The sequence below is a fragment of the Streptomyces diacarni genome, from assembly GCF_003323715.1.
Classification (GTDB): Bacteria; Actinomycetota; Actinomycetes; order Streptomycetales; family Streptomycetaceae; genus Streptomyces; species Streptomyces diacarni.
The window spans coordinates 1-55,601 of record NZ_QOIN01000050.1; the positions used below are offsets into that span (position 1 = coordinate 1).

Below are 55,601 nucleotides of genomic sequence, written 5' to 3' on the forward strand. Positions count from 1 at the left end.
GGCCCCGCAGCGAAGCGGGCAGCAGCGGTCGGACGAACTCCCACTCGGCATCGGACAGCTCATGGCGACGTATCACCCGACCATGATCCACTACCCAAGATCCATTGAAGACACCCCCTAGCCGCGAAAGCTGGACGCCTACCGGACCGGGGCCGCGGTCGACCGGGTGCGGTACCCGATGCTGGGCGGTTCCACGGGGAGCGTCAACCCCTGCGCGTTCTGGCCGCGCAAGGGCATCGAGAAGCCGGTGAAGATCAGTGACCGCGGCCCGTCGAACGTGCTCATGGTCCAAAACGAACGCGACCCGGGCACCCCGCCGGCAGGCGCTCTGAGTCTGCGGCGCGCTCGGCGAACGAGCCAGGATGGTGAGCGCCGACCAAGGCGGCCACGGTGTCTACCCGTTCGGCAGCAACACCTGCGTGAAGGACGCCGCCACCGCCTTCCTGGCCACGGGCGAGCGCCCGGCCCGGGACCGTTCCTGTCCCTCAGCGACGGCCGAGACCTCCTGACGAGCTCACGGGGAGCAACTGGTCGCCGTACCTGTAGACGACGACCCCCGGAGGATCGTCCAGCCTGAGCCGGTAGATCACGGGCGACGGAAGGGTCACCTGGACGATCTCGCCGTCCTTCCCCGACTTCCTGTCACGAGCTCGCTGACCGACGCTCCACATGGTCACACCGCCCTCAGGCGGCGTGTGTCGTCGCCGTGTTTGGCGCGCAGGTGCGCTCCGTACAACGCCTCGAGATCAGCCTTGCCCCGCTCGTCGCCGTAGGCCCGGTTGATCTGCGTCCGGAACCATTGGCAGTCCTCGCAGCCACGCGCCTCTACTCGCTCCATCGATCCCACCCGATCATGTCGATTACTCGTTGTGGTCAGATCAACACGGGCCGGGCTACGATGGCGCCGCTTGAACGTCGGCAGGCAAGTGGGGCGTCAACGACCCTGCTCCGAGGGGAAGATGAAAGGGGCTGGTCGGGAGTGGGGCGAAAGCGCAAAGTGGCGCCGGACTTGAACGGCGGTGTGCCTCGCTCGTTCGGCGAGGACGTGAAGCGCGTCCGCCTCGCCAGAGGGCTCACCCAGAAGCACCTCGGGACCGCCACCGGATACTCCGAGGGCTACGTCAGCAAGGTCGAGAAGGGGACGATCATCCCCTCGATGAAGTTCGCGGAGGGCTGCGACCGGGCGTTCGGCACCGGGGGCCTGTTCGCCGAGTCGCTCCGACGGCTCATGAACGTCGACCACCCCGACTGGTTCGCCCCCTTCGTCGAACTGGAACGACAGGCCTCAGGTATCTGCGACTACAGCACCAACCTCGTCTTCGGCGGGGCGCAGACGCGGGAGTACGCGCGGGCGCTGCTCAGGTCGGGCCAGCCGCTCGACACTCCCGAACAGACCGCGGCAAAGGTCGACTTGCGGATGGAACGCGTCAAGCTGCACGAGCAGGACCAGCCGCCGCTTCTCTGGCTGGTCCTGGACGAGGCGTCCCTGCGGCGGCGGGTCGGAGGCGACGGCGTGATGCGTGCTCAACTCCGGCGCCTGACACTCCTGTCGGAGTACCCGTGCGTCACGATCCAGGTGCTCCCCTTCTCTTCGGGCGCCCTCCCGGCGTCCTCGCCCTTCACGTTGCTCGACTTCCCCGACGACGTGAATCAGCCGTCCGTCCTGTACTCCGAGGGGCAAGGCATCGGTCGTGTGATTGACTCGCCCGAGCGGGTAAAGGACGCTCGCAGCCGGTACGAACGACTCCGGGCGGACGCGCTCTCACCGGATCACTCACGGCACCTGATTCAGAGCGTGATGGAGGAACGCAGCCATGAGTAGCAGCACACCCAGCGCTGACACGGTCTGGTTCAAGTCCAGCTTCAGCGGTGGGGAGGGCGGCAACTGCGTCGAGTGGGCCCCTGGCCTCATAGCCGACGCCGGAGCCGTCCCCGTCCGTGACTCCAAGGACACCGCCCGCAGGCCGCTCGCGTTCTCGCCGGCCGCGTGGACGGCCTTCGTGGGCGGGCTCAAGGCCTGAGCCCGTCCGGCGCGCGTCGCTCGCCTCCGACCCGGACAATGGGAGCCATGCGGCTCCCTGTCCTGCCACCGGTCAAACCGATGCTCGCCAAGCCCGTCGCCTCGATCCCCGAGGCGGCGGAGGGCATGCAGTACGAGGCCAAGTGGGACGGGTTCCGCTGCCTGGTCTTCCGGGACGGTGACGAGGTCGAGCTGATCAGCCGTACCGGCAAGTCGCTGGTGCGCTACTTTCCCGAACTGGTCGAGGGGGTACGGGAGCGGGCGCCGCGCCGCTGCGTGCTGGACGGCGAGATCGTGCTGCCGCTCGGCGCCCGGCTGGACTTCGAGGCGCTCCAGCAGCGCATCCATCCGGCCGCCTCCCGGGTGCGGTTGCTGGCGGAGCAGACGCCCGTCTCCTTCGTCGCCTTCGACCTGCTGGCCCTCGACGACACCGACGCGATGCCCAGGCCGCTGAGTGAGCGGCGCGCGATGCTGGAGAACGCGCTCAAGGGGGTACGGCCGCCGCTGTACCTGGCGCCGGTGACCTACGACAGCGCGGTGGCCGGTGACTGGTTCGCGCACTACGAGGGCGCCGGGCTCGACGGGGTGGTGGCCAAGCGGCCCGAGCTGCCGTACAGGCCGGGGGAGCGGGTGATGCTCAAGGTCAAGCACGAGCGCACCGCGGACTGCGTGCCGGCCGGGCTGCGCCCCCACAAGAGCGGCGCCGACGCGCTGGGTTCGCTGCTGCTGGGGCTCTACGACGCCTCCGGCGCTCTGCAGTACGTGGGCGCCTCCTCGTCGTTCACCGCGGCGCGCAGGCGTGAGCTGATGCGGGAGCTGGCGCCGCTGCGGATGGACCGGCCGGGTGAGCACCCGTGGGCCCGCTGGGAGGACGCGTCGGCGCACGAGGAGGGCCGGATGCCGGGCGCGCCCAGCCGGTGGAGCGGCACCAAGGACCTGTCTTGGGTGCCGCTGCGGCCCGAGCGGGTGTGCGAGGTCGGCTACGACCATATGGAGGGTGCGCGCTTCCGCCACACGGTGCTCTTCCGGCGCTGGCGCCCCGACCGCGAACCGGGCTCGTGCACGTACGAGCAGTTGGAGCAGCCCGTACGGTACGACCTTGAGGAGGCGCTCGGCGGGCGGTGACGGGCCGGCGGGGCTGAGGGGTCAGCGCGCAGAGCGTGCCGGGTCGCCCTCGGTGGGCTCGGGCAGACCGGCCGCCAGCGAGTCGAAGCAGGAGTCGAGCATGGCCAGCAGGTCCTCGGCGGAGGACTCCGGGTCCCAGGCGCGGATGGCCGAGCGCAGCACCGTCATCCCGGCGCCCGCCAGGAGGCGCGGGTAGAGGGCGTCGGAGGGCAGCCCGGTGCGGGCGGCGACGGCGTCGGAGAGCGCCTCGGCCATGTGGCTGTTGCTGTGCACCAGCTTGGGCACCAGTTCCGGATGGGCGCCCAGCAGCTTGCGGCGCTCGCGCCAGCCCGCGTCGGCGACCAGTGCGGGGATCGCCGTGCGCAGGGTCTGGCGCAGGGCGGTGAGGGGCGGCTCGGCTGCGGGCCGTGCGGCCAGGAGGTCGACGAGGTGGCCGGTGAGCCTGTTGTCCCAGTCGAAGACCGCGTCGTCCTTGGTCTCGAAGTAGTTGAAGAAGGTGCGGGGGGAGACCCCGGCGGCCTCGCAGATGTCGTGCACGGTGACGGCGGCGGGGCCGCGTTCCAGATACATCGCCACCGCGGCGGCGCGCAGTGCCGAGCGGGTCTCCAGTTTCTTCCGCTCCCGGAGACCGTGGGCGGTCTCGGCGGTCTCGGCGGCCATCTGTGCTCCCGTGCTCTCCCGGTTGCGGTTCTCTCCCGCGGTCCCACCCGCGGTCTCACCTGTGGCGCTTCCTACAGTAGTGCATTTTTGCAGCGCTGCACCTTTCTGTTAGCGTAGCTAATCATTGGCCATGCCACATATTTTTACGAGGAGGCGGACCCCAGCCCATGGCGGAACACAAGGCGGAACCGGAGAGCGGAGGCGGCCCCTCGGCGCTCCGCACGACCGTGCGCACCCTGGCGGAGACGCTCTGGTTCCCGGCGTTCTTCTTCACCGGCTTCCTCGTCTGCTACCTGCTGCCCTTCCACAACCCCGTCCCCCACCACGTGGACGTGGCCGTGGCGGGGCCCACCGCGCCGCAGCTGGAACAGGCGCTCGAACACAAGAGCCCCGGCGCCTTCGACATCCACCAGGTCGCCGACGCCGACGCGGCGCACGACGCCGTCACAGGGCGCGAGGCGACCGCGGGCTACGTGCCCGACGCCAAGCAGCCGCAGCTCTACGTCGCCAAGGCCGACGGCTACTCGCTGGAGTCGGTCCTCCAGAAGACCTTCACCTCCGTCGCCCAGCAGAGCGGCGGGCAACTCCAGGTCCACGAGGCCGCACCCACCGCGCCGGGCGACGGCATGGGAACCGGACTGTTCTACGTCGTCCTCGCCTGCACCATCCCCTCGTACATCAGCGTGATGATGCTGCTGCGGGCCACCACCTTCGGGCGGCGCAAGAAGGTGCTCACGCTCGCGGCCGTCGGAGCCGTCGAGAGCGTCGTGGCCTTCTTCGTGGCGCGCGGCATGGACGTCATCCCGAACGAGCCGCTGGCCATTCCGCTGATCTTCCTGATGACCCAGGCCGTCGCGCAGACCTCCTTGGGTCTGGTGCCGTTCTTCAAGCAGTTCTTCCCCGGCGTGGCCATGGGGCTGTTCGTCCTGCTGAGCATGCCCTCCAGCGGTGGCGCGATACCCGTCCAGATGGTCCCGGGCTTCTTCAGGGCGCTCCACCCGATCATGCCGATGGGCAACCTCATCGAGGCGCTGCGCGGGCTGTTCTACTTCGACGGCAAGGACGTGTGGCGGCACGTGCTGGTGCTGTGCGCGTGGATCGTCGCCGGTGCCGCGCTGCTCGCGCTCGGCCTCTGGAAGGAGCGGCGCGCGGCCCGCAAGGAGGCCGGGAACGGTACCGAGGCCGGTACCGAGGCCGAGGCCGAGGTGGCGGCCGACGAGCCGCAGGCGGCCGTCACGCCGTCCGAGCCCCCGGTCGAGGACCCCTCCTTCGAGCTGCCACGGCCCAGTGCCGTGCCGCCGCACCTGCACCGCATGGGGCAGCAGCAGCCCACCCTGACGGGACGGGTCACCGACGAGGGCGGCCGGGCGGTCCACGGCGTCGCCATCACGGTCACCGGCACCCACGGCAGGGAGCTGGTCCGCGCGATCACCGACGAGAACGGCGAGTACGCCGCGGCCGGACTGCCCGACGAGTTCGTCAACGTCATCGCCAGCAGCCCCGACCGGCTCGCCGCCGTCGCCCGCGTACGGGCCAGGGACGGTCACCCCGTCCGGCAGGACTTCCGCCTGGACCGCCGTCCCGTCCCCGCGGGTACGGGGCGGTAGCAGGCCGCGTGCGGCGACCACGACGACGGCCGCCCGGGTTCACGCCCGGGCGGCCGTCGTCGTGCGGGTGCGGGGCGGCGAGGCGCTCGGCCGTGGCCGCCCGCCCCTCCTGATACCGGCCCCTCAGGCGTTGCCGCCCGCAGGGCCGCCGCCCTGCTCGGGGCCGCCGCCCTGCTGGGCCTCGGCGGCGGACTTGTGGACCTCTTCCATGTCCAGCGCGCGGGCCTGGCCGATCACGTCCTCCAGAGCGGCCTCGGGAAGCGCACCGGGCTGGGAGAAGATCAGGGTGCGGTCGCGGATGATCGCCAGAGTCGGGATCGACTGCACCTCGAACGCCGCTGCCAGCTCCTGCTGGGCCTCCGTGTCCACCTTGGTGAAGGCCAGGTCGGAGTGGCGCTCGGCGGCGGCCTCGTACACCGGGGCGAAGCTGCGGCAGGGGCCGCACCAGGACGCCCAGAAATCGATCAGGATGAAGTCGTTCCCCGCGATGGTCTCCTCGAAGTTGTCCGTGGTCAGCTCGATGGTGCTCATGCTGTCTCCTGCGATGGGGGCATCAGGACGGGCCGCGCCCTGGTGTGGCGGGAAACAAGCCCCGCCGGGCCCCACATTCCCCGCCCACCCCCTTCTCCGGCAAGCGCGCCTCCCCGGTGAGCGCACCTCTCGGGCAACCGCCGGCCTCTCGGGGCGTGTGCCTCCCTCTCGCGCACGCGCCCCGGACCGCCTCTCTCCGGATCAGGCGTGGACCGGGAAGGGGGCGCTGAGGGGCGTCAGGCCTGGTCCGTCCCGCAGCGCCCGTACCAGTCGACGCACACCGCGAGGGCGTCGTCCTCGGAGGGTCCCTCGCCGCGGTGGCGGGTGAGCTCCTGGAAGACCGCGCGGGGCACCTGCGCGGCGGGCAGCAGCCCGTTGGCGGTCAGCGAGCGGGCCAGCGCGTGGTCACCGAAGGCCTCGCCGGCGGGGGAGCGGGCCTCGTAGACGCCGTCCGTCGCCAGCAGCAGCCGGTCACCTGGCTGCATCCTGAAGTGCTCGGTCACGTAGTGGGTGTCCTCGAACATGCCCAGCGGCAGCTGCGCGTCGAAGACCACGGGGTCCACCTTGCCCTCCCGGCGCAGCCAGGCGCGCGGTGACCCGGCCTCGACGACCTCGGCCCGGCCCGTGGCGAGCTCGAAGCGGATCAGGACCATCGCGACGTGCGCGGCGCCCCGGTGCTGTGCGTACACGGCCTGGTCGGTGAGCGCGGCCTGGTCGGCCAGTGAGAGGCCGGCGCGGCGGGCGTTGCGCATCGCGCTGACGGCGAGGTTGGTCAGCAGGGCCGCCTCCACACCGTCGCCCATGCCGTTGGCGACGGCGACGGTCAGATGGTCGGCCGAGACGGACCAGTCGAAGTTGTCCCCGCTCGTGGAGTACGCGGGCTCCAGGTGGGCCCCCAGGGCGAACTCCGCGCGCCGCAGGGACCGGCCGGGCAGCAGCTGCCACTGCATCTCCGCGGCCAGCGTCAGCCGGGTGGCCCGGCGGGCTCGCTGGTAGAGGTCCGTGTCGCGCTCGGCGACCGTGATCTCGTGACCGAGGGCCCGGCACAGGTCCTCCAGCTCGGGCAGCAGGCCGTGCGCGTCGGTGCCGGAGGGGAAGGCGACCGACAGCACGCCCAGCCGGTCCCCTCGTACGCTCACCGGCAGGTGCACCGTCACCGTCCGTGCCGCCCTGTCGGTCAGGACGAGAGGCTCCGGCGCCCGCAGCGCACGCCCCTGCGGACTGTTGTGGATGCGCAGCGGCTCGGCGGCGGACGGCACGGGCTCGACCCGCTGCAGGGTGCGCATGCCGAGGTCGGCCATGCGCAACTCGGCTCCGGACGCTCCGTACTGTTCTCGCAGTGCCTGCTCGACGACATCCATCAATGCGTGGGGGGCGGCGGCGCGCAAGGCCCGCTCGACCACGGCGAATCTGTCCACGTCTCCTGCTTCTCGTTCTGCCGAATCGTGCGACGGCCTGGCAGGGGGCACTGCGTACCCTGCGGCCGGACCAGTACATTATCGTCGCACTGCAATATTCGCTGAATGACAACAGATGACCACTCGGCGGCCCGGACACAAGACCGTGACCTGCGGGTGAGGGCCTGCCGCGCGGGCCTGTCCGAAGAGTGCCGGAGGGCGATAAGCTCTTCTCCGCCCCTTGCACGGAGACGGACAGGCGACGAGTGTGCCCCGTGACGACGGGCAGAAGCGCCGGAAATGGGGAGTGAACGTGACCTCGACCTCGCACGAGGCAGCCGGGACGGCCGGCGAGGTCATCGAACTGCTGGAGATCCTGTGGGAGCACGGCAGGGACGCGGTCTCCACCTCGCCCGTCTCCGCCTCGCAGCTGCGGGTCCTCTACTGCCTCGACCGTGACGAGGGCATGAACCTCCGCACGCTGGGGGAGCTGCTGGGCTCTGCGCCCTCCTCCGTCAGCAGGCTGTGCGACCGGCTCCAGGCGCTCGGCTTCCTGGAGCGCCTGCCCAGCCCCGTCAGCCGCCGGGAGCTGGAGCTGCACCTGACCCGTCAGGGCAAGAAATACCTGAGCGACCTGCGGCTGCGCCGTGAGGAAGCCCTCACGGCGACCCTCGCGGCGATGCCGCCCAAGGCCCGCGCGGTCCTGGCGGAGGGCTTGCAGGCCTTCCGGGAAGCGGCGGAGGGCGCCACGCCCACGCGGCGGCTGAACGCCCTCGAAGAGCTCGAAGAGGTGGACCGCTCCGCCTGACCCCGACCGGGCCACCCGCGGTCGGCCCTTCGGCCGCCCCAGTCCTCCGGGCCGGCCCAGGCCGCCCAGCGCGGCCGACGCGCCTCAGCCGCACCGGACCCGCCGCGCCTGACGGCGCACACCTGGCGGCGCACACCTGGTGGCGCGCACCTGGTGGCGCGCACCTGGTGGCGCGCACCTCACCTGCTCAGTTCGGCCTTGCCGAAGAGCGCCGCATAGCCGCTCGGCAGCTGGCTGATCAGCTGGTTGAGCTCTCCGCCTGAGACCGCGTCGGCGAGGGTCGACAGGACGGCACTGGCGTCCCACTCCGCGGTGCGGGGGCGGGCGCCCGTCTGCGCGGCGACGCGCTCGCAGAACCGGGCCACACCGAACGTCTCGGGGTCGTCCTCGCCCGCCTCGGCGACGACGGGTCCGAGCGGGCCCGGCAGCTGGGCCGCCAGTTCTCCGGCCTTGACGGGGGTGATGCGGTTGGCGAGCACGCTCAGTACCACCCAGGCGACCTGCTCGGCCTCCTGCTGGTCGTGGTACTCGCCGCGTTCGCGGACCTGGGCCAGGAACTCGTCGTACCTCATGATCGGCTCCTTCGTGCCGCCGGATCTCGTGCCCTTGTGCGCGGTGGTCTCGCGCCTCGCGGTACCCAGTGGGCCGCTCGTCCATGGGTGGGATGTCCGAGGTCACGGTGGGCGGCCCCGAGCGCGGGCTACCCCTCGTCGGGCAGCGGCGCCCCCGTGTAGTTCGCGGCCAGTTCCGCCGCGGCGTGCGGGGAGGCGGCGACGCGCTCCAGCTGGGAGAGCTGGAGCCGGGTGTCGAAGGAGGACTGGTCGGGCGCGGTGTGCAGGGTGGTGGTCATGAAGGAGGAGAAGTGCTGGGCGCGCCACACCCGCCGCAGGCAGTCGTCGGAGTAGGTGTCGAGCAGGGCGGTCGAGCCGGTCTCGTACAGGCGGGCGAAGGCGCGGGCCAGCACCGCCACGTCGGACGCCGCCAGGTTGAGGCCCTTGGCACCTGTCGGCGGGACGATGTGTGCCGCGTCCCCGGCCAGCAGCACCCGCCCGTAGCGCATCGGCTCGGTCACCGAACTGCGCATCGGCAGCACGGCCTTCTGAGTGACCGGGCCGCGTGTCAGCCGCCAGCCGGCGTCCGCCCCGAACCGGGTGTCCAGCTCGTCCCAGATCCGCTCGTCGGGCCAGGCGTCGGGCTCCGTACCGACCGGCACCTGGAGGTAGAGCCGGCTGACCGCCGGGGAGCGCATGCTGGCCAGCGCGAAGCCACGCGGCGAGTGGGCGTAGATCAGCTCGTCGTGGACGGGGGGCGCGTCTGCCAGGATGCCCAGCCACGCGTACGGGTGGACGCGCTCGTGCACCTGGCGCGCGTGGGCCGGGACGGCGTCGCGCACGACACCGTGGAAGCCGTCGCAGCCGACGACCCAGTCGCAGACCAGCGCCCGCTTGCGCCCCTCGTGGGTGTAGTGGACGGTGCAGCCGCCGTCCTGGGCGCCCTCCACCGCGTGCACCGGCGCCTCGAACAAGAGGGGAGGGCCGTCGGCGAGTTGGAGTGCTATGAGGTCCTTGACGACCTCCGTCTGGGCGTAGACCCACACGCGGCGGCCGCCGGTGAGCGCGGGGAAGTCGAGACGGTGGCGGCGCCCGGCGAAGCGCAGTTCGATGCCGTCGTGCGGCAGCCCCTCGCGCTCCAGCCGGTCCGCGGCGCCCGCCCGGCGCAGTACGTCGACGGTGCTCTGCTCCAGGATCCCGGCCCGCTGCCGCTGCTCCACGTAACCGCGCCCCCGGCTCTCCAGGACGACGCAGTCGATGCCGTGCAGATGCAGCAGCCGGGCGAGCAGCAGCCCTGCGGGGCCCGCACCGACGACGGCCACCCGCGTGCGCGAGCCGGGACTCATGCGGGGCCTCGTTCCCCGGCGGTGTGCGGCGGGGTGGCGCCGTCCCAGAGGGCGAGCAGCGCTTCGGTGACGGCCTCGGGCCGCTCCACACCGGCCAGGTGCGCCGCGCCCGGCACCTGCACGAGCGTGGACGCGCGGATGCCGCGCGCGAGTTCACCGGCGTGGGCGGGCGGGATGGCCGGGTCCGCGGCGCCTGCGACGATCAGCGTCGGCGTGGTGATCCGCGACAGCGCGGGCCGCGCGTCGAAGGCGGCGACGGCCTCGCAGCAGGCGGCGTACCCGGCCGGGTCGGCCTCGGCGAGGTCCGCGAGCAGCCGTGCACCGAGCTTCGTGCCGGTCATCCGCTCGGGCTCGGCGAACCAGCGTCCCGGCGTCGCCTCCAAGAGGGAGCGGGTGCCGTCCTCGCGCACGAGCGCGGCCCGCTCGTACCATCCCGCGGGCTCCCCGAACCAGGCCGAGGAGCACACCAGCGCCAGCGACGAGATCCGCTCGGGGTGGTGGACGGCCAGGTGGGTGCCGACACCGCCGCCCAGCGAGATGCCCGCGTACCGGAAGGTCTCCCAGCCGTGGTGGTCGGCGAGCGCCAGCACCCGCGAAGCCAGCCCGGCGACGGTGGCGGGCCCCGCGTCCGGCGCGACGGCGCTCCCGCCGACGGCGTCGCCCCCGTGGCCCGGCAGGTCGTACCGCAGCACCCTGTGGTGCCGGGTCAGGGCGGGGACCTGGGGCTCCCACACGGTGAGGGAGGTGCCCAGGGACGGGCCCAGGATCAGCGGGGTGCCGTCTGCGGGGCCGTCGAGGCGGTGGTGCGGCAGGGTCACGGACTCTCCTCGGATCGCGGTGCTGTGCGGGATGGTGCGGCCGGTCCTTCGGCCAGCGCCCGGTCCACGAGCGCGGGCGCGCAGCCCGTGTGGTGCGCGGGCTCGGCCAGGCCGGCCCAGACCTCCTGCGGGACGCCGGCCAGTTCGCCGTACCCCCGCAGGACGTCGACGAACGCGGCGTGTTCGGACGCCGACCGTGCGGCGGCCTCGGTGACCAGCGCGCCGGCCCGCGCCCGCCCCACGTACCGGGACAGGACGAGCGCCGCGTGCTCGGAGACGAGGCGCCCGCCCGTCAGCGCGAGGTTCTCGCGCATGCGGTCGGGCCGCACGCGCAGCCCCTCCGCGAGCTCGGCGGCGCACCGTGCCGCGCCCCCGGTCAACCGCAGCGCCTCGCGCAGGGTCTGCCATTCGGCGTGCCAGGCTCCGGCGGGCCGCTCGTCCTCGGCGGCGAGCGCGCCCAGCAGCACGCCGGCCAGCGCGGGGAGCTGCCGTGCCGCTGAGGCGACGAGGGTGGCCCGCACCGGGTTGGCCTTGTGCGGCATGGCCGATGAACCGCCGCCCGCGCCCTCGGCCACCTCCGCCGTCTCCGTACGGGACAGCGCCAGCACGTCCGCGGCGAGCTTGCCCAGACCGCCCGCGGTGTGGGCGAGGGCGGCCGCCAGATCGGCGACGGGCGTGCGCAGGGTGTGCCAGGGCAGCGGCGGTTCGGCGAGACCCGTCTCCCGGGCGAGCAGCGAGGGCAGCCGCAGGGCCGCCTCCCCACCGCCGTGCGCGGCGAACGCGGCCAGGGTCCCCGCCGCGCCGCCCAGTTGCACGGGCAGCGCCTCCCGAACGCGGGTCAGCCGCCGCCGCGCGTCCAGCACCAGGGCCCGCCAGCCTGCCGCCTTGAGGCCGAAGGTGGTGGGCACGGCGTGCTGGGTGAGGGTACGGCCCGGCATGGCGCTGTCCCTGTGGGCGGCGGCGAGCGCGGCCAGCGCGGCGGCGGTGCGCTCCAGGTCGGCCAGCAGGTGGCCGAGTGTGCGGTGGGCGACCAGCATGGTGGCGGTGTCCATGATGTCCTGGCTGGTGGCGCCCCGGTGCACCCAGGGCCCGGCCGCTTCCCCCACCGCCGCGGTGAGGTCGGCGACCAGCGGAATGACGGGGTTGCCCCCGGCGCCGGCGCGCAGCGCCAGGTCCCGTACGTCGAAGCGCGTGGCGTCCGCCGCGGCGGTGACGGCGCGCGCCGCCGCGTCGGGGGCGAGCCCGAGCCCGGCCTGGGCGCGGGTGAGGGCGGCCTCGGCGTCGAGCAGCGCCTGGAGGAACGCGCGGTCGCCCGTCGCGGACTCGGCCGGGGAGCCCGCCCGCACGGGGGAGAGCAGCCCGCAATCGGCCCCGTCGTCGGGTGCGTCACCGGGCCCCTGGGACGGGGGCGGCGCCGGGGGGCTGGTGGGGTCCGAGGGGGAAGTCACAGAAGACCGTCTCCTTCTCGCCCTGGAGGCGGAGGTCGAAGCGGTAGCGCCGCTCTGCTTCGCGAACGGCGAGCAGCGTGTTGAGGCGTTCGGGCGGCAGCGCGGCGAACTCCGGCTCAGCGGCCAGCGCTTCGGCGTGTTCGGGCAGGTGGACGCGGGTATGCAGGTGGTGCAGCAGGCCTCGCGCGAACAGCAGGAGCGCCAGGTACGGTACGGCGGCGGGGCGGTGCGGGCCCGGCGCCAGGGTACGGAGCGTCCAGTGTCCGTCGGCGTCCGCCGGTACCCGGGCGAAGCCGGTGAAGCGTACGGTGTCGCGGCCCACGACCTGCCCGGTCGCGGGGTCGTGGCGCAGCGAGCCGGGCGCCCCGGCGGTCGCTCCTGCCGGGTCCGCCTGCCAGAACTCCAGCAGCGCGTCGGGCACCGGCTCTCCCGCCCCGTCGAAGACGTACCCGTGCAGGGTGAGCGCTTCGGGATGCCCGGCGGGGACGAGGTCGCCGCCCCCGGCGAAGGAGAGCGCGTAGCCGTAGAAGGGGCCGACGGTCTGCGACGGGGTGGGCGGGAGCGGCATGGCGGCGGGCGCGGCCGCGGTCGGTTCGGTCATCGGGCGCGGCCCTCCTCGCACCAGGTGGCGGCCGGGCCGTCCAAGACGATGTCCCAGCGGTAGCCCAGCGACCACTCGGGAACGGACAACTCGTGGTCGTAGTCGGCGACCAGCCTCTCGCGTGCCGCCAGGTCGGTGACCGACCGCAGGATCGGGTCGTAGGGGAAGAGCGGGTCCCCGGGAAAGTACATCTGCGTCACCAGCCGCTGGGCGAAGGCGTCGCCGAAGAGGGAGAAGTGGATGTGCGCGGGGCGCCAGGCGTTGGTGTGGTTGCGCCACGGGTAGGCGCCCGGCTTGATCGTGGTGAAGGCGTACCGGCCCTCGTCGTCGGTCAGGCAGCGGCCGAACCCGGTGAAGTGCGGGTCGAGCGGCGCCGGATGCTGGTCGAGCCGGTGTGCGTACCGGCCTGAGGCGTTGGCCTGCCAGACCTCCACCAGCTGCCCGCGCACGGGGCGCCCGCGCCGGTCGAGGACCCGCCCTGTGACGGTGATCCGCTCTCCCAGCGGTTCCGCGTGGTGCCGGCGCGTCAGGTCGCTGTCCAGCGCGGTGACGTCCGTGACACCGAAGACGGGGCCCCTCAGCTCGACGGCCTCCGGGTCGCGCAGCGGCAGCGGCGCGGCGAGCGGGTGGCGCAGGGCGCTGCTGCGGTACGGCGGGAAGTCGCGCGGCGGATGGTCCCGGGTCGCCGCGTGCGCGGCCCGCGCGTGCGCAGCGCCGATGGCCTCGTCGATGTCCGCCTGCGAGGGCGCGGGGGAGAGGGGCGGCGCATCGCCTCGTGCGGTGGCACCGTGCGGGGGCGGGGGTGGGACGGGCTGTGCGTGCGGGGCGGCCGAGCCGGGCTCGGCCGGCGGGGGAGGGTGCTGTGCGGTCATCGGGCCTCCTCGGGGACGCGGATCGGGGCGGCGGTGCGCTCGGCCACCTCGGCGGCCTCGCCACCGGGCGCGCACTCGCGCGGGACGGCGCCGATCGAGGCCGTGCGTCGGCGGCGGGTACGCGGCCTGCGCTGTCCGGTGTTCGCACAGTGAACTATCGTTCGTTACCGCGAACGCCCGGCGAGTCTCTTCCGGGCACGAGGCCGTGTCAATGGGCGGCAGTGGGCGGCAAGGGGCGCCGCGCCCGGGAGACCGCGCCCGCGGCCCGCCCGTGCCCCCGTCGGACACGTGCCGGGAGCGGGCGTGTGACGCCGCCCGCCCCGTGAGGACTTCGGAGGACCGCATGCCACGCAGCGCAGCGACCCCACCGCCCGCACCGCCCACGCCCTCCCCGCCCCGGGCCGCGCCCGGCGGGGAGGCCGTGGCCACCGTGGAGCGCGGCCTTATGGTTCTCGGCGCCCTGGCGGCGGCGCCGGGCGGCCGGCTCAGCCGCGCCGAACTCGTGCGCGTCTGTCCGCTCGCCCGCGCCACCCTCGACCGCGTCGCCGCCACCCTCGTCCACCTCGGGTACCTGCGCACCGAGGGCCCCGACCTCCGCCTGGCGCCCCGCGTCCTGGAGTTCGGCAACGCCTATCTGGCCGCGAGCGGACTGCCCTCGGTGCTGGGCCCGCACGCCCACCGGCTCGCCGACGAACTGGACGAGTCGGTCTCCGTCGCCGTCCCCGACCACGACGGAGTGCGCTTCGTCATCCAGTGCCCGCGGCGGCGCGCCATGGCCGTCACCTTCCACATCGGTGACCTGCTGCCCGCCGAACGATGCGCGCCCGGCGCCCTGTTCGCCGCCCGGTGGGATGAAGCGACGTGGCGGCGCTGGCGGCAGCGCCTGGCAGCGGACCCGCACGCCGCCGGGTTCCTCGCCCTCCCGCCGCGCCGCGGCCCGTGGCAGGCGCCAGGTGCCGAGGAGTTCACGGCCCGCGTCGCCGCGGCCCACGAGGCGGGCGCCGCCGTCGACGACCAACTCGTCGAGCCCGGACTCGTCGCCGTCGCCCTGCCCGTGTACGGGCCCGACTCGACGCTCGTCGGCGCCGTCAGCGTCGCCAGCCACACCAGCAGACACACCGCGGACAGCCTCACGGCCCACGCGCTGCCCCGGCTGCGCGCCTGCGCCGCGAGGATGCGCGAGACGCTCGCCACGTCAGGGCGCGGGACACAGCACCCGGCCCCCGGCCCCGCGCACCACTTCCCACCGCCACCGGCGCCGATACCGGCGCCGGAGTCCGCGTCGGCGCCCGGTCCTGCACCGGCGGCCGTGCCCACACGGGCGGCGGCCCTGCGGGCGGTCAAGGACGAAGTCGGGCCCGGCTTCCTGCAGTCGCTCGCCCGCGGCCTCACCGTCCTGAGTGCGCTGCGCGCCCCCGAAGGCCTCACCCTCTCCCAGGTCGCGGCCGCCACCGGGCTCTCCCGGGCCACCGCCCGCCGCTTCCTGCACGCGCTGCGCCACCTCGGCTACGTGGGCGCGGGCACCGACGAGACGCGTTTCGTGCCGCTGCCCAGAACGCTCGGACTCGGCTTCGCCGTCCACGCGGGCCTCACATTCGAGCGGATCGCCACCCCCCACCTGGCCGAACTGGTCGGCCGCGTCCACGACTCGGCCTCGATCGCCGTCCTGGACGGCACCGGCATCCGCTACGTGGCACGCGTCGCCGCCACCCGCGTCATGGGCGTCGACCTCGGTGTGGGCACCCGGCTTCCCGCGTACGCCGCCGCCATGGGCCGCGTCCTGCTGGCCGGGCTGGACCGCCGGGAGGCCGCGGACCGGCTGGCCCGTTCGGCGCCGCGACCCCTCACCGGCCGCACCCTCACCCGGCAGCCGGAGCTGGCCGCCGCCCTGGAGTCCGCACGGCGGGACGGCCACGCCCTGGTCGACCAGGAACTGGAAGAAGGACTGTGCTCCCTCGCCGTCCCCCTCCACGACCGGCACGGCCGGGTGGCCGCCGCCCTCAACGTCGCCGCCCACGCCGCCCAGCGCACCCCGGAGGAGCTGCGCACCGCCGTCCTGCCCGAACTGCGCGCGACGGCCCGCCGGATCGAGGCGGACCTCGCGGCCGCGACGGAGTACCTGGCGCGGGAGGCGCTCACCGGCGCGCCGTAGCGGGGCTCCCCCTCGCGGCCGCGCTCAGCCCCCGCGACAGGCGTCCTTCAGCTCGGCGAGCAGGCCCACAGGGCCGTACAGGACGAGCGCCCCGTCCCCGACGACGCGGCGGGTTCCCGGGTCCACCGGCTGCGTGGGCGCCCACGACGGCGCTCCGATCCCGAACTCCACCTCGAGCCCCGAGCGCGCCGTGAAGCGGCGCTCCCGGATGACCCCCCACTGCCGGGTGCGTACGGGCTGCGGCAGCCCGAGTCCGCGGGCCCAGGCGTCCCCGTCGAAGGCGGACACGTCGGCCACCAGCAGGACGAGATCGACATCCGAGCCCGTCCGTGCCGCGCCCCGGGCGCAGGAGCCGACCAACAGCAACCCGGCCACGTCCGGGCGGCGGGCCGCCCAGTCGGTCACCCTGGCGAGCACCTCGTTGATCTCGGCGACGCGTGCGGCCGGCAGGTCGGGACCGGGGGAGGGGAGAGGCGGGTGGCGCATACGGAGAGCCTACGGGCGGCCGACGGCGAGGCGGCGGCCCGCGGTCGGCCCACGCGGGGGGATGTCCTGCGGTCGGCCGCCCGCGAGGGGAGGGGCCCGGTCAGCGGCTCGCGTAGGGCAGCAGCCCCATCTCCCTGGCGTTCTTCACGGCGGTGGCGAGCCGGCGCTGCTGTTGGGCCGTGACGCGGGTGACGCGGCGGCTGCGGATCTTGCCGCGGTCGGAGAGGAACTTCCGTAGCAGGCCGGTGTCCTTGTAGTCGATGGAGGTGATGCCCGCGACGTCCAGCGGATTGGGACGGGGACGCTGCGGCGTGCGGCCGGTGGTGCGGCGGGACATGGGACCTCCATGAGGGAACGGGATGACAGGCAGGGGGACGGGGGGCACGGTCAGGGGACGGGGGAGAGGAGTGCGTCGAAGGCGGCGGGGAGCCGCTTCCAGCACTCGCGGCCCGCGGCGTACTCGGCGTCGCTGAGCAGGCAGGCGTCGAGGAGCGCGGTCAGCCCTTCGCGGTCCAGTCCCGGCGAGGTGAAGACGAGGTGCTGGCAGCGGTCGCCGTTTCGGTGGTGCCAGTCCAGCGCGGCGGCGGCGCGTCGCACGGGCGGCACCATCTCCCACGCGGCGTCCGGCAGCGCGGCGAGCCAGGGTCCCGCCTCCTCCACGCACAGCGCGCCTCCGGCCGCGTCCCAGGACAGCAGGGTGTCCGGCCGGTCGGCGAGCCAGAACCGGCCGCGGCTGCGGGCGGCCGCGCAGCTGAGGTCCTCCAGGGCCTGGTAGAGCCGTTCGGGGTGGAAGGGCCGGTCCGCGTGCCAGACGAGGGTCGCCACTCCGGCCTCCTCTGTCTCTTGGGGCAGCCGGGCGCACGACGGGTGCTGGGCGGCGGCAGCGGCCGGCACGTCGAACCCGGCGAAGACGAGCGGCACCAGCTCGGGGGCGCCCAGCGGGACCTGACGGGCCGTGGGGTGCAGCTGGGTCAGGAGCGCCCGGTCCTCGTCGTCGGCGTCGTCGGCTTCCCGGCCGTCGACCAGGGCGAGGACGGGCGCGTACTCCACCTGCCGCGCGAAGGTGTCCGCGACCGTGCGCTGGTCGGTGGCGGCCGCGGCCAGACCGGCCTCGGCGAGGTCGTCCCCGCTCGCGAGGCAGGGCAGCACCAGCGCCGGATCGACGGCGGTGACCACCTGCGCCACCCGCAGTGCCCGCCCGCCGTGGGCGGCGACGACCTCGGCCATCGCCCTGGGCTCCACCGAGTCCCACAGCTCCACCACCGCCAGTCGCGCGGAGCCGGCCAACCCCGCCAGTTCGGGCACGAGGTCCTCGCGCAGGGCGCAGCAGGCGCAGTCGTCGACCAGCGGCGCCTCGCCGACGTCGACCGTGCCGGCGCGTTCGCGCACGACGCGGGTCACCGTGCCGTCGGCCGCACTCCCGAGGTCGTGGTGGAGCGACACGCTTCCCGGCACGCTGCGCAGCAGCCAGGTGACCACGCGCCTGCGGGCCTCGGCGTGCAGGCCCGCCACCAGCACGACGGGCAGCGGCTCGCTGTCCTCCGGCACCTGGCCCGGCGCTCCTTCCGGCTTTTCCCCGGTCATCGGCCGCCTCCGCCGGGGCCGTGGACCGGTGCGACGGTCTGTCCGCCGGTGGGTGCCGAGCGGGTCGGGAAGGGGCAGTCCGGGCTCTCGCCGCGGAGGACGACGGGGACGTGGGCGGGGTGGTTTCCGGGCTTCATGGGTGTCCTTCCTCGGGTCCGGGTCAGCGCTCTTCGCGGTAGTCGACGTGCCTGCGGACCCGCGGGTCGTACTTGCGCAGGGTCAGCCGGTCGGGGTCGTTGCGCCGGTTCTTGCGGGTCACGTAGGTGTGGCCGGTGCCGGCGGTGGAGCGGAGCTTGATCAGGGGGCGTAGTTCGTCACGAGCCATGGCGGCCACTATATTGTTAATGGAAATCATTTCCAACTGGAGTCCACGAGAGGTAGGTAACACCCGTTGTCCGCCCACTGCATGCTCACCGGAGCGCGGCCACGCTTCGGCAAGGCTGTATCCCACTCCCACCGCCGCACGCCCCGGCGCTTCGACCCCAACGTGCAGCGCAGGCGCTACTGGCTGCCCGGCGAAGGCCGCTATGTCCGCCTCACCCTGAGCGCCAAGGGCGTCAAGACCGTGGACGTCATCGGCGTCGAGGCGGCCGTGGCCCGGATCCGCGCCAGGGGAGGCCGGGTCTGATGGCGAAGAAGAGCAAGATCGTCAAGAACGAGCAGCGCCGCGAGACCGTCGCCCGGTACGCCGCGCGGCGGGCCGAGTTGCGCGAGATCGTACGCAGGTCCTCCACCACCGAAGCCGAACGGCGTGCCGCACAGGTCGAGTTGCGGCGCCAGCCGCGCGACGCCAGCGCGACCCGGGTGCGCAACAGGGACAGCGTGGACGGCCGTCCCCGCGGCCACCTGCGGACCTTCGGGCTCTCCCGGGTCCGCTTCCGCGAGCAGGCGCACGCCGGGTTCCTGCCGGGGGTCACCAAGTCCTCCTGGTGACCCGGCGTGCCGGCGCCCGCCGCACACGTCACCAGGGGCCGCTCCGTACGGAGCGGCCCCTGGGGGTCGGCCGGACCCGCGGCCCGGCCGTGACGCGGAGGGATCATCCTTGGAGGTTCGGAGGGCCTCTCCGCGTCGGCTGGGGAACTGCCGGCGAACCGGTCAGTCGTTCTGCATCGGGCCGAACTTGAAGATCACCGAGTCGTTGATGATGTGATCGTCGTCCGAGACGTTGACGGACGTCCAGTTCTTGTGGACGTCCTTGTTGACCCAGTTGTACTCGTCGCCGCCGCAGGCCGAGGCCGCGGTGGTGCCGGCGGCGGCCAGACCGAAGGCGGCGAGGCCGACCGCGAGGGAGCGCGTCAGGGTGCGCATGCGCATGGAAACCTCCATGGAGATCACGAAAGAACAAGGACCGGCCCATCGTCGCCGCTTGGCCGTGCATTACAGAGCAATATATGAAGGACACGGCATAACGGACCCGAATGGCCTCCTCGGCCCGCGGCCTTGGCCGTCAACGCGTCGGGCCGCCGCCGGCGCGCGCCGGCCCGCTCACGGGTGAGGCACCGAAGGGAAACACCGCCGATCGGGTGAGACCCCGCCCGTTGGGCGTGGCGACGGAATGTCCGGCTCAGGTCGCGGTGCACCCTTGTGCGCGTCTTGGTACACAGAGCAAGGAGGATCGCCATGCGCATCCGTACCGCGGTTGTCGCCTCAGGTCTGGCCGCCACCACCGTTCTCGGCGGCGCGAGCGCGGCGTTCGCCGACGCGGGCGCCAGTGGCGCGGCGACGAACTCGCCGGGGGTGCTCTCCGGCAACGTCGTCCAGGTCCCGGTCCACATCCCGATCAGCGTGTGCGGCAACACCGTCGACATCGTCGGGATCCTGAACCCCGCCTTCGGCAACTTCTGCTACAACGACTGACACCGCCCCCGCGGCGGCGGGTTCTCCCCTCACCCGCGGGCTCTCCGTTGTCAGTCGAGCGCCCCGCCGGCCACCGGCGGGGCGCTCGCGCGTGCCCGGTCGTGGGGGCGCGGCAGGGGCGCCTACCCCCGGCGGCCCCGTACGTCGCCGGGAACCGGTTCCTTGCGCAGGAACGCGGCGCGCAGCGCGTGGTGCGGCGCGCCCGGGTCGAACAGGACGCGGTGCATGGCGGCCAGTTCCTGGTCGCGGTACGAGGCCAGCGGTTCGGCCGCCTCGTCGCGGGCCCTGTTGGCCTTCTTGACGGCCAGCCGCTGGTGGGTGGCCGGATCCACGGCCAGCGCGGCCGCCAGCTCGGCCACGCGCGGCGCGAACTCGCTCGGCCCGGCGGGCAGCACCCGGTCCACCAGGCCGATGCGGCGCGCGGTGGCCGCGCTCATCGGCTCGGCGTCCCGCATGAGCGCCTCGGTGATCTCCGGGCCGACCCGGCGCGGCAGCGTGTAGGTCCACAGCTCGGAGCCCGGCAGGCCCATCAGCCGGTAGTGCGGATTGAGGACGGTTCCCGCCCTGCACCACACCTCGTCGGCCGCGGCGGCCAGCATGGCGCCGCCCGCCGCGGCGTTGCCGCCGAGCGCGGCGACCACCAGCCGGTCCGTGGTGGTCAAGACCGCCTCGACCACGTCGTCGATCGCCTGGATGTTGGCCCAGCCCTCGGCCGCGGAGTCGCGCGCCGCCTCGATGACGCCGAGGTGGATGCCGTTGGAGAAGAAGTCGCGCGCACCGCCGAGCACCACCACCCGGGTCGGCCTGGTGCAGGCGTACCGGTAGGCGGCCAGCAGCCGTCGGCACTGGACGGTGCTCATCGCGCCGCCGGGAAAGGAGAAGTGGACGTACCCGACGCCGTCCCGCTCCCGGTAGCGGATCTCGGAGTACGTGGAGCGTTCCGGGGCCAGTTCGAGCGGTGCCGGGCGTTCGGGCACGTCGGGCAGCCGCTCGCCCAGCGCCAGCGTGGCGGGCAGTTTGAACGTCGCACGGCCGCCGGGGGCGCGCACGGGGCGCAGTTGGGGGATCCAGACCGCGCCGTCCACCGTGGCCCGGCAGATGGCGCCCGCCCGGGTCGCGACGATCTCTCCGGGGGCGCCGTGCAATTGGTCCTCGAGGTGGCCGCCGTGCAGGTACCACTCGGCGCCCAGCAGTTCGTCGCGCAACCCGGGCTGCGAGTCGGCGGCTCGCAGGGTGCGCAGCACGGCGACCGTCCCGTCCGAGTGCCAGTCGATGCGGCGTTCGGACTGCCGCATGACCGGCCGGACCGTCGGCGTGAGGTCCCGTTGCGAGAGCGGGCGGTGGCTGCCGGTGGCGAACCGGGCCAGTGCGCTGCGGACGGCTTCGAGTGCCGCGTCGGAGACCTCACCGCGGTACAGGTCGCTCTTGGCGACGCCGCTGGGCACCGCGCACTCGGCGGAGGCCCAGATGTCGCCGGCGTCCATCTCCGCCTCGGCCTGGAGCACGGTCACGCCCCAGCGGGTACGCCCCTCGGCGACGGCACGGTCGAGGGAGGAGGGGCCGCGGTCGCCGGGCGGCCCCGGGTGGACGATCAGGCAGGTGTACCGCGACCACACGTCCTCGGGGACGGCTGTCCGCAGCATCGGCGCGACCACCAGCTCCGGCTCGTACCCGGCGACCGCGTGCCGCACGTCGTCGGCGTCGCGCACCACTTCGGTGGCGACGGTGTGCCGGGCGTCGCGCAGTTCGGCCTGTACCCGCTGGGTCAGGCTGTTGAAGGCGCTCGCGATGAGCAGGATCCGCACCACGACCTCCTGGTGGCTGTTGGGTGAGCTGTCGTCAGGTGCCCTGGCGGACACGTTCCTGGGTGGTTCAGCAGATGCGGGGGAGTTGTTCGCCCAGCGGCAGGTCCACGACTCTGCGGCCGCCGAGACCGGTGCGGGCGACGACCATGCCGGGGTGCTCCTCGACGCACTCGCCGATCACGGCGGCTTCGGCCCCCAGGGGTTGGGCGCGCATCGCGGCGAGTACGGCGTCCGCCTCGGCGCGCGGCACGAAGGCGAGGAGCTTGCCCTCGTTCGCGACGTACAGCGGATCGAGGCCCAGCATCGAGCAGGCGTTCGCCACGGCGTCGGGGACCGGCAGCGCACGCTCGTGCAGCTCCACGCCCACCGAGGCGGCCGACGCGATCTCGTTGAGGGCGGCGGCGACACCCCCGCGCGTGGGGTCGCGGAGCACATGCACGTCCCGGGTGACGGCGAGCATGCTCTCCACCAGACCGCCCAGCGCCGCGCAGTCGCTCTCGATGCCGACCTCGAACCGCAGCCCCTCGCGCTTGCTGAGCACCGCCACGCCGTGCGCGCCGATCGCGCCGCTGACCAGCACCACGTCGCCGGGGCGAGCGCGCTGCGGCCGGATGTCGACCCCGTCGGGGATCAACCCGATCCCCGCCGTGTTCAGGTAGACGCCGTCACCGCGCCCCGCCTCCACGACCTTGGTGTCCCCGGTGGCGACCTCCACGCCCGCGGTGCGGGCCGCGGCGCCCAGCGCCTCGGCGATCCGCGCCACCAGGGCGATCTCCACGCCCTCTTCCAGGATGAACCCGCAGGAGAGGTAGGCGGGTCGGGCCCCGCTCATCGCCAGGTCGTTGACCGTGCCGTTGACGGCCAGGTCGCCGATGCTGCCGCCGGGGAAGAACAGCGGCCGCACCACGAAGGAGTCGGTGGAGAAGGCCAGCCGGGCGCCGCCGAGTTCCAGCGCGGCGGAGTCGGCGAGCGCGGACAGCGCCCGGCCCCCGAAAGCCGGGGCGAAGAGGTGCTCCACCAGTTCGGCCGAGAGCGCTCCGCCCCCGCCGTGGCCCATCACGACCCGCCGCTGCCCGCGCAGCGGCGCCGGGCACGTCCAGCCGGAGAAGTCGGGCGCGGGGGAGGGTGCGCCCGCCGCGGGCTCGGCGGTCTCGGTGCTAGTCAACGCTGCTCGCCTCCAGTGGTGCGGTCGTCGTCCCGCCGAGCCGGCGGTAGAGGTAGTAGGCGGCGCAGGCACCCTCGCTGGAGACCATCGTGGCGCCCAGCGGGGTGCGCGGGGTGCAGGTGGTGCCGAACGCCTCGCACTCGTGGGGTTTCAGCAGTCCTTGCAGCACCTCGCCGCTGCGGCAGGCCGCAGGCTCCCTGGTCGTGATCGAGTCCACGGAGAACCGGTACTCCGCGTCCCAGGCGCGGTAGCGGGGCGCCAGCCGCCAGCCGCTGTCCGGGATGACGCCGATGCCGCGCCAGCCGCGGTCGCACGGCGCGAAGACCTGATCCAGCATGGCCCTGGCCGCCGTGTTGCCCCGCGGGACCACCGCGCGCGGGTAGGCGTTCTCGACGGTGTGCCGCCCGCTCTCCAGCTGGTGTACGGCGCGCCGCACGCCCTCCAGGATGTCCAGCGGCTCGAACCCGGTGACGACGATGGGCACCCCGAACCTGTCGGCCAGCGCGGGGTACTCGTCCGTCCCCATGACGCTGCACACGTGCCCCGCGGCGAGGAACGCCTGCACCCGGCACTCCCCGGAGCTCATGATCGCCTCGATGGCGGGCGGCACCCGCACGTGGGAGACGAGCAGGCTGAAGTTGCGCACGTCCTGCTCGGCCGCCTGGTGGACGGCCATGGCGTTGGGCGGAGCCGTGGTCTCGAAACCGATGCCGAAGAAGACCACCTCGCGCTCCGGGTTCTCGCGGGCGATGCGCAGCGCGTCCAGCGGCGAGTAGACGACGCGGACGTCGCCGCCCTCCGACCTGACCTGGAAGAGATCCCGCCCGGTGCCCGGCACCCGCAGCATGTCGCCGAACGAGCAGAAGATGACGTCGGGACGCGAAGCGATCTCCAGCGCCTTGTCGATCAGTTCGAGAGGGGTGACGCAGACCGGGCAGCCGGGCCCGTGGATCAGTTCGAGCCCCTCGGGCAGCAGCTGGTCGATGCCGTGCCGGATGATCGAGTGGGTCTGCCCGCCGCACACCTCCATCAGCGCCCACGGGCGGGTGACGGTGGCGTGGATGTCGTCCAGCAGCCGCTGGGCCAGCTGCGGGTCCTGGAACTCGTCGATGTACTTCACAACCGCACCTCCTGCTGCCCGTTCCGCACGGGCTGCTCGTCCTCGCCCCGCCGGGCCTCCTCGCCCCGCCGCGCGTCGCCCTCGCCGCGCCGGGCCTTCTCGGCCGCCTGCCACGGGTCGCCGAACTCCTCCTCCAGCAGCCCCAGCCCCCGAAAGAGCGCCAGGGTCTGCCGGGCCGACTCCTCGTCCAGCCGCTGCAACGCGAATCCGACGTGCACGATGGTGTACTCGCCGACCCGCAGGTCGGGCAGGTAGGCGAGGCACACCTCCTTGACCACGCCGCCGAAGTCGACGGACGCCATGCGCGTGCCGTCACGTTCCTCGATGTCCAGGACCTTGCCGGGTACCGCCAGGCACATGGGCTCGTTCTCCTCGTTCGACGGTCGGGTCAGTGGGCCGCGACCAGGAGCTGGCCCAGGGCCAGCCCGCCGTCGCCGGGCGGGACGATCCTGTGGCGCAGGACCGTGAAGCCGTCGGCGCGCAACCCGCGCGCACAGGCCTCGGACAGCAGCGCGTTGGCGAACACGCCGCCGGTCAGCGCCACGGTCTCCACCCCGTGCCGCTCGCGGGCCACCGCGCAGACGCGCAGCACCAGCGCGGTGACCGTCGCGTGGAAGCGCGCCGCCATCAGCTCCCGCCCCACACCGGCGCGCAGGTCCGCGACGACGGCGGCCAGCAGCGGAGCCGGATCGGCCGGCAGCGGCCCCGGGCCGCCGTCGGTGGGGGAGCGCAGGTCGAACGCGTAGGCGCCGGGGTCAGGCACGGAGCAGGCCGCAGCAGCGGCCTCCAGTTCGACGGCCGCCTGCGCCTCGTATCCGGCCTGCCCGCACACGCCCGTCAACGCGGACACCGCGTCGAAGAGCCGTCCCATGCTGGAGGTCGGCACGCAGTGCAGGGAGCGCTCCAGCTGCCGCTCCAGTACCCGCAGCTCAGCCGCGGAGCAGCCCGCCACGCACGGCAGGTCCGCGTCCCAGGCCAGCCCCGCGGTCCACAGCTGGGCGAGCGCCATCCGCCAGGGGTGGCGTACGGCGGCGTCACCGCCGGGCAGCGGCGCGTAGCGCAGGTGGGCGAAGCGGAGGGAGCGGTCGTAGTCGGCGAGCAGGAACTCCCCGCCCCAGACCGCGCCGTCGTCCCCGTACCCCGTGCCGTCGAAGGCGACGCCGAGCACGGGGGACGAGCCGTCCAGCCCGTTCTCGGCCATCACCGAGGCGACGTGCGCGTGGTGGTGCTGGACCCGGCGCAGCGGCCGGTCGCCCGCGGCGCCCTCGGCCCACCGGGTGGACCGGTAGCCGGGGTGCGGGTCGGCGGCCAGCAGCTGCGGTGCGACCCCGGTGAGACCGGCCAGATGCCGGCCCGCACGCGCGAACGCGGCCAGGGTGGCCGGATCGTCCATGTCCCCGATGTGGGCCGACAGCCACGCGCGCCGCCCCTCGCCCAACCCCAGGACGTTCTTCAGATCCCCGCCCACGGCCAGCGCGGGTCGTACGGGAACGGGGAGCGGCACCGGCACCGGCGCGTACCCGCGCGAGCGGCGCACCGGCAGCACCTCACCGTCCACGACACGCACCACCGAGTCGTCGCACGGCACGTGGATCGGGCGGTCGTGGGTGAGGAAGGCGTCCGCGAGAGGCGCCAGCCGCTCCAACGCCTCGTCCTCGTCCCAGGCGATGGGCTCGCCCCCCAGGTTGCCGCTGGTCATCACCAGCAGCCGGGGCCCCGGCGGGTCGCCGGGCAGGCCCAGCAGCAGGTGGTGCAGTGGGGTGTAGGGGAGCATGACACCCAGGTCGGGGCTGCCCGGCGCCACGGCGGCGGCGAGGCCGTGCCCCGACTCGGCGAGGCCGTGCCCCGTCCCGGACAGACGTCTGCGCAGCAGCACGATGGGGCGGCGGCTGCCGGTCAGCACGGCCCGCTCGTGCGGGCCGACGGCGGCGAACTCCTCGACGTCGGCGAGGTCGCGGGCCATCACCGCGAACGGCTTGTCCCCGCGCGCCTTGCGCGAGCGCAGCAGCCGCACGCTCCCCTCGTCGGCCGCGTCGCACGCCAGGTGGTAGCCGCCCAGGCCCTTCACGGCGACGACGGCGCCCCGCGCGAGCAGCCGCCGCGCCTCGGCCACCGGATCGCCGCCGTCCTGCGTCCACTCCGCGCCCGTGCCCGGCGCCCGGGGTACCAGCAGCCGCACGCGGGGGCCGCAGTCGTGGCAGGAGACCGGCTGGGCGTGGAAGCGCCGGTCGGCCGGGTCCTCGTACTCGCGGGCACAGCGCTCGCACATCGCGAAGCGCGCCATGGTGGTGTTGGCGCGGTCGTAGGGCAGCCCGGTCACGAGGGTGAAACGGGGCCCGCAATCGGTACAGGTGACGAACGGGTGGCGGTGCCGGCGGTCCGCGGGGTCGGCCAGTTCCCGCAGGCAGGCGTCGCAGGTGGCGGTGTCAGGGGCGACGAGGGTGGGCAGCGCGGACGGCGTACCGCCCGACCGCGAGGCGACGATACGGAACCCGGAGCCGCCCTGCGGCGGCAGCGCCTCGTGCGTGACCGACTCGACCAGCGCCAGCGGCGGCGCCTCGCTCCCCACCCGCTGCCGGAAGGCCGCCACCGCCTCGCGGGCGCCCTCCACCTCGGCCACCACGCCCTCGCCCGTGTTGGTGACGTGTCCTGCCAGCCCCAGCCGCCCGGCCAGGCCGTACACGTACGGGCGGAAGCCCACGCCCTGCACCACGCCCCTGACCAGGACGCGGCTGCGCTCAGCCCCCGACATGCGCGGGAGCGTGCGGATGGCTCAGCCCCTGATCCGGGCCGTGCTCGTGGCTGTGGTCGTGAGCGTGACCGTGCTCGTGTGCGTGCCCGTGCGCCGCCGTACGGCGGTCCATCACCGGGCGGTGGGCGGCGGCACCGTCCGCCACCGCCAAGGCCCGATCCAGCAGCGCGCCGGCGCCTGCCCCGGCCCGCGCCGAGGTGAAGACGACCTCGACACCGGGGTTGACCTGGTGCACGGCGGCCAGGAAGGCGTCACGGTCGAAGCCGACGGCCTCGGCGATGTCCTCCTTGGTGACGAGGACCAACTGCGCCGTACCGAACGCCGTGGGGTACTTCAGCGGCTTGTCCTCGCCCTCGGTGACCGAGGCCAGCACCACGCGCAGCGACTCGCCCAGGTCGTAGGAGGCCGGGCAGACCAGGTTCCCCACGTTCTCCACGAACAGCAGCCGCGTGTCCCGTGGCAGCCAGCCGGTCAGATGCCCGGCGAGCATGTCGGCCTCCAGGTGGCACAGCCCGTCGGTCAGCACCTGCTTGCAGGGCACACCCGAACGGGCCAGGCGCCGCGCGTCGTTCTCGGTGGCCAGGTCGGCGGTCAGCGCGGCCACGGCGACCCCGCGCTCGCGGGCCAGGGCCAACTCGGCCTCCAACAGCGCCGTCTTGCCGCTCCCCGGGCTGGAGAGCAGGTTGACGGTGGCCGTCCCGCGGGCGGCCAGCTCGGCGCGCAGGTGCTCGGCACGGCTGTCGTTGCGGGCCAGCACGGCCTGCTGGAGATCGGTGACGCGGCACATGGGATCACAGCTCCTCGAGGGCTCGGGCGCGCTGCGGGCCCTCGGCCCAGCGCACGGTGGCGATGCCCAGCTCGCGGCCGGACAGCAACCGGGTACGGGAGTCGCCGCACCGCGTGCAGCACAGCCGCGGCGGCACACCCGTGGCCCACTCACGGCGGCAGGACTCGCACCGGGCGCGCCCCGCGACCTGTTCGATGACCAGTTCGGCGCCCGCCAGGACGGTGCCCTCGCAGGCGAGGGAGAAGGAGAAGCGCAGCGCGTCGGGGACCACGCCCGCGAGCTCGCCCACCGACAGCGTCACGTTCTCGACGCCCTCGGCGCCGTGCGCGCGCGCCGCCTCCTCGACCTGGCAGACCACTGCCATCGCGATGGACATCTCGTGCATCGGGCACTTCCCTGCGGTACGGACCGGGCTGCGGCCCGCACCATTACAGGGTCGGCCCGAGCCGCTCCCGCGCCGCCACGCCGCTGCCCTGGCGGGCCGTCCGCCGTTCGGCGGTTTCCCGCGCGCCGCTCGTGTGATGCGCCGTCAGCAGGTCGCCTCCAGCTCGTCCAGCAACCGCAGCACCAGTTCGCAGGCGTCGTCGACGGCGGCCGCCACCGGTGCGCTCAGCCCGATGCCCTCCTCCAGCGTGGCCGGCTCGCAGCCGACGACGAACACGCGCCGCGGTCTGCTGCCGCCGGTACCTTCGCTCAGGGTGTCCAGCAGCGCGAGCACCGTGTCCGGTGACATGTGGTGTCCGTCGACCACGGGCACACCCTCCGGCGCCACCCGGTCGTCCGTGCCGACCTCGATCAGGTGCACCGTCCCCGGCTCGCCGCCCCGGTGGACCGCGTCGACCAGGACGAGAACGGCGCAGCCGTCGAGAACCTGGTAGGCCAGGTGCACCCCCCGTACCCCGATGTCCACCGCCTCGACGTCCGGCGGCAACGCCCGCTTGGCCAGCCGCTGGACGACCTCCACCCCGAAACCGTCGTCACGCAGGAAGATGTTGCCGATCCCCGCGACGAGGATCGGGGCAGCGCGTTCGGCGACGGGACCGTGCACGGGGACGTGCGCGGACTCGTGTCCAGGGTCAACGGGGGCGTTCACGGGGGCTCCAGAGGTGGGGGTGCTCGTACGCGGTAAGGGCGGGCGGGCCCGGCGCGGCCGGATGCCGCGCCGGGCCCCGCGGGGCGGTCAGGGCTGCGCCCCGACCTCAGGCGTGCTGCGGAACGCGGTCCGCGGTCGCCGCTGCCGCGGCCGGCGGGCCGTCATCCGGGTCCGCGTCCTGGGAGACCGGGCGCCAGCGGTCGGGGGCGTGCTGCTCGACCACACCGTGCTCGGCCAGGCCCAGCAGGTGCTTGGCGATGGTGCGGCTCTGGTAGCCGACCCGGGCGGACAGTTCCTCGACGGTCACCCCGTCGGCGCCCGCCTCCTTCACCTCCTGCCAGGTGCGGGCCGCGCTCTGCCCCAACCCGCCGTCGCGTGCGGGCGTGCGGAAGAGCACGCCGAGCGATTCGGGCGCGTGCCCGGGCGCCGGCACGGCCGCGGGCGCCGACGGGGCCGCGCCCATCGGGTCGGAATCCGCTGCGGGCGCCGGTTCGGGGGAGGGCAGGCGGCGTTCGGGCGGGGTCGCGGGTTCGGCCACGGCGGCCTGGGGACGGGCGGCCTCCGGGCCCGGCGCGGTGTCGCCTCCGCGTGCGGGCTCCGGTACCGCGGCCGGGGGCGCACCGGTGGTGGGGGCCGCGGCCGGTGTTCGCGGGCGCGCCGCCGGGACGGCGGCCTCACGGGTGGCCGTCACTCGGACGGCGGGCCCGACCGGGCGGGGCGTGCGGTCGACCTGGCGGTGCCTGCGTCCCCTCTGGCGCTTGCTCATCGCGCGCTCACCTGCCCGAGGGGCCGCCGTGCGGAAAGCTGATCAGGGTGTCGTCGTGCAGTGATCATGTGGGGCTTAACGAAAGAACCGGCCTCAGGTCGATCCGCCGATCGGGGTCAGCCGGGTCCCGCCGTGCTGTTTCTCGGTTCCAGCGAGGTGCGCAGTACGACGGTCTGCAGCGGTTTGGCCGATCCCGCGATGCGCTCCTGCAACAGGGTCGCGGCGGCTTCGCCGAGGTCGTAGGCCGGCAGGTGGACGGTGCTCAGCGACGGGTGCACGAGCGAGGCCCACGGCACGTCGCCGAAGGAGAGGATGCCGAAGCCGGGAGGTGCGACGCCGGCCTCGCGCAGCGCCCGCAGCGCGCCGACCGTCATCAGGTTGTTGGCGATGAACACGGCGTCCGGCGGCACGTCGAGTGCCAGCAGTTCCTTCATCGCCGTGTAGCCGCCCTCCACGCGGAAGTCGGCGTGCCGGGTGTGGGCGCGGATCCACTCGTCGGGCACGTCCGCGTCGCGCAGCGCGGCGCGGTAGCCGGCGAGGCGGTCCTCCGAGGTGGAGGCGCCTGCCGGTCCTGTCACGCAGGCGATGCGCCGGTAGCCGCGCTCGATCAGGTGTGCGGTCGCGTCCTCGGCGCCGTGCTGGTTGTCGACCATCACCGCGTCCACCTCGGCCGCGCGGGGGCGGCGGTCCACCGCGACGACGGGCATGCCCCGCTGGGCCGCCGCCGACAGATCGGTGCGCCTGCGGGAGGCGGCCGCCACCACGAGCCCCGCCATGTGCTCGGCGAGTGCCACATCCAGGTAGCGGCGTTCCTTGTCCACGTCCTCGTCGGTGTTGCACAGGACGACCGAGAGGTTCGTGCGCTGGGCGGCGTCCTCCACCCCACGGGCGAGCGCGGTGAAGAAGGGGTTGGCGATGTCGGGGATGAGCAGCCCGATGACGCTGGCGCGCTGGGTGCGCAGGGAGCGGGCGACCCGGTTGGGGGAGAAGCCGAGCGTGTCGGCCGCCTCGCGTACGCGCTGGGCGCGTTCGGCCGTGACCCGGCCTCCGTTGAAGACGCGCGAGACGGTGGCGGGCGACACCCCGGCGGCACGCGCCACGTCACTGATGGTTGCCACCCGTCTCCTCGCTTCCGGTGTCGGCCCCGTCACCCTACGGGTGAACCCTACTCGGCCTGAAATCGATTTCTCACCCGGCCCCGAAGCGTCGGCGCCCCCGGGACGTCCTCGTCGATGGCCGAGCCGAGCCGAGCCGAGCCGAGCCGAGTCGGGCCGGGCCGGGCCGGTGGAGCCGAGTGAAGCCGAGCCGAGTCGGGGCGGTTCAGGGCAGCAGGCCGTGGCGGCGCGCCGCCGCCACCGCGTGGTGGCGGCTGTGGACGCCCAGCTTGCGGGTGGCGCTGCGCAGGTAGGCCTTGACGGTCTCCGGCTCCAGACAGAGGTACTGGGCGGCCTCGGCGTTGGTGCAGCCGAGGGCGACGTAGGAGAGGACGTCGAGTTCGCGGGCCGACAGGCGCGGACGGCCCGCGGGGCTCGGGTCGGCCTGGCCGCCGTCCGGGGCGGTCTCGGCGCGCAGGAAGCGGTCACAGGCGTGGCGGAGCCGGTCCCGCAGCGCGGTGTCCTCGATCTCGTGCGCGATGCCGCGCAGTTCGGCGTGCAGATCGCGCAGCGCGTCCAGGCGGGGGGACGGCGGGGCCTGGGGCGGGGACTCGGCGGCGGCCTCCAGCAGGCGGACGCGCCGGTCGACCTCGTCCCGTACGGCGAGCTCACCCGCGAGCCGTCGCGCGGTGTCCATCAGCGCGGCGGTGGCCCGTTCGCCCAGTGGCGCGGCGTCGCGGACGGCCGCGTAGAGCACGCCGCGTACGCCGCTGCGCACCGTGACGGGCGCGGCGACGATGGCGCGGATGCCTTCCTGGCGCACCGGATTGTCGTAGTCGTGGGTGATGCTGGTGGCCGGAACGTAGTCGTTGACCGCGAGAGGGCGCTGGTGGGTCAGTACGTAGCCGCCCAGCCCCCGCCCTGCCCCGACGCGCAGCCCGCTCATGGAGTCGGTCAGGGTGCCGGTGAACTCGGTGAGCCGCAGCGTGCCGTCCCCCACCTCGCCGCCGAAGACGCAGCGCACGCCGGTGCGTTGTCTGGCCAGGCGCAGCGCGTGCCGGAAGGCGTCGGCGTCGTGGGGGCGCAGCAGCGGCCGCACGCCCGGTGTTCCGCCGGGCGTGCGGGAGCGGGAGGGGGAACGGTCGGGGGAAGGCAACCTCGACTCCTGGGCTACGGAACGGTGATCACTTCGGTTTCCGCTGGTCTCTCTCGCGTGCCGTGCCCGGCGCCGCCGCGTCCGGCTCGTGAGCCAGCAGCTCGATCGACTTCTCGCGCATCTCCACCTTGCGTATCTTGCCGGTGACGGTCATCGGGAACGCGTCGACGATGTGCACGTGGCGCGGGATCTTGTAGTGGGCCAGCTTCCCCGAACAGAATCCCCGTACGCCGTCGGCCGTCAGGGCCGCCGCGCCCTGACGCATCCGTATCCACGCCATCAGCTCCTCACCGTAGCGCTCGTCCGGCACGCCGACGACCTGTGCGTCGAGAACGTCCGGGTGGGTGTGGAGGAACTCCTCTATCTCGCGCGGGTAGATGTTCTCCCCGCCGCGGATGACCATGTCCTTGATGCGTCCGGTCACGCTGACGTACCCGTCCTCGTCCATCACCGCGAGGTCGCCGGTGTGCATCCAGCGGGCCGCGTCGATGACCGCGGCGCTCGCCTCTGGCTGCTCCCAGTATCCGAGCATCACCGAGTAGCCGCGGGTGCACAGTTCGCCGGGCTCGCCGCGCGGCAGGCACCGGCCCGTCGCCGGGTCGACGACCTTCACCTCCAGGTGCGGGCCGACGCGCCCGACGGTGGAGACCCGCCGCTGGAGCGAGTCGTCCGCGCGGGTCTGGGTGGAGACGGGGGAGGTCTCCGTCATGCCGTAGCAGATGGACACCTCGGCCATTCCCATCCGGTCGATGACCTGCTTCATCACCTCGACCGGGCACGGCGATCCGGCCATGATGCCGGTGCGCAGGCTGCCGAGGTCCCAGGAGGCGAAGTCGGGTTCGGCCAGCTGCGCGATGAACATCGTCGGCACTCCGTACAGGGAGGTGCACCGCTCCTCCTGGACCGCGCGCAGAGTCGTCCTCGCCTCGAAGGCGGGGGACGGGATCACCATGCAGGCGCCGTGGCTGGTGGCGGCCAGATTGCCCATCACCATGCCGAAGCAGTGGTAGAAGGGCACCGGCAGGCAGATGCGGTCGGCCTCGGTGTAGCCGCACAGTTCGCCGACGAAGTAGCCGTTGTTGAGGATGTTGTGGTGGGAGAGGGTGGCGCCCTTGGGGAAGCCGGTGGTGCCCGAGGTGTACTGGATGTTGATGGGGTCGTCGGCGGAGAGGGTGGCGGCGATGGAGTCGAGGGTCCGGCGGGCGTACTCGGGTCCCTGTGCCCGGCCCCGGGCGACCAGATCCGCCCAGTCACCCGCCGGCCGCGAAGCCGAGGTGCCCGTACCGCCGTCCGCCGGCTGCGCCGCCGAGGTGCCCGTACCGCCGATCAGGACGACGTCGGTCAGATCGGGGCACTCGGGGCGCACCTGTTCGATCATCGCCGCGTAGTCGGAGCCCTTGTGTGCGGCGGCGGCGACCAGCGTGCGGACGCCGGCCTGCTGGAGGACGTACGCCAACTCGTGCACCCGGTAGGCGGGGTTCACGTTGACGAGGATCGCGCCCAGCTTCGCCGTGGCGTACTGGGTCAGCGTCCACTCCGGGCAGTTGGGCGCCCAGATGCCCACCCGCTCGCCCTTGCGCACGCCGAGACCGTGCAGGCCGAGTGCGAGCGCGTCCACGTCGGCGGCGAAGTCGCGGTAGGTCCAGCGGCGGCCGCCCGCCACGTCGACCAGCGCCTCCCTGTCCCCGTGCGCCGCGACGGCCAGCGCCAGGTTCTCCCCGATGGTGTCGCCCAGCAGCGGGCTCTTCGACGGCCCCGAGGCGTAGCTGCGTGCGGGGCCGTCCGGCCGGCGCTGACGCTGCGCTGCGGGGGCACTCTGCGGAACGGATGCGGGCACGGGCGGCCTCCACGGTGGTCCGTCGGGTGTCGTGGGTCACACGTACCGGCAGCGGCGCGGTGCGCGCTACCCCTCACCGGGGGTAGCGCGGACCCGGCAGCCCCTGGCCGCGGGTACCTGCTCGCGCACCGGGGCGGGTATCTGCTCGCGCACCGCGCCCCGATGGTCTTGGCTGGCGTCCATGAGAATCGTCGTGACCACACCCACCGGACGTGTCGGCTCCCGTGTCGTCCGCCTGCTCCTCCAATCAGGGGAGCGGCCCACCCTGCTGGCGCGGGACCCCGCCCGGCTGCCCGACCGGGTACGTGAGCGCGCCGAGGTGGTCCGCTGCGACCAGGGCGACGGCGATGCCGTGGTGCGGGCGACCGAGGGCGCGGACGCGCTGTTCTGGGTGGACCCGCCCACCGGCGACGAGGACCCGGTCGAGGGATACGCCCGGATGGGCGCCAACGCGGCGCGCGCGGTGCGCGAGAACGGCATCGGCCGCACCGTCTTCCTCAGCAGCGGCGGCGCCGAGAAGCGCTCGGGTGCCGGGGAGATCGACGGGCTCGGCCGCACGGAGGAGATGCTGAACGCGACCGGCGCGCACGTGCTCCATCTGCGGTGCGGCTACTTCTACACGAACCTGCTCTTCGAGGTGGAGACGCTGCGCACCGAGGGCGTGCTGCGCACCACGCTGCCGCTGGACCATCCGCTGCCGTGGGTGGACCCACGCGACATCGGGGACGTCGCGGCGGCCCGCCTGCTGTCACCGGGATGGACGGGGCAGCACACTCAGGGAGTGCACGGCCCGGCGGACCTGACCTGGGCCGAGGCCGCCGCGATCCTCACCGAGTCCGTGGGCCGCCCAGTGCGGGCCGAGCGCATCTCGGACGACGAACTGCGCGCCGGGCTGCGGGCCGCGGGGCTCGGGTCCCGGCAGGTCGAGGGGGTCGTGGGGATGTCGGCCTGGATGCGCGACGGCTTCACGCCCGAGGACGCCCGCACCCTGCTGACCACGACGCCGACCACCCTGGGGTCCTGGGCCTGGGAGCACCTGCGTCCGCTGCTGTGATCCCGGGCGCGGCTCCTCACCGCGGGGTGCGCACCGTCCCTGAACGGCGGCTCGCGGGCCGTCATGAGCGTGCAGAAATGTACGCAAATGGGAGAATCGGCATGACGGGGCGCGCTCGCCCTGGCGACGCGACAGACGGACAGGGACAAGGAGAGCTGGGTGGTCGGCCCCGCGGTTGCACAGGTCAGAGTGCCGTACGTGGCGCCACCGCTGCTTCTGCTCGGGGGCGTGGCGGCGGACCTCTTCGCGCCCCAGCCGTACTACGGACTGCCGCTGCTGGCCTGCACCTCGATGGTGGCGGGCATGGTGTACTCCTTCCGGATCAGCGCCCTGTTCGGGTTCGCCGCCTGCGCGGGTGCCGCCGCGTCCGCCGGGTACACGGGCCGGGAGTACTCCGCGCTCTTCACGGACGTGGCCGCCGTGCTGGTCGTCAGCCTGGTCGGCCTGTGGATCAAATGGCTCGTGGACCGCCAGGGGCACAACCTCGCCGTGGCGCTGACCGTCGCCGAGGCGGCGCAGCGCGCCGTCCTGCCCGCTCCCCCCACCGACGTGGGGCCGCTGACCGTGGCCGACCGCTACGTGGCGGCACAGGCCGGGGCCGCGATCGGGGGTGACCTGTACGCGATCCAGGAGACGCCGTTCGGTATCAGGGCGCTGATCGGTGATGTGCGGGGCAAGGGGCTGCGAGCCGTCTCCGCCGTCTCGGTCGCGGTCGGCGCCTTCCGCGAGGCGGCCGAGCACGCGCCGACCCTGCACGAGCTGGCCGACCGGCTCGACCGCGCCCTGGACCGCGAGGGCGGGCGGCGCAGGAACTCCGAGGACGACATCGAGGGGTTCGTCACCGCGCTGCTGGTCCAGATCCCGCCCAGCGGTGACACGGTCACCGTGCTCAACCGGGGGCATCCGCCGCCCTACCTGCTGCACGACGGGGCGGTCGTGTGTCTCGAGCCGACGCATCCGGAGTTGCCGCTTTCCACTGGTCTGGGCCCTTCCCGCGGTTCGCCTGTGGAGGAGACGTTTCCGCTCGCACCGCGGGACTCTCTGGTGCTCGTCACCGACGGCGTGACGGAGGCCAGGAATCCGGACGGTGCCTTTTTCGACGTGCCGCGAGGGCTGGGGGGCACGGGGCTGCGGGAGGCGGATGAACTGGCGGAGGCGCTGGTCAAGGCCGTGACCGAGTGGACGGGAGGCCAGCGCCAGGACGACATGGCGGTGCTGGTGCTCACCCGCGGCGAGTGACGCTCCCGACTTCCGGATGTGCGCGACGTCTTGACGGTGCATGGCCAGTGACTAAAGTCTAGACCAATCGGATGCCCCCACCGAGGCCGGCACGGTCGTGCCGTACCAGCCTCGCCGCCGGAGGAGTTGACATGCACAAGAAAAGGAAGCTGGCCGCGTTCATCGGTGCCGGACTCTCCCCGCTGTTCGCCCTCGGGCTCACCGCTACCCCGGCGAGCGCCCACGGCTACATCAGCGACCCCGCCAGCCGTCAGGCGCAGTGCGCCGAAGGCGTCGTCGAGTGCGGATCCATCAAGTACGAGCCGCAGAGCGTCGAGGGCCCCAAGGGGCTCCAGGACTGCGCGGGCGGCAACGAGTCGTACGCCGAACTGCGCGACGACAACAAGGGCTGGAACGTCGCCGACGTCGGCAAGTCCGCGACCTTCAACTGGAAGCTGACCGCCGCCCACCGCACCACCACCTGGCAGTACTTCATCGACGGTCAGCAGATCGCCGAGTTCGACCAGGGCGGGGAGCAGCCCCCCTCCCAGCTCTCGCACGACGTGGACTTCGGGAGCTTCTCCGGCCGGCAGACCGTCCTGGCGGTCTGGAACGTCGCCGACACCGACAACGCGTTCTACGCCTGCGTCGACGTCAACATCGGCTGAGGCCGGCTGAGCCCCCCGCAGGAGAGCGCCCCCTGTCCCGCCGCGTCAGCGAGGCAGGGGGCGCTGCGCGTGCACGTGCGGGCCACCGCGCCACGGCCGGGTCCCCGGGCAGGGCCGCGCCGGTGCCGCCTCGTCAGAGCCCGTACAGCCGGCGCGCGGTACCTCCCGCGATCATCGCCGTCACCGACTCGGCGTCGCTTCGTGACCACGCGCCGCGCCCCACCCACTCGGACGTCAGCCGCGTCATGGCCTCGCGGAAGAGCTGGGCGCCCACCAGGTACAGCTCGGGGAGACCGTAGGCGTCGGTGGAGAACAGGAGCTTCCCGAACGGGGTCAGCTCCAGCAGCTCGGCGAGAACGGCGTGGGCGCGGGCACCCGTGTGGGAGAGGGTGAGGCCGAAGTCGGCGTAGACGTGGGGGAAGACGGCCGCCAGATACCCTGCGCCGCGGTGGTACGGGTAGCAGTGCAGCAGTACGAGCGGGGTTCCGTAGGGCGCGGTCGCGCGGATGAAGTCGGTCAGCAGCAGCGGGTCGCAGTGGTCGAGCCGCAGGTCGGGGTCGCCGAAGCCGGTGTGCAACTGGAGCGGCAGCCCCGTGCGTACCGCCGCCCACAGCAGGTGGCGCTCCAGCACCGGATCGCTCAACCGGCCGCCCGCAGCCCGCGTGCTCAGCCAGCGGTCGGCGGACGCGTGGACCCGGGAGGCGCCCGGGGGTGAGGGCTCCACGTCGAGGCCGCAGCGGTAGGCGACGACCGACTTGAAGCCCCGCGCCGTCCGCGCGGCCTCGCGGATCCCCTCGGCGACCTCGCCGAGGAAGGCGTGGGTGTCGCGCGCCGTGTCCGCCGCACGTTCGGCCAGTCGTTCGAGCCGCACGATCTCGTGCGCCTCCCCGGCCGACGTCTCGGCCAGCTCCCCGGGCGTGAGCAGGGGCCCTGGCAGCCCCGTGTCGACGAGGAACGCGGAGATACCGCCGGCCCGCAGCAGCCGCCCCGTCACCTCCCCCGTTCCCAGCTCGGCACGGCGTTCGAGGTAGGCCTCGGGGCGGCAGTGCGGTTCCAGTCCGAGGACGGGCGCGCACCACCGGCGTACGGCGAAACCCAACTGCGTGTCGAAATAGCTGAAGGGCGCACAGGACCCCCGGCCGCCGTCGGAGCCGCCGTCGGGGCCGCTGGGCACGTGGGCCTCCGTCAGATATCCCTCGAACGAGGTACGGCCGGGTCCGGCCCGCAGTACCCCGTGGCAGTGCTGGTCGACCAGCGGTGGGAAGGACGGGAAGGAGGGAAGGGGCGGTGGGGAGAGAGCGGACGCCGGCGGCTCGTCCGGCGCGGACGAAGGGCGTGGGTGCTGCCCTGGCGCGGCCACTCAGTACCTCCCCCGGGTGGCGGCGGCGAGCTCCTGGTCGCTCGCCCCCTCGAAGAGGGCGATCTCGCCCTCGCGTACCGCGCGCACGGCCCCGAACAGCGGCTCGCCCAGCGCGGTGCGCAGGACCTCGGACGCGGCGAAGTGCCGCAGCGCCTCGTCGAGCGAACCGGGCAGGCGGGGCGGTGCCTGCTGTGGCGCGGCGTGCGCCGGGTCGCCGCGCACCGGCTCCGGCAGCCGGGGCCCTTCGTCCCCGGAGAGCTCCGCGAGGCCCGCCAGGCCCGCCGCGAGGACGCCGCCCGCCAGCAGGTACGGGTTCGCGGCCGCGTCCACGCACTTCACCTCGGCGTTGGCGCAGTGCGGAGCGTGCCGCGTCCCGGCGACGAAGCGGAGGGCCGCCTCCCGGTTCTCCAGCCCCCAGCACTGGTAGGCCCCCGCCCAGCGCGAGGGCCGCAGCCGCAGATAGCTGGCCGGTGTCGGCGCCCCCAGCGCCAGCAGCGCGGGCAGCTCGCGGAACACCCCGGCCAGGAACGCCTCACAGGAGCGCGTCATGCCGAACGGCCCCTCGCCGCCCGCGCACAGGTTCCGCCCCTCCCGCCACAGGCTCAGGTGCAGGTGTCCGCCGCTGCCCACCCCGGCCGGATCCACCACGGGGCCGAACATGGCGGTCAGACCGTGCCGCAGGGAGACCGCGCGCACCGTCTCGCGCACCAGTACGGCCAGGTCCGCCGCGCCCACCGGATCGGACGGCGCCACCGACACCTCGAACTGGCCGGGCGCGTACTCCGGATGGATCTGGAGCACCTCGACGCCCTGCGCGGTGAGGGCCGAGAGCACCTCCCGCAGATAGTCGGAGGTCTCCGCCAGCCGGGCCATGCCGTAGGCGGGGCCCGTGGTCGGATACGCCGGCTCACCGGCCGCGTCCGGCAGCGGGCCGCGGGTGACCACCCACTCCGTCTCGAAGCCCATCCGCAGCTCGATCCCGTGTTCGTCCCCGGCCCGTTCGGCCATCCGCCGCGCGAACCCCCGCTGGCAGCCGGCGTACGGGGTGCCGTCCTGCTCGTACCGCGCGGCCGGGGCCCAGGCCCAGCCCGGCTGCGCGGCCAGCACCGTCAGCCGCTCGGGATCCGGCACCAGCCGCAGGTCGCCGTCGGGGCCGCCGATGTGCGGGCTGTCCGTCATGGAGTCGTCGACGAGGTAGACGTCGAAGCAGGGCGACATGCCGACCCCCGCGGTGAGCGCCTGCCCGAGCCGGCTCGCCGGTACGGCCTTGACGCGGGTGAGCCCCGCGTTGTCCACCCAGGTGAGCGCGATCCCGTGCGCCCCGGCGCGGACCAGCCGTGCCGCGGCGGCCTGCGCCTGCTCCTGTGCGCGCCCGGCTTCCTGCACGCCCCCGCCCTCCTGCGCCCGCCCGCCCTCCTGCGGGCTTTCCCCGTGCTCCGCCGGGTCCTCCGTACCCGCTGCCGGGCCTGCCGTCGTCCCCGTTGCCGTGCCCGCGTGCTGCGGCGGTGTCCGCCGTGTGGTTCCCATGCAGCAGGCTCTTACTCCCCGTTCGCGATCTGGGCAAGTCGGCGCACATCGCCCGGCGGACCGTTCCACGAGGGTCCTGGCAGCGCCCCGGCAGGGGTTTGGGATGTGCCAAAGGCAAGAAGCCTTGGCACGACGTGCCTGACTTCAGGGCGAGTTGGGCAGTACCCCCTGTGAGGCCACATCGGAGCGGGGAGGGAAACTTGGAAGGTGGCGAGACCTATGCGGCTACGGTACGGGAGAAGTGGTATGCGCATCAGTGACGTCTCTGGCGGTGAGCCGACCGCCAGAGACGCCGAGCAGGACGGCAGAGAGGACGGGGCCGCCGCGTCGCCCGCGGTTCCCCGGAAGGTGCTGGGCATCCGGCTGCGGAGGCTGCGCGAGTCGCAGTACATATCGCGCCGCGAGGCGGCCGAGGCCATCCGGGTCACGAACAGGAAGATCGAGGATCTGGAGCACGGGCGCACGGGCTGCGCGCTGCGCGACGTCGCGGACCTGCTCACCATCTACGGCGTGACCGACGAGAGCGAGCGCGCCGTGCTGACCGCGCTCGCACAGCAGGCCAACACGCCCGGCTGGTGGCAGGCCTTCCAGGGCGTCGTCCCCTCGTGGCTGCACACCTACATCGGTCTGGAGCAGGCGGCCGGCGTCATCCGCACCTACGAGGTGCAGTTCGTGCCCGGCCTCCTCCAGACCCGGGAGTACGCGCGCGCCGTCATCGAACTGGCACACGACGAGGAGCCGGAGGCCGCGGTCCAGCGGCGCGTGGACCTGCGCATGCGGCGCCAGCAGATCCTCTTCGGGCCCCGTTCCCCCCGCGTGTGGGCCGTCATCGACGAGGCCGCGCTCCGCCGCCCCGTCGGGGGAGCGGCCGTGATGCGCGCCCAGCTGCGGCACCTGTCGGCGATGAGCGAGCAGCCACACGTCACCGTCCAGATCATGCCGTTCAGCGCGGGCGGACACGCGGCAGCGGGTGGCCCCGTCACGCTGCTGCGGCTGCCCGAGAGTGAACTGCCCGACGTCGTCTACCTGGAGCAGCTCGACTCGGCCAGCTATCTGGAGGACGAGGCCGACATCGAGGCCTACCGCCGGGTCACCGACCGCCTGGTGACCCGCTCGCTTCCCCCGGCCGAGACCCGCGGTCTGCTGCGCCGGATCGCCGCCGAACTCCCCGACACCGAGCCCACCGCCACCCTGGCCGGACACTTCCCGGTCCACTAGCCGTCCGGCGCACCGCCGGCTTCCGCCCGGAGCGGTCGCCACTGGCGACGATCGGTCCCGCAACGACGACGGCGACCGAAGCGGCCCGATGGCGGCGAGCCCCCGGCACCCGGGCTCCGGAACCGCGCCCCCGTGGTCGGTCTCGCCGGCCGACTCGGTCGGGCGCGGTGTCCGGGCGGGGACTCACGCTCGCGCTCGCGTGGGCAGCGTGAGGATCTGGGCTCCGTCGTCGGTGATGGCGATGGTGTGCTCGCTGTGCGCGGTCCGGCAGCCCGTCGCGCTGCGCAGCGTCCATCCGTCCGCGTCGGTGACGAGGGTGGCGGTGTCGGCCATGATCCAGGGCTCCAGGGCGAGCAGCAGTCCGGGGCGCAGCGGGTATCCGCGGCCGGGCCTTCCGGTGTTCGGCACGTGGGGGTCCTGGTGCATCGTCGAGCCGATGCCGTGGCCTCCGAACTCGGTGTTGACCGGGTAGCCCGCCTCGGTCAGGACCGTGCCGATGGCGTGGGAGAGGTCACCGATGCGCGCGCCGGGCCCGGCGGCGGCGATACCGGCGGCGAGCGCGCGTTCGGTCGTCTCGATCAGCGCGACGCTCTCCGCCGGCCTGGCCTCGCCCACCAGGAAGCTGATCGCGGCGTCCGCGGCCACCCCGCCCCTGGACACGGCGAGGTCGAGGGTGAGCAGGTCTCCGTCCGCCAGCGTGTAGTGATGGGGTCGCCCGTGCAGCACTCCGTCGTTGACGGCCGTGCAGATGTGATGTCCGAACGGGCCGCGCCCGAAGGACGGCGCGTAGTCGACGTAGCAGGACTGCGCTCCCGCCTCGGTGATCATGTCCTTGGTCCACTGGTCGATGTCCAGCAGGTCCGTCCCGACCGTGCTGCGCTGCCTCAGTGTGTGCAGGATGTCTCCGACCAGGGCGCCGGTGTCAGCCGCCTGCTCGAGCTGCGCGGAGTTCAGAATCTCTATCACGGGGGACCTCTCCCATGTGGCCGGCGACTGCGGCGTCCAATAACTATCACGGTCTAACTATACCGGCATTAGAATGGGGTCATGGTCAGGTTGCCGCTCACCCCCGCCGAGGTGGCACGCGGAGAGCGCCTCGGCGCCCTGCTCCGCCGCGCCCGGGGCGGTCGCTCGATGCTGGACGTGGCGCTGGCCTCGGGCATTTCGCCGGAAACTCTGCGGAAGATCGAGTCAGGCCGGGTGGCCACCCCGGCCTTCCCGACCATCGCCGCGATCGCCGACACCCTCGGCCTGTCGCTCGACGCCGTCTGGGCCGAGATCAGCCAGGCGGAGCGGACCACCGAAGAGCAGTCGGTCCCGCCCGTCACGCGGCATCCGTCGCTGGCCTCGTAACGCCGCACCCCGGCCTCGGCACGTCGGCGCCTGGCCGTACTCCACCGTGCCGCACCCTCGTCCCGTCCTCGTTCTCGGGCTCACCGCACCCCGCAGGACCGTGCGTCGGACAGGGCTTCTCCCGCAGAGACCGTGCGCCGGACACGGCCTCTGCGGATTCCGCACGGGCCGTGCGCCGGCCACGGCCTGCGCGCTCCAGCGAGAACCCGCGTCGGACGTGACGCCTACTCGGGCACGCGTTCGAAGACGGCGGCGAGGCCCTGGCCGCCGCCGATGCACATGGTCTCCAGGCCGTAGCGGGCGCCGGAGCGGTGCATCATGTGGGCCAGGGTCGCCAGGATGCGTGCGCCGGTGGCGCCGACCGGGTGGCCCAGAGAGATGCCGGAGCCGCACACGTTGACGCGCTGTTCGTGGTCCTCGCCGGTCAGCCCCAGCGCGCGGGTGCAGGCCAGCACCTGCGCGGCGAAGGCCTCGTTGAGCTCGATGAGGTCCAGGTCGGCGAGGTCGAGTCCGGCCTTGGCGAGCGCCTGTTCGGTGGCGCCGACGGGGCCGAGCCCCATGGTCGCGGCGGGCACCCCGGCGCGCGCGAACGAGACCAGCCGCACCAGTGGCCGCAGCCCCAGCTGTTCGGCGGTCTCGGCGGTGGTGACCAGGCAGGCGGCCGCGGCGTCGTTCTGGCCGCTGGCGTTGCCCGCCGTCACGGTCGCCTCCGGGTCCTGGCCCAGCCGTACGGGGCGCAGCTTGGCGAGCTGTTCGGCGGTGGTGTCGGGGCGCGGGTGCTCGTCGGTGGCGACCACGCGCTCGCCCTTGCGGGTGCGGACCGTCACCGGAACCGTCTCGGCTTCGAACAGCCCCTGTTCCTGGGCGTGTGCGGTGCGCTGCTGGGAGCGCAGCGCCAGCGCGTCCTGGTCGGCGCGGCTGACGCCGTACTCGCGGCGCAGGTTCTCGGCCGTCTCGATCATCCCGCCGGGCACCGGGTGGTTGACGCCCCCTGCGGTGACGCGGCCCCGGGCGAGGGAGTCGTGCAGCGTCAGGCCGGGGCCCTTGATGCCCCAGCGTCCTTCGTGGGTGTAGTGGGGCGCCGCGCTCATCACCTCGGCGCCGCCCGCGATGACGACCTGGCTGAAACCGGCCTGTATCTGCATCGCCGCGTCCAGCACCGCCTGGAGTCCTGAACCGCACCGCCGGTCGATCTGGGTGCCCGTCACCGTCTCGGGCAGTCCCGCGTCGAGCGCGGCCACCCGGCCCAGGGCCGGTGCCTCGCAGGTGGGGTAGGCCTGGCCGAGGATCACCTCGTCGACGCGTGCGGGATCGATACCCGTACGGGCGACGATCTCGGCGATGACCAGTGCGGCCAGGCCTTCGGGCCGCTGCCCCGCGAGTGCTCCGCCGAACCGGCCGATGGGGGTGCGCAGGGGTTCGCAGATGACGATGTCGGTCATGTCGCGGCCTTCCTGTGTCCAGGGGGTGGGAGGGGGTGGAGGTGTGGCGGGCGCGCGGGTTGGGGCGCGCAGGAGGAGGGGCCGTGCGCGGGAGGGCGGCTCATGTGGGCGGCCCGGTCTCCGCGCCCCTCTCGGCGGCTTCCGTGCGGCCCCGCGGGGTGGGCAGTGCGTCGCGGGCGATGTCCAGCACGCTGCGCAGCGCCGCCGACGGGTTGTCCGCGCGCCACGCCAACGCCGAGCGCAGCACCACGGGATCGCCCGCCAGCGGGCGGTAGACGAGCCCGGTCTGCTGGATGTGGGTGCAGGAGGTGAGTGTGAGGGTGACACCGACGCCCATGGCCACCAGCGCGAGGATCGTGTACGAGTCGGGGGCCTCCTGGACGACCCGCGGCAGGTAGCCCGCGCGTTCGCAGGTGCGGAACGTGACGTCCCGCAGGCTGGACCCGGCGTTCGCGGGGAAGCTGACGAACGGTTCGGCGGCCAGGTCCGCGACCTCGATCCGCTCGTGGCGGGCCAGCGGGTGGTCGGAGGCGAGGGCGCAGATCAGCCGCTCCTCGGCGATCACCCGGGTGCGGACGCCCGGCCGCTCGACGTGGGGCCGCACCGGCAGCCGGACGAAGCCGAGGTCGAGGCCGCCCTCCGCCACCTCGTCGAGGGCCCGGTTGGCGTACGTCTGGCCCCGCATCACCAGCTCGATACCGGGGTGCGCGGTGCGGACGGCGCGGGTGAGGCGGGGGAGCGTGGTGTGACTGGAGGCGCCCGCGAAGCCGACGCTGACCCGCCCGGCCTCGCCGCGCCCCGCGGCTCTGGCCAGCCGGGTCGCCGCCTCCAGGTCGGCCAGCACCGTACGTACGGGCCCGAGGAAGGCCTCGCCCGCACCGGTCAGCCGCACCGAACGCGTGCTGCGCGCGAACAGTTGGACGTCCAGCTCCCGCTCCAGCTGGCGGATCTGCTGGCTGAGCGGCGGCTGCGCCATCCGCAGCCGCTTGGCCGCCCGCCCGAAGTGCAGCTCCTCGGCCACGGCGACGAACGCGGCGAGGTACCGCAGCTCCACGGCTCCCCCTCCGTTTCCCGGGGCATTCGGCCAACTGATCTGTTCTTCGTCTCAAAGAGACTCTAATTTGGTGGGGAACGCAGATCAATGGTCGCTGACAGCGGAGAGACCGCACCAGTTGCGGAGAGGGAGCCGTTCATGCGGATCAGGGTGGTGGGAGCGGGCACCATGGGGCGCGGCATCGCGCAGTGGGCCGTGGTGGCCGGGCACACGGTGGAACTCGCCGACGCCCGTGCCGAGTCGGTGGGCGAGGCGGTCGCCTTCGTCCGCTCCATGCTGGAGCGCGCCGCGCAGAAGGGGCGGATGAGCCGCGCGGAAGTCGACCGTGCGCTCGCCGGTCTCCGCACCCTGGACTCGCCCCACGCGGTCCCGGACGGCGACGCGCCCGACCTGGTGATCGAGGCCGTGGTGGAGGACCTGGAGGTCAAGGCGGAGCTGTTCACGGGCCTGGAGCGGGTGCTGCCCGCCACCACCGCCTTCGCGACCAACACCTCCTCCCTGTCGGTCACCCGGATCGGCGCACGGCTGGCGGACCCGGGGCGCCTGGCGGGGCTGCACTTCTTCAACCCGGTACCGCTGATGAAGCTCGTCGAGGTGGTGCCGGGCGCCGCCACCCGCCCGAGTGTCACCGAGCGGCTGACGGAGCTGGTCGAGGCGTCGGGGCACCGCGCCGTCACCGTCGCCGACACCCCGGGGTTCCTCGTCAACCACGCCGGACGCGGGCTGGTGACCGAGGCGTTCGCCCTGCTGGAGGAGTCCGTGGCCGCTCCCGCCTCGCTGGACCGCGTCGCCCGCGACGTCCTCGGGCTGCGCATGGGCCCCTTCGAACTGATGGACCTGACCGGACTCGACGTGACGGCCTCCGTCATGGAGACCGTCTGGACCGGCTTTCGCCACGCCGACCGGCTGCGCCCCTCCTACCTGACGGCCAACCGGGTCGCGGCCGGCCTGCACGGCCGCAAGACGGGCCGGGGCTTCTACGCCTACGGCCAGGGCGAGGCGGGGCCCGCCGTGCCGGAGCCGGGGCCGGCGGGCGGCGACCCGGCGCGGGACGTCGCCGTGACGGGTGACGCGGCGGCCGCCCTCGCCACCGTGGCCGCCCCCTCCGACACGTCGCTGGTCCTGGTGCCCACCTGGGGGACCTCCGTCGCGGCGGCCGTCGCCGAGGGTGGGCTCCCCGCCGAGCGCACCCTGGGACTCGACCCGCTGTGCCTGGACACGCCGCGCCGGGTGCTGGCGGTGACGCCCGCGACCGAGGAGAGCGCCGTACGCGACGCGGTGGCCGTCCTGGCGCGGGACGGCGCCGCGGTGACGGTGGTCAGGGACACCGCGGGGTCGCCCGCACAGCGGATGCTGGCCTCGCTCGTCAACGTCGCCACCGGGATCGCCGAGCGCGGCATCGCCGCACCCGAGGACATCGACGTGGCCGTCACTCTCGGACTCGGCTACCCGCGCGGCCCCCTCGCCTGGGCCGACACGGTCGGCGCCGCCCGGATGCTCGCCCTCCTGCGCGCCCTCCACGCCGAGACGGGCGACCCCCGCTACCGGCCCACCCCGTGGCTGACGCAGCGGGCCCGCCTGGGCCTGCCCCTGACCACCCCCATGGCGCCACTGCCGGAATGACGAGAGGGCCCCTCGCACGGGGCCGCGTGGCGCCGGTTCGCAGGCGGGCCGGTGCGCAAGACGGACCGGTGCGCGAGACGGAGAGGAAGACATGGACCACCGGGATTTCGGGCTCAGCGAGACCCAGCAGGACATGCGCGCCATGGCGCGCGACTTCGTGGAGTACGAGGTCATCCTGTACGCGCGCGAATGGGACAGGCGGGAGGCCGTGGATCCCGCGATACCCGGGCGGCTGGGCGAGCTCGGCTTCCTCGCTCTGACCCTCCCCGAGGAGTACGGCGGGGTGCCGGCCGACATGCTCTCCTACGTCCTGGCCACCGAGGAGCTGGGCCGGGGCGACTCCTCCGTGCGGGGCATCGTCTCCGTCTCGCTCGGCCTGGTCGCCAAGACGATCGCCGCGCACGGGAGCGCCGAGCAGAAGGAGCGGTGGCTGCCGCGGCTGGCGAGCGGGGAAGCGCTCGGCTGCTTCGGACTCACCGAACCGGGGACGGGATCCGACGCGGGGTCGCTGCGCACCCGTGCCCGCCGCGAGGGCGGGGACTGGATCATCGACGGCGCCAAGATGTTCATCACGAACGGCACCGTCGCGCAGGTGGCCCTGACGTTCGCCCGTACCGGCGAGGAGGGGATCACCGCGTTCCTGGTGCCCACCGACGCGCCCGGCTTCACGGCCACCCCGGTCCACGGCAAGCTGGGGCTGCGCGGCCAGGCCACCGCCGAACTCGCCTTCGACGGCGTGCGGGTGCCGGATACGGCGCGCCTCGGCGAGGTCGGCAGGGGGCTCGGCATCGCCCTGGGAACGCTCAGCCGCGGCCGGATCTCCGTGGCGGCCGGTGCGGTGGGTCTGGCCCAGGGCGCGTTGGACGCCGCGGTGCGCTACACGACCGAGCGCGAGCAGTTCGGCAAGCCGGTCGCCTCCTTCCAGCTCGTCCAGGAACTGCTCGCCGAGTCGGAGGTCGAGATCCGCGCCGCGCGTCTGCTCACCCACCAGGTCGCGCGGATGGCGGACGCGGGCGCCTCGCCCAAGGAGTACGCCACCGAGGCCTCCATCGCGAAGTACCACGCCAGTGAGACGGCCGTGAAGGTCAGCAACAACTGCCTGCAGACCTTCGGCGGTTACGGCTACATCGACGAGTACCCCGCGGGCAAGTACCTGCGGGACGCCCGCGTCCTGACCCTCTACGAGGGCACCAGCCAGATCCAGAAGCTGCTCATCGGCCGGGCCCTGACCGGCGTCGACGCCATGTGACGCGCGGCCGGCCATGGCGCCGGGCGTCGCGCGGCCGGCCACCGCGTCAGGTGTTGGGCGGCGACTCGTCGGAGAAGATGCGGGTGACGAACTCGCCGTCCCGCGTGAGGTATCCGGTCAGCATGCCCTCGCTGCTGTGCGGCGCGTCGAAGGTGCCGTGGCGGTCCAGCGCGATGACGCCTCCATCGCCGCCCAGCTTCGGCAGCCGCTTGATCAGTACCTCGTAGGCGGCGGAGGCCACGTCCTTGCCCGCGAACTCCATCAGGTCGGAGATCGTCGCGGTGGCGGCGCCGCGGATGAACACCTCGCCCTGCCCTGTGGCACTCGCCGCGACCGTGCTGTTCTTGGCGTAGGTGCCGGCGCCGATGAGGGGTGAGTCGCCCACGCGGCCCGCCATCTTGTTGGTGAGCCCGCCCGTGGAGGTGGCGGCGGCCAGGTCCTTCTCGCCGTCCACGGCGACGGCGCCGACCGTGCCCTTGGTGGCGTCCTTGACGGGCTTGCCCGGGTCGCTGCCCTTGGCCTTCATCAGCTCGTCCCAGCGCCGCTGGGTCCAGTAGTAGTCCTGCGTCACCGGCTTGAGGCCCTGCTGGAGCGCGAAGTCGTCGGCGCCCTGGCCGGCGAGCAGCACGTGCTTGGTCTCGTCCATGACCAGCCGGGCCGCCGTGATGGGGTTGCGTACGTGCTTGACGCCCGCGACGGCACCGGCTTTCAGGTCGGAGCCGCGCATGAGGGAGGCGTCGAGCTCGTGTCCGGCGTCCGCGGTGAAGACGGCGCCCTTGCCCGCGTTGAACAGCGGGTCGTCCTCCAGCACGTTGACCGCCTTCTCCACGGCCTTGGTGCTGCTGCCGCCCGCTTTGAGCACCTTCTGTCCGGCGCGCAGCGCCCGCTCGAGGCCGTCGCGGTAGGCCTTCTCCTCCTCGGGGCTGGTCTCGTCCCGTTTCAGCGCCGTCCCGGCGCCGCCGTGCACGGCGAGCACCACGTTCCGCGCGTCCGGCTCGGCCTTCTTGGCGGGCGCTGCCGCGGCGGCGGCCGCCGTGGAGCCTTCCGACGGACTCTTGGCGTCTCCGGGCGCGGCGACGGCCACGACGGTGAGTGTCGTGGCCGCGGCCAGCGCCGGGAGCAGCCACGAACGGGTCCGTATCCGCGCGGGTGTGCGCATGTGCGGTCCTTCCTTCCGGCCGGTGACCTGGGAACGCGCGCACCCTACTGCGCGGAGTCGGCCCGGCTGTAGAGGGCGTCGCTCTGTTTCGCGGACGCGGCGGCGCCCACGTACGGCGCCACCGGCGGCCGGCTCCACGTCCTGTGGTGTGCTCAGCGGCCGATGAAGAACGCGCCCTGAAAACGCGCGCATTGCGCGGGCACAGACAAAGAAACGCGCCCACCACCGCCTTCGTCAAGAAATCAAGAAACCGCTGTTGCGCGACCGGTTACTCGCTCGTAGCGTTCCTTTTCACCGGGGCGCCGCCTTTCCGTCGGCGTCATGGCTCGCGAGTCGAAACCCAGGCCGCCACGTGCGGCCGAGGACCCCGTGGCCGTACCCGAGGCGGCCACGGGGTCCGCTCATGCGCGTCAGCGCATTCCCCGACACCCAGGAGCTGATATGAGACGCACGCCGTCCGCGTTCCCGGCCGACGCTCCCACCGCCTGCCGCCGCCCTGGGCGGCCGGCCCGACGAGCGAGCGTGGCCGTCGCGCTCGCCCTCGGCTGCGTGGCACCGGCCCTCGTCACCGGCACCGCGCACGCCGACACCAAGCAGGCCGACGCGGGCGCCGCCGCGACCCCCGTCCGCCTCGACTACCCGCTCAACGGCACCACCCACCTCGCCGGCCCCGGAAGCGACCTCACCCTCGGTCCCGGAGCGTTGAAGACGTCGACCGACCTGACCACGGGTGAGCTGACCGCCCAGACCCAACTCCCCGACGCGCCGGGCTCCTTCAAGGCGCTCGGTATCCCGATCACGGTGACCACCGAGTTCATCGAGGAGGAGCCCACGACCGGCACCCTCGACCTGAAGACCGGCGCGGTCGCCACCACCTCGCACCTCACCCTCCGGCTGAAGAACCTCAAGGTCGCCGGCATCCCCACCCCCGTCGGCCCGCGGTGCAAGACCAAGGCGCCGGCCGTCATCGACCTGGAGTCCGAGGAGGGCTTCAACGTCTTCGCCGGCGGAAAACTGAGCGGGACCTACACCATCCCCAAGTTCGAGCACTGCCTGCTGGCCACCCCGGTCATCAACAGCATGGTGCCGGGCGAGGGCAACACCCTCACCCTCACCCTGGGCAAGGCCGCACAGCCCCCGGCCACCGCGGCCCGGTAGCGCCCGCGGTCACTCAGACGCCCTCGTGCCCGCGGGGCATCTCCGGCTCCCGGCCCTGTGCGTGCGCACCGGCCGGGGGCCGCGCGGTGCCGGGCCGCCGCAGGTGCAGCGCCCGCAGCGCCAGCTCCGTGGCGAACCGCTGTTCCGGGTCGCCGAGTTGGGCGCCCAACGTCTTCTTCAGCGCCCGCATCCGGTAGCGCACCGTCTGCGGATGCAGGTGCAGCGCCTCCGCCATCTGCGCCGCCGTACCGCGCGTCGTCAGCCACGTCCGCAACGTGTCGACCAGGCGTTCCCGCTGCCCCGTGGTGAGCCCGTCCAGCGGGGCGAGCTGCCGGGTGGCCAGCCGCTCGGCCAGCGCCGGATCGCCGGTCAGCCACAGGGTGACCAGATGGTCCTCGCACCGCGCGACCTGCCGCTGGGGCAACACCCCCGTCTCCATCAGCGCCAGGGTCTGCCGCGCCCAGCGCAGCGAGTCGGCCGCGCCGCCCAGCGGCACGGTCACCCCGATCACCGCCTGGCGGCCCCCCAGCGCGCGCGCCAGCATCCCCATGCGGGCCTCGTCCACCTCGCCGGGCACCAGCAGGTGAGGCCGCGGGTCGTCCAGGTCGGCCAGTACGTCGTCGAGCCCCGGCAGGCGTAAGCGCTCACGGGCGGCGCCGGGCCGCAGCGCCACCAGGGTCACCCGTTCGGGTACGGGCCAGCCGACCCGCCGGGCGAGGTCCACGACGGCGGGGTGCGGTGCCACGGGCCCCGGCTCCGAGGCGGCCTCGCCGCGGTGCGCCCCGCCGGATCCGGGTGCCGCACCGGCGGGGCCCGGCTCGTCCGCGGCCGCCGAGCCCGCCAGGATCAGCCGCAGCAGCCGTGAGCGCTGCGACTCCCACGCGTCGTCCCTGCCGCCCCTGGCCTCCACGTATCCCTCGCGACACAGCGACTCGATGACGTCCGCGTAGGCGAAGACCGCGTCGGCGAACGCGACGATCAGCGAGGCGGGCAGGTTGTAGCGGGTGCCCACGCCGGTGGCGCGGCGCAGCCCCACCCGCGCCCCGATGCGTAGCGCCGACTGGAGACAGTGCAGCCCCCGCCCCTCGGTGGCCTCCAGCCGGCCGAGGCTGCGGCACAGCGCGTCCCGCTGCGCCGTGGAGGCCGCCGGGTCCGCGACGAGTTCGACGAAGGTGGTGAGGTTCTGCCGCACGCAGTGCAGCAGAACCGTCCGGCTCGGGCCTTCCAGCAAGGGGCCGTACTCGGGCACCACCCGGCCGATCTCCTGCACCATCTCGTCCGCGACGGCGGGTAGTTCTGGCCACATCACGGACGCCAGTTCCTGGGGGAGCGGGCCCGGCACCTGGGCGCGGGGCTGGGACGCTGCTGCTGTCTGCACCATGGACGTACCCTCCACTGTCGGCCTGCGTCGGTCAGACGAGCCAACCGGCCAAGGTGGGGGACGAGTCCGGCCTCGTGCGGCCGGTGCGGCCGGCCGCCTGTCGATGGAATCGCGCACTCCGCTGCCGTGCCGCGTGGGGGCGGCGCCTCGCGTCGGTGGCGTACGGCATCGGCGCTCGTGCACGGGAGACCTTAGACCAGCGGGCGCGGCGGCGCAGCCCCTCGGAAACGCGGAAGATGGCCGGTACACGCGCGAGTCACCACGCTGCCACCGCCGCCGGGCTCCGTCACCAGGGCGCAGCCGGAATGCGCACCCGATGATGAACGGCGCGCTCGGAAAACGCCGTCGACGCGCAACCGGTGACAAGAAATCCGACCTGCGGGAAACGGCCCCTCACTTCTTGCGCCGAGGTATTGCACCGGCGCATTACCAGTGCGTAACGTCCCGTCGTGCCAGCCCTCGAAAAGGGCATACGGAAAGTGGCGTGGCGCAGCGTTTCCTGCGATGAGCAGCGGCTGTGCCGAGAAAGTCGCCCCGGTGCGGAGCACAGCTCTTCAGGATCCCACATCCAGTGGAGGGAATGTCACGTGCGCAAATTCACCAGACGGGCCGCGGTCGCGGCCGTCGCCGCCACCGCGGCCCTCGGCCTCTCCGCCGCCTCGGCAGCCGCCACCTCGGCCGGCACCTGGACGGTCACCCCGGGCGGCGCGTTCTCCGCGAACGCCTCCCAGCCGACCCTGTCGGTACCCAACGCGCAGCTGGTCTGTTCGAGTTCGGACGCAGGCGGCGACCTCAAGACGGGTTCGGGCAACGCGGGCGCGGGCCTGGGCACCATCGACTCGCTGACCTTCACGGGCTGCTCCCTGGCCGGCATCAGCTTCGACGTCACCGTCTCCAGCCCGCTGAGCATCAACGCGGAGTCCGTCGACGCGAGCAACCCCGACCGGGTCATCGGCTCCATCAGCGGCATCACCGCCTCCATCTCCGACGCCGACGGCCTGTGCAGCGCGTCCTTCGCGGGCCCGGACGGCGGCGCCGCCACGGTGACGGGCTACTTCGACAACGCCACCCACCAGCTCGTCATCAACGGCGGCAACCTCCAGGCCACCGACGCCAACTGCCTCGGCCTGATCAACGCCGGCGACTCGGCCACCTTCAACGCCGCCTACGACACCGACCCGGCCCAGACCATCACCGCCGACTGACGTCCGGCACACCCTCACCGCCGGCCGGCACCACACCCGGCCGGCACCCGAACGACCCGCCGCACCCGCACCCCTCGTGCGGGTGCGGCGGACCAGCCCGCCCCGGCCGCGGGGAACCAGCCGCCCCGCCCGCCCCGGGCGACGAGCCTTCCGTGGGAGTCACGCGTGAGACCCAGTGCCCGAACCCGGCGACGCACCGCACGGGGCGCCGCCGTGGCGGCGGTCGCGCTGGTGGCCGGGGTACTGCCGGGAACGGGCTCACAGGCGCAGGACAGCGAGGCGACGGTGCGCGCCGCCTTCACGTGCGCGTTCCCGACGGGGACACAGCGCGTGGCGGCCGAAATCTCCGCCACATTCCCGGCGTCCGGCACACCCGGCAGCCCGCTGCGGGTGAGCGGACTCGACGTCGAGACCGTGCTCTCCGCGAAGACGCTGGCCGAAATACTGCCGGCAGGCACCACCGACGTCGCTTCCGAAGCGACGCTGACGGTGCGGGTGGCCCAGGGGACCTCGGACGCCGAGGCCCGCTGGGACGGGCTCAAGGCCCCCTCCACCCCGGTGTGGGACGCCGCGGACCTCACCCTCGCGCACCGGGGAGAGGTCCCGCCCGTGACCGTCGAGCACGCGGGCAAGGTGACCTTCATTGTCGGTGCGCTCGACCTGGACCTCGCCCCGCAGGGGGAGCCCTCAGCGGGACCGTCGACACTTCCGGCCAAGGCACCGCCCGCGGCCCGGTGCACACCGGCGGACGAGCGCAGCCCCGTGCTGGCCACCGTGCCGGTCGGCGACCAGGAGGGCTCGCCGCGCCCGTCCGCTTCGCCCACCCCGACAGGGAGCGCGGCGCCGCCGGGGCGGGACGAGGGGGGCCAGGGGGACGAGGACGGGCGGAGCGCACGCCGCGAGGCGGGCATCGATGTGGGAGACGACCCGCTGCCCCCCGCGAAGCCGTGCGAGTCCGAGCGGCCGACGGCCGAACTGGACCGCTCCAAGCTGCCCGAGCCGCCGCCGGGCGTGACCATGGTGAAACTGGCGGGCACCCACTGGTGCACGGTCCCCGTCGCCGTGGCCAACGTGCTCAAGCTGCGGGGAGGCATGGCGATCAACGACCCCGCCGACGGCGCCACCACCGCCAACCTGCTGATCAACGTCGAGTCGGGCAGCAACGGCACCTACAACCAGACGCGGAGCGTCGGCGAGGTCACGCTGCCCGACGCCTCCGCCACCTTCCTCGACTTCGACCTGATGCCCGTCACCGCGAAGATCGAGTTCACCGGCACCCCGATGACGATCGTGACCGAGCAGCGCGGCAACACGCTGCCCAACTACGCCACGATCTTCATGAGCCAGACCCTGCGCATGCACGACGTGGCGGTCAACGGCACGCCGCTGCCGGTGGGGCCGCACTGCCGTACGGAGAAACCGGTCGACATCGAACTGCACGGCGTCGGCCCGGACGAATACCACGTCTTCAAGGGCGGCGTCCTGCGCGCCGAACTCGACATCCCCGCCTTCACCGGGTGCGGAACCGGCGGCGAGGACCTGGACCGGTTGTTCACCGCGAGCATCTCGGGCAGCGGCAACTACATGAAGCTCATTCAGGGCAAACCGTGCCTGATGCGCCCCGGCGGTCTGGGATGCGCGCTGCCGCCCGAGGTTCCGGAGCTGCCGAGATGAGCGCGGTCGCACGCACGCACCGGGAGGGGGCGCCGCCATGGGAATCGAAGTGACCGTCCAGGGGCTGACCAAGTCCTTCGGGAAGAAGAACATCTGGCAGGACCTCACGCTCACCCTGCCCGCCGGTGAGGTCAGCGTCATGCTCGGCCCCTCCGGCACGGGTAAGACGGTCTTCCTCAAGTCGCTGATCGGACTGGTCAAACCGGAGCGCGGCAGCGTCCTGGTGGACGGCGTCGACATGGTGCGCAGCCGCGAGCGCGACGTGTACGAGGCCCGCAAGAAGTTCGGGCTGATGTTCCAGGACGGCGCGCTGTTCGGCTCCATGAACCTCTTCGACAACATCGCCTTCCCCCTGCGCGAGCACACGAAGAAGAAGGAGACCGAGATCCGCCGCACCGTCATGGAGCGGCTGGAGATGGTGGGTCTCGCCGGCGACGAGGACAAACTGCCGGGCGAGATTTCCGGGGGCATGCGCAAGCGCGCGGGCCTCGCCCGCGCCCTCGTCCTGGACCCGCAGATCATCCTGTGCGACGAGCCCGACTCCGGACTCGACCCGGTGCGCACCGCCTTCACCTCGCAGCTGCTCATCGACCTGAACGCGCAGATCGACGCGACGATGCTGATCGTCACCCACAACCTCGACATCGCCGCGACCGTGCCCGACAACATGGGCATGCTCTTCCGCCGCAACCTGGTCACCTTCGGGCCGCGGGAGGTGCTGCTCACCAGCGACGAACCGGTCATCGCGCAGTTCCTGTCCGGCAGCCGCACCGGACCCATCGGCATGTCCGAGGAGAAGGACGCGGCCACCCTCGCCCGCGAGGCCGACGGGCAGGCGGCAGGGCCGCTGCACGCCGTACCGCGCGAGGTCGTCCCGCAGCTGGAGCCCACCCCCGGCCTGCCGGAGCGGCAGGCGGTGCGGCGGCGCAGGGAGCGGGTGCTGGGCATGCTCGACCAACTGCCGCCCGCCGCCCGCCGCGCCGTCGAGGCGAGCCTGCCGCAGAACATGCCGCCCCTGCCGCAGCGCACCAGGCTCGCGCGGCGAGGTCGGCCGGGGGAGGAGCCGGGAGCGGCCGGTGTGGACCCGAACGCGGCGACGGCTTCCGTGGACACCAGCCGCCCGGACCCGTCCCGTCCCCGGGAGCGCCCATGAGCGCCACCGAGCAGACGCCGCCCGGCGCGGGCGAGAGACCCGAGCCCGGCCGCGCGCGGCAACCCGAGCCCGGCCCCGCGCGGCAGAAGGCCGTCAGGGCCCCGCTCAGGGGCCTCGGGTTCCTGCGCGAGCCCGGCAGGCTCTTCGCCCTCGCGATCACGGTGGTGCGGGCGGTCTTCCGGCGGCCCTTCCAGTTCCGGGAGTTCGTCGAGCAGTTCTGGTTCATCGCGAGCGTCACCATCCTGCCCGCGGCCCTCGTCTCGATCCCGTTCGGTGCGGTCATCGCCCTCCAGGTCGGCTCGCTCACCAGCCAGATCAGCGCCCAGTCGTTCACAGGCGCCGCCAGCGTGCTGGTCAACATCCAGCAGGCCAGCCCGTTGATCGTCGCGCTGCTGATCTCCGGCGCCGCGGGGTCGGCGATCTGTGCGGACCTGGGCTCGCGCACCATCCGCGAGGAGCTGGACGCCATGGAGGTCATGGGGGTCTCGCCGATCCAGCGCCTCGTGGTGCCACGGGTGCTGGCCACCGTCGGCGTGGCGGTGCTGCTCAACGGCATGGTCTCCGTCGTCGGCACCCTGGGCGGCTACTTCTTCAACGTCGTCCTCCAGGACGGCACCCCTGGTGCCTACCTGGCCAGCTTCTCCGCGCTGGCGCAACTGCCCGACCT

General features: G+C 73.6%; 54 protein-coding genes and 1 pseudogene (1 of these 55 running past the window's edge). 22 read left to right on the forward strand and 33 right to left on the reverse strand.

Annotated features, from left to right (window positions below; all coding sequences use genetic code 11):
• Nucleotides 1–148 precede the first annotated feature (148 nt).
• The 4 genes and pseudogenes from DTL70_RS25770 to DTL70_RS25790 all read left to right on the forward strand — a co-directional run.
• Nucleotides 149–509: pseudogene (locus DTL70_RS25770) on the forward strand (alpha/beta hydrolase); the annotation flags it as partial.
• Between the two features lie 512 nt (nt 510–1,021).
• Nucleotides 1,022–1,822 (forward strand): helix-turn-helix domain-containing protein, encoded by an 801-nt coding sequence (locus tag DTL70_RS25780; RefSeq protein WP_245979743.1) that lies wholly within the window; start codon nt 1,022–1,024, stop codon nt 1,820–1,822.
• A complete protein-coding gene (locus tag DTL70_RS25785; protein ID WP_114024406.1) occupies nt 1,815–2,021 on the forward strand; it encodes a DUF397 domain-containing protein in 207 nt (68 codons plus the stop codon). The genes DTL70_RS25780 and DTL70_RS25785 overlap by 8 nt, the downstream gene beginning before the upstream one ends.
• A gap of 47 nt (nt 2,022–2,068) precedes the next feature.
• Nucleotides 2,069–3,145, forward strand: a complete 1,077-nt coding sequence (locus tag DTL70_RS25790; RefSeq protein ID WP_114024407.1) for an ATP-dependent DNA ligase — start codon at nt 2,069–2,071, stop codon at nt 3,143–3,145.
• A 21-nt stretch (nt 3,146–3,166) separates the two neighbouring features.
• Here the strand turns inward: DTL70_RS25790 and DTL70_RS25795 are convergent, their stop codons facing one another.
• Nucleotides 3,167–3,805 carry a TetR/AcrR family transcriptional regulator gene (locus DTL70_RS25795; RefSeq protein WP_114024408.1) on the reverse strand — a complete coding sequence of 213 codons (639 nt, stop codon included), beginning with the start codon at nt 3,803–3,805 and terminating at the stop codon, nt 3,167–3,169.
• Nucleotides 3,806–3,972: 167 nt separating this feature from the next.
• On the opposite strand from DTL70_RS25795, the gene DTL70_RS25800 reads away from it, so the two are divergent.
• Complete coding sequence (locus DTL70_RS25800) at nt 3,973–5,412, forward strand: ABC transporter permease (RefSeq protein ID WP_114024409.1); 1,440 nt, start codon at nt 3,973–3,975, stop codon at nt 5,410–5,412.
• 123 nt (nt 5,413–5,535) lie between these two features.
• Here DTL70_RS25800 and trxA read toward each other — a convergent pair whose 3' ends face one another.
• Nucleotides 5,536–5,943: a thioredoxin gene (gene trxA / locus DTL70_RS25805; RefSeq protein WP_114024410.1), complete on the reverse strand. Its 408-nt coding sequence runs from the start codon at nt 5,941–5,943 to the stop codon at nt 5,536–5,538.
• A 236-nt stretch (nt 5,944–6,179) separates the two neighbouring features.
• The gene (locus DTL70_RS25810) at nt 6,180–7,361 is read right to left on the reverse strand and encodes a PP2C family protein-serine/threonine phosphatase (RefSeq protein WP_114024411.1); all 1,182 of its coding nucleotides are present in this window, start codon (nt 7,359–7,361) and stop codon (nt 6,180–6,182) included.
• Nucleotides 7,362–7,653: 292 nt separating this feature from the next.
• Here DTL70_RS25810 and DTL70_RS25815 point away from each other — a divergent pair, with 292 nt between their 5' ends.
• Nucleotides 7,654–8,148: a MarR family winged helix-turn-helix transcriptional regulator gene (locus DTL70_RS25815; protein ID WP_245979745.1), complete on the forward strand. Its 495-nt coding sequence runs from the start codon at nt 7,654–7,656 to the stop codon at nt 8,146–8,148.
• Between the two features lie 179 nt (nt 8,149–8,327).
• Here the strand turns inward: DTL70_RS25815 and DTL70_RS25820 are convergent, their stop codons facing one another.
• From DTL70_RS25820 to pcaH, 6 genes are all read right to left on the reverse strand, one after another.
• Nucleotides 8,328–8,720 (reverse strand): DUF2267 domain-containing protein, encoded by a 393-nt coding sequence (locus DTL70_RS25820; RefSeq protein ID WP_114024413.1) that lies wholly within the window; start codon nt 8,718–8,720, stop codon nt 8,328–8,330.
• A 128-nt stretch (nt 8,721–8,848) separates the two neighbouring features.
• A complete protein-coding gene (locus tag DTL70_RS25825; protein ID WP_114024414.1) occupies nt 8,849–10,045 on the reverse strand; it encodes a 4-hydroxybenzoate 3-monooxygenase in 1,197 nt (398 codons plus the stop codon).
• Entirely contained in the window at nt 10,042–10,863 is an 822-nt protein-coding gene (locus DTL70_RS25830) for an alpha/beta fold hydrolase (protein WP_245979747.1), read from the reverse strand. Before DTL70_RS25830 ends, DTL70_RS25825 begins: the two co-directional genes overlap by 4 nt.
• Nucleotides 10,860–12,311 (reverse strand): 3-carboxy-cis,cis-muconate cycloisomerase, encoded by a 1,452-nt coding sequence (pcaB, locus tag DTL70_RS25835; protein WP_114024415.1) that lies wholly within the window; start codon nt 12,309–12,311, stop codon nt 10,860–10,862. The genes DTL70_RS25830 and pcaB overlap by 4 nt, the downstream gene beginning before the upstream one ends.
• Complete coding sequence (gene pcaG / locus DTL70_RS25840) at nt 12,250–12,912, reverse strand: protocatechuate 3,4-dioxygenase subunit alpha (protein WP_245979749.1); 663 nt, start codon at nt 12,910–12,912, stop codon at nt 12,250–12,252. Before pcaG ends, pcaB begins: the two co-directional genes overlap by 62 nt.
• On the reverse strand, nt 12,909–13,784 hold the full coding sequence (gene pcaH / locus DTL70_RS25845) for a protocatechuate 3,4-dioxygenase subunit beta (protein WP_245979751.1): 876 nt from the start codon (nt 13,782–13,784) through the stop codon (nt 12,909–12,911). The genes pcaG and pcaH overlap by 4 nt, the downstream gene beginning before the upstream one ends.
• A gap of 343 nt (nt 13,785–14,127) precedes the next feature.
• On the opposite strand from pcaH, the gene DTL70_RS25850 reads away from it, so the two are divergent.
• Nucleotides 14,128–15,936, forward strand: coding sequence for an IclR family transcriptional regulator domain-containing protein (locus DTL70_RS25850; RefSeq protein WP_114024416.1), 1,809 nt, complete (start codon nt 14,128–14,130; stop codon nt 15,934–15,936).
• A 24-nt stretch (nt 15,937–15,960) separates the two neighbouring features.
• Here the strand turns inward: DTL70_RS25850 and DTL70_RS25855 are convergent, their stop codons facing one another.
• From DTL70_RS25855 to rpmG, 4 genes are all read right to left on the reverse strand, one after another.
• Nucleotides 15,961–16,422: a nucleotidyltransferase domain-containing protein gene (locus DTL70_RS25855; protein WP_114024417.1), complete on the reverse strand. Its 462-nt coding sequence runs from the start codon at nt 16,420–16,422 to the stop codon at nt 15,961–15,963.
• Nucleotides 16,423–16,522: 100 nt separating this feature from the next.
• On the reverse strand, nt 16,523–16,759 hold the full coding sequence (gene rpsR / locus DTL70_RS25860; RefSeq protein ID WP_114024418.1) for a 30S ribosomal protein S18: 237 nt from the start codon (nt 16,757–16,759) through the stop codon (nt 16,523–16,525).
• Between the two features lie 50 nt (nt 16,760–16,809).
• Nucleotides 16,810–18,006, reverse strand: coding sequence for a CobW family GTP-binding protein (locus DTL70_RS25865; protein WP_114024419.1), 1,197 nt, complete (start codon nt 18,004–18,006; stop codon nt 16,810–16,812).
• A 160-nt stretch (nt 18,007–18,166) separates the two neighbouring features.
• Nucleotides 18,167–18,331, reverse strand: coding sequence for a 50S ribosomal protein L33 (gene rpmG, locus DTL70_RS25870; RefSeq protein WP_114024461.1), 165 nt, complete (start codon nt 18,329–18,331; stop codon nt 18,167–18,169).
• Nucleotides 18,332–18,397: 66 nt separating this feature from the next.
• Here rpmG and rpmB point away from each other — a divergent pair, with 66 nt between their 5' ends.
• Nucleotides 18,398–18,634, forward strand: coding sequence for a 50S ribosomal protein L28 (gene rpmB / locus DTL70_RS25875; RefSeq protein WP_114024420.1), 237 nt, complete (start codon nt 18,398–18,400; stop codon nt 18,632–18,634).
• Nucleotides 18,634–18,939 (forward strand): 30S ribosomal protein S14, encoded by a 306-nt coding sequence (rpsN, locus tag DTL70_RS25880; RefSeq protein ID WP_114024421.1) that lies wholly within the window; start codon nt 18,634–18,636, stop codon nt 18,937–18,939. The genes rpmB and rpsN overlap by 1 nt, the downstream gene beginning before the upstream one ends.
• A 162-nt stretch (nt 18,940–19,101) precedes the next feature.
• On the opposite strand, the gene DTL70_RS25885 is transcribed toward rpsN, so the two are convergent.
• The gene (locus DTL70_RS25885; protein WP_114024422.1) at nt 19,102–19,320 is read right to left on the reverse strand and encodes a hypothetical protein; all 219 of its coding nucleotides are present in this window, start codon (nt 19,318–19,320) and stop codon (nt 19,102–19,104) included.
• Between the two features lie 306 nt (nt 19,321–19,626).
• On the opposite strand from DTL70_RS25885, the gene DTL70_RS25890 reads away from it, so the two are divergent.
• A complete protein-coding gene (locus DTL70_RS25890; protein WP_114024423.1) occupies nt 19,627–19,863 on the forward strand; it encodes a chaplin in 237 nt (78 codons plus the stop codon).
• Between the two features lie 122 nt (nt 19,864–19,985).
• Here DTL70_RS25890 and DTL70_RS25895 read toward each other — a convergent pair whose 3' ends face one another.
• The 12 genes from DTL70_RS25895 to DTL70_RS25950 all read right to left on the reverse strand — a co-directional run bounded on the left by DTL70_RS25895 (nt 19,986) and on the right by DTL70_RS25950 (nt 33,438).
• Entirely contained in the window at nt 19,986–21,668 is a 1,683-nt protein-coding gene (locus DTL70_RS25895) for a hydrogenase maturation protein (protein WP_114024462.1), read from the reverse strand.
• A 67-nt stretch (nt 21,669–21,735) separates the two neighbouring features.
• Nucleotides 21,736–22,725: a hydrogenase expression/formation protein HypE gene (gene hypE / locus DTL70_RS25900; RefSeq protein WP_114024463.1), complete on the reverse strand. Its 990-nt coding sequence runs from the start codon at nt 22,723–22,725 to the stop codon at nt 21,736–21,738.
• 100 nt (nt 22,726–22,825) lie between these two features.
• Nucleotides 22,826–23,953, reverse strand: coding sequence for a hydrogenase formation protein HypD (gene hypD / locus DTL70_RS25905; RefSeq protein WP_114024424.1), 1,128 nt, complete (start codon nt 23,951–23,953; stop codon nt 22,826–22,828).
• Nucleotides 23,950–24,312, reverse strand: a complete 363-nt coding sequence (locus tag DTL70_RS25910) for a HypC/HybG/HupF family hydrogenase formation chaperone (protein ID WP_114024425.1) — start codon at nt 24,310–24,312, stop codon at nt 23,950–23,952. The genes hypD and DTL70_RS25910 overlap by 4 nt, the downstream gene beginning before the upstream one ends.
• A 29-nt stretch (nt 24,313–24,341) precedes the next feature.
• Entirely contained in the window at nt 24,342–26,705 is a 2,364-nt protein-coding gene (gene hypF / locus DTL70_RS25915) for a carbamoyltransferase HypF (protein WP_114024426.1), read from the reverse strand.
• Nucleotides 26,692–27,492, reverse strand: coding sequence for a hydrogenase nickel incorporation protein HypB (hypB, locus tag DTL70_RS25920; RefSeq protein ID WP_114024427.1), 801 nt, complete (start codon nt 27,490–27,492; stop codon nt 26,692–26,694). Before hypB ends, hypF begins: the two co-directional genes overlap by 14 nt.
• Nucleotides 27,493–27,496: 4 nt before the next feature.
• Nucleotides 27,497–27,877 carry a hydrogenase maturation nickel metallochaperone HypA gene (gene hypA, locus DTL70_RS25925; RefSeq protein WP_114024428.1) on the reverse strand — a complete coding sequence of 127 codons (381 nt, stop codon included), beginning with the start codon at nt 27,875–27,877 and terminating at the stop codon, nt 27,497–27,499.
• 144 nt (nt 27,878–28,021) lie between these two features.
• Complete coding sequence (locus DTL70_RS25930) at nt 28,022–28,540, reverse strand: hydrogenase maturation protease (protein ID WP_425470409.1); 519 nt, start codon at nt 28,538–28,540, stop codon at nt 28,022–28,024.
• 151 nt (nt 28,541–28,691) lie between these two features.
• A complete protein-coding gene (locus DTL70_RS25935) occupies nt 28,692–29,351 on the reverse strand; it encodes a hypothetical protein (RefSeq protein WP_114024429.1) in 660 nt (219 codons plus the stop codon).
• A gap of 116 nt (nt 29,352–29,467) precedes the next feature.
• The gene (locus DTL70_RS25940) at nt 29,468–30,469 is read right to left on the reverse strand and encodes a LacI family DNA-binding transcriptional regulator (RefSeq protein WP_114024430.1); all 1,002 of its coding nucleotides are present in this window, start codon (nt 30,467–30,469) and stop codon (nt 29,468–29,470) included.
• Between the two features lie 202 nt (nt 30,470–30,671).
• Entirely contained in the window at nt 30,672–31,601 is a 930-nt protein-coding gene (locus tag DTL70_RS25945; protein WP_245979752.1) for a helix-turn-helix transcriptional regulator, read from the reverse strand.
• A gap of 28 nt (nt 31,602–31,629) precedes the next feature.
• A complete protein-coding gene (locus DTL70_RS25950) occupies nt 31,630–33,438 on the reverse strand; it encodes an AMP-binding protein (RefSeq protein WP_114024431.1) in 1,809 nt (602 codons plus the stop codon).
• Nucleotides 33,439–33,619: 181 nt separating this feature from the next.
• On the opposite strand from DTL70_RS25950, the gene DTL70_RS25955 reads away from it, so the two are divergent.
• From DTL70_RS25955 to DTL70_RS25965, 3 genes are all read left to right on the forward strand, one after another.
• Nucleotides 33,620–34,492: an NAD(P)H-binding protein gene (locus tag DTL70_RS25955; protein WP_114024432.1), complete on the forward strand. Its 873-nt coding sequence runs from the start codon at nt 33,620–33,622 to the stop codon at nt 34,490–34,492.
• 198 nt (nt 34,493–34,690) lie between these two features.
• Complete coding sequence (locus DTL70_RS25960; RefSeq protein ID WP_245979754.1) at nt 34,691–35,731, forward strand: PP2C family protein-serine/threonine phosphatase; 1,041 nt, start codon at nt 34,691–34,693, stop codon at nt 35,729–35,731.
• A gap of 131 nt (nt 35,732–35,862) precedes the next feature.
• Entirely contained in the window at nt 35,863–36,378 is a 516-nt protein-coding gene (locus DTL70_RS25965; protein ID WP_114017985.1) for a lytic polysaccharide monooxygenase auxiliary activity family 9 protein, read from the forward strand.
• Nucleotides 36,379–36,511: 133 nt separating this feature from the next.
• On the opposite strand, the gene DTL70_RS25970 is transcribed toward DTL70_RS25965, so the two are convergent.
• A complete protein-coding gene (locus DTL70_RS25970) occupies nt 36,512–37,633 on the reverse strand; it encodes an amidohydrolase family protein (RefSeq protein ID WP_245979765.1) in 1,122 nt (373 codons plus the stop codon).
• 105 nt (nt 37,634–37,738) lie between these two features.
• Nucleotides 37,739–39,265 (reverse strand): type I glutamate--ammonia ligase, encoded by a 1,527-nt coding sequence (locus DTL70_RS25975; protein ID WP_114024435.1) that lies wholly within the window; start codon nt 39,263–39,265, stop codon nt 37,739–37,741.
• A gap of 246 nt (nt 39,266–39,511) precedes the next feature.
• On the opposite strand from DTL70_RS25975, the gene DTL70_RS25980 reads away from it, so the two are divergent.
• A complete protein-coding gene (locus DTL70_RS25980; protein ID WP_114024436.1) occupies nt 39,512–40,483 on the forward strand; it encodes a helix-turn-helix domain-containing protein in 972 nt (323 codons plus the stop codon).
• Nucleotides 40,484–40,666: 183 nt separating this feature from the next.
• On the opposite strand, the gene map is transcribed toward DTL70_RS25980, so the two are convergent.
• Entirely contained in the window at nt 40,667–41,449 is a 783-nt protein-coding gene (map, locus tag DTL70_RS25985; RefSeq protein ID WP_114024437.1) for a type I methionyl aminopeptidase, read from the reverse strand.
• Nucleotides 41,450–41,530: 81 nt separating this feature from the next.
• On the opposite strand from map, the gene DTL70_RS25990 reads away from it, so the two are divergent.
• On the forward strand, nt 41,531–41,836 hold the full coding sequence (locus tag DTL70_RS25990) for a helix-turn-helix domain-containing protein (RefSeq protein ID WP_114024438.1): 306 nt from the start codon (nt 41,531–41,533) through the stop codon (nt 41,834–41,836).
• Between the two features lie 224 nt (nt 41,837–42,060).
• On the opposite strand, the gene DTL70_RS25995 is transcribed toward DTL70_RS25990, so the two are convergent.
• Together DTL70_RS25995 and DTL70_RS26000 are read right to left on the reverse strand one after the other, a co-directional pair.
• On the reverse strand, nt 42,061–43,278 hold the full coding sequence (locus DTL70_RS25995; RefSeq protein ID WP_114024439.1) for an acetyl-CoA C-acetyltransferase: 1,218 nt from the start codon (nt 43,276–43,278) through the stop codon (nt 42,061–42,063).
• A 100-nt stretch (nt 43,279–43,378) separates the two neighbouring features.
• Nucleotides 43,379–44,332 carry a LysR substrate-binding domain-containing protein gene (locus DTL70_RS26000; RefSeq protein WP_114024440.1) on the reverse strand — a complete coding sequence of 318 codons (954 nt, stop codon included), beginning with the start codon at nt 44,330–44,332 and terminating at the stop codon, nt 43,379–43,381.
• A 138-nt stretch (nt 44,333–44,470) separates the two neighbouring features.
• Here DTL70_RS26000 and DTL70_RS26005 point away from each other — a divergent pair, with 138 nt between their 5' ends.
• Together DTL70_RS26005 and DTL70_RS26010 are read left to right on the forward strand one after the other, a co-directional pair.
• Nucleotides 44,471–45,955, forward strand: coding sequence for a 3-hydroxyacyl-CoA dehydrogenase (locus tag DTL70_RS26005; protein WP_114024441.1), 1,485 nt, complete (start codon nt 44,471–44,473; stop codon nt 45,953–45,955).
• A 91-nt stretch (nt 45,956–46,046) separates the two neighbouring features.
• Nucleotides 46,047–47,204: an acyl-CoA dehydrogenase family protein gene (locus tag DTL70_RS26010; protein WP_114024442.1), complete on the forward strand. Its 1,158-nt coding sequence runs from the start codon at nt 46,047–46,049 to the stop codon at nt 47,202–47,204.
• A 46-nt stretch (nt 47,205–47,250) separates the two neighbouring features.
• Here the strand turns inward: DTL70_RS26010 and DTL70_RS26015 are convergent, their stop codons facing one another.
• Nucleotides 47,251–48,363 (reverse strand): isoaspartyl peptidase/L-asparaginase family protein, encoded by a 1,113-nt coding sequence (locus DTL70_RS26015; RefSeq protein ID WP_114024443.1) that lies wholly within the window; start codon nt 48,361–48,363, stop codon nt 47,251–47,253.
• A 441-nt stretch (nt 48,364–48,804) separates the two neighbouring features.
• On the opposite strand from DTL70_RS26015, the gene DTL70_RS26020 reads away from it, so the two are divergent.
• Nucleotides 48,805–49,521 (forward strand): hypothetical protein, encoded by a 717-nt coding sequence (locus DTL70_RS26020; RefSeq protein ID WP_181861088.1) that lies wholly within the window; start codon nt 48,805–48,807, stop codon nt 49,519–49,521.
• Between the two features lie 13 nt (nt 49,522–49,534).
• On the opposite strand, the gene DTL70_RS26025 is transcribed toward DTL70_RS26020, so the two are convergent.
• Nucleotides 49,535–50,902: a PucR-like N-terminal domain-containing protein gene (locus tag DTL70_RS26025; RefSeq protein ID WP_114024444.1), complete on the reverse strand. Its 1,368-nt coding sequence runs from the start codon at nt 50,900–50,902 to the stop codon at nt 49,535–49,537.
• A 587-nt stretch (nt 50,903–51,489) separates the two neighbouring features.
• Between DTL70_RS26025 and DTL70_RS26030 the strand changes: the two genes are divergently transcribed.
• The 4 genes from DTL70_RS26030 to DTL70_RS26045 form a co-directional block, all read left to right on the forward strand.
• A complete protein-coding gene (locus DTL70_RS26030; RefSeq protein WP_114024445.1) occupies nt 51,490–52,107 on the forward strand; it encodes a hypothetical protein in 618 nt (205 codons plus the stop codon).
• A gap of 165 nt (nt 52,108–52,272) precedes the next feature.
• Nucleotides 52,273–53,781, forward strand: a complete 1,509-nt coding sequence (locus tag DTL70_RS26035) for a DUF6801 domain-containing protein (RefSeq protein WP_114024446.1) — start codon at nt 52,273–52,275, stop codon at nt 53,779–53,781.
• 37 nt (nt 53,782–53,818) lie between these two features.
• Nucleotides 53,819–54,934: an ABC transporter ATP-binding protein gene (locus tag DTL70_RS26040; protein WP_245979757.1), complete on the forward strand. Its 1,116-nt coding sequence runs from the start codon at nt 53,819–53,821 to the stop codon at nt 54,932–54,934.
• Nucleotides 54,931–55,601, forward strand: partial view of an MlaE family ABC transporter permease gene (locus DTL70_RS26045; protein WP_114024447.1) — the 5' portion only. It continues 205 nt past the right edge of the window; only the first 671 of its 876 coding nucleotides appear in the window; its start codon is at nt 54,931–54,933; its stop codon lies beyond the right edge, outside the window. Before DTL70_RS26040 ends, DTL70_RS26045 begins: the two co-directional genes overlap by 4 nt.

Coding starts and splice junctions, on each gene's coding strand:
- DTL70_RS25850 (WP_114024416.1), top strand. CDS start 14,128: ATGCCACGCAGCGCAGCGACCCCACCGCCCGCACCGCCCACGCCCTCC.
- DTL70_RS26020 (WP_181861088.1), top strand. CDS start 48,805: ATGAGACGCACGCCGTCCGCGTTCCCGGCCGACGCTCCCACCGCCTGC.
- rpsR (WP_114024418.1), bottom strand. CDS start 16,759: ATGTCCCGCCGCACCACCGGCCGCACGCCGCAGCGTCCCCGTCCCAAT.
- DTL70_RS25790 (WP_114024407.1), top strand. CDS start 2,069: ATGCGGCTCCCTGTCCTGCCACCGGTCAAACCGATGCTCGCCAAGCCC.
- DTL70_RS25990 (WP_114024438.1), top strand. CDS start 41,531: ATGGTCAGGTTGCCGCTCACCCCCGCCGAGGTGGCACGCGGAGAGCGC.
- DTL70_RS25885 (WP_114024422.1), bottom strand. CDS start 19,320: ATGCGCATGCGCACCCTGACGCGCTCCCTCGCGGTCGGCCTCGCCGCC.
- DTL70_RS25800 (WP_114024409.1), top strand. CDS start 3,973: ATGGCGGAACACAAGGCGGAACCGGAGAGCGGAGGCGGCCCCTCGGCG.
- DTL70_RS25825 (WP_114024414.1), bottom strand. CDS start 10,045: ATGAGTCCCGGCTCGCGCACGCGGGTGGCCGTCGTCGGTGCGGGCCCC.
- DTL70_RS25955 (WP_114024432.1), top strand. CDS start 33,620: ATGAGAATCGTCGTGACCACACCCACCGGACGTGTCGGCTCCCGTGTC.
- DTL70_RS25890 (WP_114024423.1), top strand. CDS start 19,627: ATGCGCATCCGTACCGCGGTTGTCGCCTCAGGTCTGGCCGCCACCACC.
- hypE (WP_114024463.1), bottom strand. CDS start 22,725: ATGGGCCACGGCGGGGGCGGAGCGCTCTCGGCCGAACTGGTGGAGCAC.
- DTL70_RS25980 (WP_114024436.1), top strand. CDS start 39,512: ATGCGCATCAGTGACGTCTCTGGCGGTGAGCCGACCGCCAGAGACGCC.
- rpmG (WP_114024461.1), bottom strand. CDS start 18,331: ATGGCTCGTGACGAACTACGCCCCCTGATCAAGCTCCGCTCCACCGCC.
- hypB (WP_114024427.1), bottom strand. CDS start 27,492: ATGTGCCGCGTCACCGATCTCCAGCAGGCCGTGCTGGCCCGCAACGAC.
- pcaH (WP_245979751.1), bottom strand. CDS start 13,784: ATGACCGCACAGCACCCTCCCCCGCCGGCCGAGCCCGGCTCGGCCGCC.
- rpsN (WP_114024421.1), top strand. CDS start 18,634: ATGGCGAAGAAGAGCAAGATCGTCAAGAACGAGCAGCGCCGCGAGACC.
- pcaG (WP_245979749.1), bottom strand. CDS start 12,912: ATGACCGAACCGACCGCGGCCGCGCCCGCCGCCATGCCGCTCCCGCCC.
- trxA (WP_114024410.1), bottom strand. CDS start 5,943: ATGAGCACCATCGAGCTGACCACGGACAACTTCGAGGAGACCATCGCG.
- DTL70_RS25965 (WP_114017985.1), top strand. CDS start 35,863: ATGCACAAGAAAAGGAAGCTGGCCGCGTTCATCGGTGCCGGACTCTCC.
- DTL70_RS25865 (WP_114024419.1), bottom strand. CDS start 18,006: ATGACCGGGGAAAAGCCGGAAGGAGCGCCGGGCCAGGTGCCGGAGGAC.
- DTL70_RS25910 (WP_114024425.1), bottom strand. CDS start 24,312: ATGTGCCTGGCGGTACCCGGCAAGGTCCTGGACATCGAGGAACGTGAC.
- hypF (WP_114024426.1), bottom strand. CDS start 26,705: ATGTCGGGGGCTGAGCGCAGCCGCGTCCTGGTCAGGGGCGTGGTGCAG.
- DTL70_RS26015 (WP_114024443.1), bottom strand. CDS start 48,363: ATGCGCACACCCGCGCGGATACGGACCCGTTCGTGGCTGCTCCCGGCG.
- DTL70_RS25855 (WP_114024417.1), bottom strand. CDS start 16,422: ATGCGCCACCCGCCTCTCCCCTCCCCCGGTCCCGACCTGCCGGCCGCA.
- DTL70_RS26040 (WP_245979757.1), top strand. CDS start 53,819: ATGGGAATCGAAGTGACCGTCCAGGGGCTGACCAAGTCCTTCGGGAAG.
- hypA (WP_114024428.1), bottom strand. CDS start 27,877: ATGCACGAGATGTCCATCGCGATGGCAGTGGTCTGCCAGGTCGAGGAG.
- DTL70_RS25820 (WP_114024413.1), bottom strand. CDS start 8,720: ATGAGGTACGACGAGTTCCTGGCCCAGGTCCGCGAACGCGGCGAGTAC.
- DTL70_RS25795 (WP_114024408.1), bottom strand. CDS start 3,805: ATGGCCGCCGAGACCGCCGAGACCGCCCACGGTCTCCGGGAGCGGAAG.
- DTL70_RS25975 (WP_114024435.1), bottom strand. CDS start 39,265: ATGGGAACCACACGGCGGACACCGCCGCAGCACGCGGGCACGGCAACG.
- DTL70_RS25995 (WP_114024439.1), bottom strand. CDS start 43,278: ATGACCGACATCGTCATCTGCGAACCCCTGCGCACCCCCATCGGCCGG.
- DTL70_RS26025 (WP_114024444.1), bottom strand. CDS start 50,902: ATGGTGCAGACAGCAGCAGCGTCCCAGCCCCGCGCCCAGGTGCCGGGC.
- DTL70_RS25935 (WP_114024429.1), bottom strand. CDS start 29,351: ATGAGCAAGCGCCAGAGGGGACGCAGGCACCGCCAGGTCGACCGCACG.
- DTL70_RS26010 (WP_114024442.1), top strand. CDS start 46,047: ATGGACCACCGGGATTTCGGGCTCAGCGAGACCCAGCAGGACATGCGC.
- DTL70_RS26005 (WP_114024441.1), top strand. CDS start 44,471: ATGCGGATCAGGGTGGTGGGAGCGGGCACCATGGGGCGCGGCATCGCG.
- DTL70_RS25785 (WP_114024406.1), top strand. CDS start 1,815: ATGAGTAGCAGCACACCCAGCGCTGACACGGTCTGGTTCAAGTCCAGC.